This window comes from Parabacteroides sp. AM58-2XD (assembly GCF_003463685.1).
GTDB classification, from domain to species: Bacteria; Bacteroidota; Bacteroidia; order Bacteroidales; family Tannerellaceae; genus Parabacteroides; species Parabacteroides segnis.
Genome location: NZ_QSDP01000020.1, coordinates 1 through 57,671 on the forward strand (window position 1 = coordinate 1; position 57,671 = coordinate 57,671).

Annotated in this window: 48 protein-coding genes and 4 pseudogenes (1 of these 52 running past the window's edge); 29 read left to right on the plus strand and 23 right to left on the minus strand. The window is 44.7% G+C overall.

The genetic code is table 11. From position 1 onward, the window contains the following. The first annotated feature begins 256 nt into the window (after nt 1–256). Together DXA15_RS06715 and DXA15_RS06720 are read left to right on the plus strand one after the other, a co-directional pair. Nucleotides 257–1,870 carry an ABC-F family ATP-binding cassette domain-containing protein gene (locus DXA15_RS06715; RefSeq protein WP_128133517.1) on the plus strand — a complete coding sequence of 538 codons (1,614 nt, stop codon included), beginning with the start codon at nt 257–259 and terminating at the stop codon, nt 1,868–1,870. A 57-nt stretch (nt 1,871–1,927) separates the two neighbouring features. Beyond that, the gene (locus DXA15_RS06720) at nt 1,928–3,769 is read left to right on the plus strand and encodes an LTA synthase family protein (protein WP_199676246.1); all 1,842 of its coding nucleotides are present in this window, start codon (nt 1,928–1,930) and stop codon (nt 3,767–3,769) included. Nucleotides 3,770–4,116: 347 nt separating this feature from the next. Here DXA15_RS06720 and DXA15_RS06725 read toward each other — a convergent pair whose 3' ends face one another. From DXA15_RS06725 to DXA15_RS06785, 13 genes and pseudogenes are all read right to left on the minus strand, one after another. After that, a complete protein-coding gene (locus DXA15_RS06725; protein WP_128133518.1) occupies nt 4,117–4,656 on the minus strand; it encodes a DUF1097 domain-containing protein in 540 nt (179 codons plus the stop codon). A 261-nt stretch (nt 4,657–4,917) separates the two neighbouring features. Beyond that, nucleotides 4,918–6,456 carry a ribonuclease Y gene (rny, locus tag DXA15_RS06730; protein WP_128133519.1) on the minus strand — a complete coding sequence of 513 codons (1,539 nt, stop codon included), beginning with the start codon at nt 6,454–6,456 and terminating at the stop codon, nt 4,918–4,920. Nucleotides 6,457–6,561: 105 nt separating this feature from the next. Beyond that, nucleotides 6,562–6,858, minus strand: coding sequence for a cell division protein ZapA (locus DXA15_RS06735; protein WP_007659031.1), 297 nt, complete (start codon nt 6,856–6,858; stop codon nt 6,562–6,564). A 5-nt stretch (nt 6,859–6,863) separates the two neighbouring features. Then, entirely contained in the window at nt 6,864–7,157 is a 294-nt protein-coding gene (locus tag DXA15_RS06740; RefSeq protein WP_128133557.1) for a hypothetical protein, read from the minus strand. A 148-nt stretch (nt 7,158–7,305) separates the two neighbouring features. Next, complete coding sequence (locus DXA15_RS06745) at nt 7,306–7,506, minus strand: winged helix-turn-helix domain-containing protein (RefSeq protein WP_007659033.1); 201 nt, start codon at nt 7,504–7,506, stop codon at nt 7,306–7,308. A 129-nt stretch (nt 7,507–7,635) separates the two neighbouring features. Further along, complete coding sequence (locus tag DXA15_RS06750; protein ID WP_128133520.1) at nt 7,636–8,325, minus strand: B3/4 domain-containing protein; 690 nt, start codon at nt 8,323–8,325, stop codon at nt 7,636–7,638. A 6-nt stretch (nt 8,326–8,331) separates the two neighbouring features. Next, nucleotides 8,332–9,155: pseudogene (gene pgeF / locus DXA15_RS06755) on the minus strand (peptidoglycan editing factor PgeF). Further along, nucleotides 9,100–10,257 carry a GTPase ObgE gene (obgE, locus tag DXA15_RS06760; RefSeq protein WP_128133521.1) on the minus strand — a complete coding sequence of 386 codons (1,158 nt, stop codon included), beginning with the start codon at nt 10,255–10,257 and terminating at the stop codon, nt 9,100–9,102. Before obgE ends, pgeF begins: the two are co-directional and overlap by 56 nt. Before the next feature lie 80 nt (nt 10,258–10,337). Beyond that, complete coding sequence (locus tag DXA15_RS06765; protein WP_128133522.1) at nt 10,338–10,907, minus strand: adenylate kinase; 570 nt, start codon at nt 10,905–10,907, stop codon at nt 10,338–10,340. A 64-nt stretch (nt 10,908–10,971) separates the two neighbouring features. Then, a complete protein-coding gene (gene hpt, locus DXA15_RS06770) occupies nt 10,972–11,514 on the minus strand; it encodes a hypoxanthine phosphoribosyltransferase (RefSeq protein WP_128133523.1) in 543 nt (180 codons plus the stop codon). A 60-nt stretch (nt 11,515–11,574) separates the two neighbouring features. Beyond that, a complete protein-coding gene (locus DXA15_RS06775; RefSeq protein ID WP_128133524.1) occupies nt 11,575–12,249 on the minus strand; it encodes an ABC transporter ATP-binding protein in 675 nt (224 codons plus the stop codon). A gap of 27 nt (nt 12,250–12,276) precedes the next feature. Then, nucleotides 12,277–14,683, minus strand: a pseudogene (locus tag DXA15_RS06780) (ABC transporter permease). 22 nt (nt 14,684–14,705) lie between these two features. Next, nucleotides 14,706–17,093, minus strand: coding sequence for an FtsX-like permease family protein (locus DXA15_RS06785; protein WP_128133525.1), 2,388 nt, complete (start codon nt 17,091–17,093; stop codon nt 14,706–14,708). Between the two features lie 526 nt (nt 17,094–17,619). On the opposite strand from DXA15_RS06785, the gene DXA15_RS06790 reads away from it, so the two are divergent. The 14 genes from DXA15_RS06790 to bioD all read left to right on the plus strand — a co-directional run bounded on the left by DXA15_RS06790 (nt 17,620) and on the right by bioD (nt 33,567). After that, on the plus strand, nt 17,620–18,987 hold the full coding sequence (locus tag DXA15_RS06790) for a sigma-54 dependent transcriptional regulator (RefSeq protein WP_128133526.1): 1,368 nt from the start codon (nt 17,620–17,622) through the stop codon (nt 18,985–18,987). Further along, nucleotides 18,984–20,306 carry a PAS domain-containing sensor histidine kinase gene (locus tag DXA15_RS06795; protein ID WP_128133527.1) on the plus strand — a complete coding sequence of 441 codons (1,323 nt, stop codon included), beginning with the start codon at nt 18,984–18,986 and terminating at the stop codon, nt 20,304–20,306. Before DXA15_RS06790 ends, DXA15_RS06795 begins: the two co-directional genes overlap by 4 nt. A 100-nt stretch (nt 20,307–20,406) precedes the next feature. Beyond that, the gene (locus tag DXA15_RS06800; protein ID WP_007659048.1) at nt 20,407–21,918 is read left to right on the plus strand and encodes a bifunctional ADP-dependent NAD(P)H-hydrate dehydratase/NAD(P)H-hydrate epimerase; all 1,512 of its coding nucleotides are present in this window, start codon (nt 20,407–20,409) and stop codon (nt 21,916–21,918) included. 541 nt (nt 21,919–22,459) lie between these two features. Beyond that, a complete protein-coding gene (locus tag DXA15_RS06805) occupies nt 22,460–23,953 on the plus strand; it encodes a tetratricopeptide repeat protein (protein ID WP_233566937.1) in 1,494 nt (497 codons plus the stop codon). Nucleotides 23,954–24,069: 116 nt separating this feature from the next. Then, on the plus strand, nt 24,070–24,435 hold the full coding sequence (locus tag DXA15_RS06810) for a DUF3244 domain-containing protein (protein ID WP_128133529.1): 366 nt from the start codon (nt 24,070–24,072) through the stop codon (nt 24,433–24,435). A 270-nt stretch (nt 24,436–24,705) separates the two neighbouring features. Further along, nucleotides 24,706–25,773 (plus strand): DUF4831 family protein, encoded by a 1,068-nt coding sequence (locus DXA15_RS06815; RefSeq protein ID WP_128133530.1) that lies wholly within the window; start codon nt 24,706–24,708, stop codon nt 25,771–25,773. 19 nt (nt 25,774–25,792) lie between these two features. Next, nucleotides 25,793–27,454: a peptide MFS transporter gene (locus DXA15_RS06820; RefSeq protein ID WP_128133531.1), complete on the plus strand. Its 1,662-nt coding sequence runs from the start codon at nt 25,793–25,795 to the stop codon at nt 27,452–27,454. A gap of 13 nt (nt 27,455–27,467) precedes the next feature. Beyond that, nucleotides 27,468–27,872, plus strand: a complete 405-nt coding sequence (locus DXA15_RS06825) for a hypothetical protein (RefSeq protein ID WP_128133532.1) — start codon at nt 27,468–27,470, stop codon at nt 27,870–27,872. A gap of 12 nt (nt 27,873–27,884) precedes the next feature. Continuing rightward, the gene (bioB, locus tag DXA15_RS06830) at nt 27,885–28,865 is read left to right on the plus strand and encodes a biotin synthase BioB (RefSeq protein ID WP_128133533.1); all 981 of its coding nucleotides are present in this window, start codon (nt 27,885–27,887) and stop codon (nt 28,863–28,865) included. Nucleotides 28,866–28,878: 13 nt separating this feature from the next. Next, a complete protein-coding gene (bioA, locus tag DXA15_RS06835; protein WP_128133534.1) occupies nt 28,879–30,156 on the plus strand; it encodes an adenosylmethionine--8-amino-7-oxononanoate transaminase in 1,278 nt (425 codons plus the stop codon). Between the two features lie 185 nt (nt 30,157–30,341). Then, nucleotides 30,342–31,481: an 8-amino-7-oxononanoate synthase gene (locus DXA15_RS06840; RefSeq protein ID WP_128133535.1), complete on the plus strand. Its 1,140-nt coding sequence runs from the start codon at nt 30,342–30,344 to the stop codon at nt 31,479–31,481. Then, the gene (locus tag DXA15_RS06845; RefSeq protein ID WP_128133536.1) at nt 31,478–32,137 is read left to right on the plus strand and encodes a DUF452 family protein; all 660 of its coding nucleotides are present in this window, start codon (nt 31,478–31,480) and stop codon (nt 32,135–32,137) included. Before DXA15_RS06840 ends, DXA15_RS06845 begins: the two co-directional genes overlap by 4 nt. Beyond that, entirely contained in the window at nt 32,113–32,874 is a 762-nt protein-coding gene (gene bioC, locus DXA15_RS06850) for a malonyl-ACP O-methyltransferase BioC (RefSeq protein WP_128133537.1), read from the plus strand. The genes DXA15_RS06845 and bioC overlap by 25 nt, the downstream gene beginning before the upstream one ends. Before the next feature lie 3 nt (nt 32,875–32,877). After that, the gene (gene bioD, locus DXA15_RS06855; RefSeq protein WP_128133538.1) at nt 32,878–33,567 is read left to right on the plus strand and encodes a dethiobiotin synthase; all 690 of its coding nucleotides are present in this window, start codon (nt 32,878–32,880) and stop codon (nt 33,565–33,567) included. Nucleotides 33,568–33,621: 54 nt separating this feature from the next. Here bioD and DXA15_RS06860 read toward each other — a convergent pair whose 3' ends face one another. The 6 genes and pseudogenes from DXA15_RS06860 to DXA15_RS06885 all read right to left on the minus strand — a co-directional run bounded on the left by DXA15_RS06860 (nt 33,622) and on the right by DXA15_RS06885 (nt 37,789). After that, on the minus strand, nt 33,622–34,056 hold the full coding sequence (locus tag DXA15_RS06860) for a YkvA family protein (RefSeq protein ID WP_128133539.1): 435 nt from the start codon (nt 34,054–34,056) through the stop codon (nt 33,622–33,624). Between the two features lie 66 nt (nt 34,057–34,122). After that, complete coding sequence (araJ, locus tag DXA15_RS06865) at nt 34,123–35,295, minus strand: MFS transporter AraJ (protein WP_128133540.1); 1,173 nt, start codon at nt 35,293–35,295, stop codon at nt 34,123–34,125. A 67-nt stretch (nt 35,296–35,362) separates the two neighbouring features. Beyond that, entirely contained in the window at nt 35,363–36,250 is an 888-nt protein-coding gene (locus DXA15_RS06870; protein ID WP_128133541.1) for an outer membrane beta-barrel protein, read from the minus strand. A gap of 20 nt (nt 36,251–36,270) precedes the next feature. After that, nucleotides 36,271–36,743, minus strand: a pseudogene (locus DXA15_RS06875) (hypothetical protein). Between the two features lie 12 nt (nt 36,744–36,755). After that, a complete protein-coding gene (locus tag DXA15_RS06880) occupies nt 36,756–37,283 on the minus strand; it encodes a hypothetical protein (RefSeq protein ID WP_128133542.1) in 528 nt (175 codons plus the stop codon). After that, nucleotides 37,280–37,789, minus strand: coding sequence for an RNA polymerase sigma factor (locus tag DXA15_RS06885; protein WP_007659067.1), 510 nt, complete (start codon nt 37,787–37,789; stop codon nt 37,280–37,282). The genes DXA15_RS06880 and DXA15_RS06885 overlap by 4 nt, the downstream gene beginning before the upstream one ends. 97 nt (nt 37,790–37,886) lie before the next feature. Here DXA15_RS06885 and DXA15_RS06890 point away from each other — a divergent pair, with 97 nt between their 5' ends. The 5 genes from DXA15_RS06890 to DXA15_RS06910 all read left to right on the plus strand — a co-directional run bounded on the left by DXA15_RS06890 (nt 37,887) and on the right by DXA15_RS06910 (nt 41,790). Then, nucleotides 37,887–38,567, plus strand: a complete 681-nt coding sequence (locus DXA15_RS06890; protein WP_128133543.1) for a response regulator transcription factor — start codon at nt 37,887–37,889, stop codon at nt 38,565–38,567. Nucleotides 38,568–38,571: 4 nt separating this feature from the next. Then, nucleotides 38,572–39,840 carry a sensor histidine kinase KdpD gene (locus DXA15_RS06895; RefSeq protein WP_128133544.1) on the plus strand — a complete coding sequence of 423 codons (1,269 nt, stop codon included), beginning with the start codon at nt 38,572–38,574 and terminating at the stop codon, nt 39,838–39,840. Between the two features lie 66 nt (nt 39,841–39,906). Next, nucleotides 39,907–40,347: a PepSY-like domain-containing protein gene (locus DXA15_RS06900; protein ID WP_128133545.1), complete on the plus strand. Its 441-nt coding sequence runs from the start codon at nt 39,907–39,909 to the stop codon at nt 40,345–40,347. Between the two features lie 24 nt (nt 40,348–40,371). After that, nucleotides 40,372–41,217, plus strand: a complete 846-nt coding sequence (locus tag DXA15_RS06905; RefSeq protein WP_128133546.1) for a PepSY-like domain-containing protein — start codon at nt 40,372–40,374, stop codon at nt 41,215–41,217. A 123-nt stretch (nt 41,218–41,340) separates the two neighbouring features. Next, nucleotides 41,341–41,790, plus strand: coding sequence for a PepSY-like domain-containing protein (locus DXA15_RS06910; protein ID WP_128133547.1), 450 nt, complete (start codon nt 41,341–41,343; stop codon nt 41,788–41,790). A gap of 76 nt (nt 41,791–41,866) precedes the next feature. Here DXA15_RS06910 and DXA15_RS06915 read toward each other — a convergent pair whose 3' ends face one another. The 3 genes and pseudogenes from DXA15_RS06915 to truA all read right to left on the minus strand — a co-directional run bounded on the left by DXA15_RS06915 (nt 41,867) and on the right by truA (nt 44,162). Then, nucleotides 41,867–42,499, minus strand: coding sequence for a DUF3256 family protein (locus tag DXA15_RS06915; protein WP_128133548.1), 633 nt, complete (start codon nt 42,497–42,499; stop codon nt 41,867–41,869). A gap of 10 nt (nt 42,500–42,509) precedes the next feature. After that, nucleotides 42,510–43,406 (minus strand): DMT family transporter, encoded by an 897-nt coding sequence (locus DXA15_RS06920; RefSeq protein WP_046145102.1) that lies wholly within the window; start codon nt 43,404–43,406, stop codon nt 42,510–42,512. A gap of 5 nt (nt 43,407–43,411) precedes the next feature. Continuing rightward, a pseudogene (truA, locus tag DXA15_RS06925) lies at nt 43,412–44,162 on the minus strand (tRNA pseudouridine(38-40) synthase TruA). 122 nt (nt 44,163–44,284) lie between these two features. Here truA and DXA15_RS06930 point away from each other — a divergent pair. From DXA15_RS06930 to DXA15_RS06940, 3 genes are all read left to right on the plus strand, one after another. Next, complete coding sequence (locus tag DXA15_RS06930; protein WP_128133549.1) at nt 44,285–45,883, plus strand: aspartate:alanine exchanger family transporter; 1,599 nt, start codon at nt 44,285–44,287, stop codon at nt 45,881–45,883. A 116-nt stretch (nt 45,884–45,999) separates the two neighbouring features. Next, nucleotides 46,000–48,117, plus strand: coding sequence for an HRDC domain-containing protein (locus DXA15_RS06935; protein ID WP_199676248.1), 2,118 nt, complete (start codon nt 46,000–46,002; stop codon nt 48,115–48,117). Between the two features lie 675 nt (nt 48,118–48,792). Continuing rightward, nucleotides 48,793–49,464 carry a YitT family protein gene (locus tag DXA15_RS06940; protein WP_128133551.1) on the plus strand — a complete coding sequence of 224 codons (672 nt, stop codon included), beginning with the start codon at nt 48,793–48,795 and terminating at the stop codon, nt 49,462–49,464. Nucleotides 49,465–49,514: 50 nt separating this feature from the next. On the opposite strand, the gene DXA15_RS06945 is transcribed toward DXA15_RS06940, so the two are convergent. Next, on the minus strand, nt 49,515–50,135 hold the full coding sequence (locus DXA15_RS06945; RefSeq protein ID WP_048314921.1) for a DUF4923 family protein: 621 nt from the start codon (nt 50,133–50,135) through the stop codon (nt 49,515–49,517). A gap of 144 nt (nt 50,136–50,279) precedes the next feature. On the opposite strand from DXA15_RS06945, the gene DXA15_RS06950 reads away from it, so the two are divergent. The 5 genes from DXA15_RS06950 to DXA15_RS06965 all read left to right on the plus strand — a co-directional run. Next, nucleotides 50,280–52,253, plus strand: coding sequence for a hypothetical protein (locus tag DXA15_RS06950; RefSeq protein ID WP_128133558.1), 1,974 nt, complete (start codon nt 50,280–50,282; stop codon nt 52,251–52,253). An 11-nt stretch (nt 52,254–52,264) separates the two neighbouring features. After that, nucleotides 52,265–53,668: an MFS transporter gene (locus DXA15_RS06955; RefSeq protein ID WP_128133552.1), complete on the plus strand. Its 1,404-nt coding sequence runs from the start codon at nt 52,265–52,267 to the stop codon at nt 53,666–53,668. Nucleotides 53,669–53,948: 280 nt separating this feature from the next. Then, complete coding sequence (locus DXA15_RS06960; RefSeq protein ID WP_128133553.1) at nt 53,949–55,172, plus strand: FecR family protein; 1,224 nt, start codon at nt 53,949–53,951, stop codon at nt 55,170–55,172. A 110-nt stretch (nt 55,173–55,282) separates the two neighbouring features. Further along, a complete protein-coding gene (locus DXA15_RS26080; RefSeq protein ID WP_233566943.1) occupies nt 55,283–55,852 on the plus strand; it encodes a SusC/RagA family TonB-linked outer membrane protein in 570 nt (189 codons plus the stop codon). An 8-nt stretch (nt 55,853–55,860) separates the two neighbouring features. Then, a protein-coding gene (locus tag DXA15_RS06965) for a TonB-dependent receptor (protein ID WP_233566945.1) crosses the window boundary here: on the plus strand, nt 55,861–57,671 show its 5' portion. It continues 973 nt past the right edge of the window; only the first 1,811 of its 2,784 coding nucleotides appear in the window; the start codon lies at nt 55,861–55,863; its stop codon lies off the right edge, out of view.

Here is a 57,671-nt window from a genome sequence, read left to right on the forward strand (position 1 = left end):
GTTTGCAAAATCTTCACGTAAAAAATCCAGTCGTTAAGGTTCTATTTTCATAGTTAAGACTTTTCTATCTGCAAGATTACCTTTATTCCCCAATTACACAACTTTTTTTGAAATATTTTAATGATTTATGCCACAAAACATATTTTAATAGAAATTTTGGTGCGGTTGCCCTGTATACGCTGCGGGAAGTTCCAAAAAGTCAATAGATTTTAGTATCTTTGCGCACTCATTCGAAAAATTAATAGGTATTCAATATATGATAACGGTAAACAATCTGGACGTACAGTTCGGCAAACGTATCCTCTTTCAGGATGTAAACATGAAGTTTACGCCGGGTAACTGCTACGGTATTATCGGTGCCAACGGTGCCGGAAAATCAACATTTCTCCGCGTAATCAGCAAACAGCTCGACCCGACACGCGGTTCGGTAACTTTAGGCCCGGGAGAACGTCTTTCGGTATTAAGCCAGGACCACTTTGCTTTCGACGAACATACGGTTATGGACACGGTCCTGATGGGACACACCACCTTGTGGGAAGTCATGAGCGAAAAGAATGCGCTTTACGAAAAGCCTGACTTCAGCGATGCCGACGGTATCCGCGTTTCGGAACTCGAAGAGAAGTTCGCCGAGATGGAAGGATGGAACGCCGAAAGCGATGCAGCCAACTTGTTGAGCGGCCTGGGTATCGCCGAAGAGTACCATTACAGCATGATGAAAGACCTGAGCGGTAAGCAGAAGGTGCGTATATTACTTGCCCGCGCCCTTTTCGGACAGCCGGACAACCTGCTACTGGATGAGCCGACCAACGACCTCGACCTGGAAACAGTGAGCTGGCTGGAAAATTACCTGTCCAACTCCGACCACACGATCCTGGTAGTGAGCCACGACCGTCACTTCCTCGACTCTGTCTGTACACACACCGTAGATATCGACTTCGGTAAACTGCAAATGTTTGCCGGTAACTATAGCTTCTGGTACGAATCAAGCCAGTTGGCACTCCGCCAGCAGCAGAACCAGAACAAGAAAGCGGAAGAAAAGAAAAAGGAACTGGAAGAGTTTATCCGCCGTTTCAGTGCCAACGTGGCAAAGTCCAAACAGACTACCAGCCGTAAGAAGATGATCGAAAAGCTGAATATCGAAGAGATCAAACCGTCTTCACGCCGTTATCCGGGTATTATCTTTACCCCGAACCGCGAACCGGGCAACCAGATTCTCGAAGTGAAAGGACTGACGAAAAGCATCGAGGGCAAAGTGCTCTTCAAGGATTTCAACCTGAATGTGGAGAAAGACGACAAGATCGTTTTCATCAGCCGCGACCCGCGCGCCATGACGGCATTCTTCCAGATCATCAATGGAGAAGAGAAAGCGGATGCCGGTACGTATCAGTGGGGACAGACAATCACGACCAGTTACCTGCCGCTGGATAATGCGAAGTATTTCGACTCGGATTACAACCTGCTCGATTGGTTGAGCCAGTTCGCCGGAGATACCAACGAAGTATTCCTGAAAGGTTTCCTCGGCCGTATGTTGTTCTCGGGTGAAGAATTGCTGAAAAAGGTTAGCGTATTGTCCGGAGGTGAAAAGATGCGTTGTATGATTTCCCGGATGATGTTGACGGATGCAAACTGCCTGATCCTGGATACACCGACCAACCACCTGGATCTGGAATCTATCCAGGCATTCAATAATACGTTGCAGTCATTCAGAGGAAACGTCCTTTTCTCCAGTCATGACCACGAGTTCATCCAGACGGTGGCAAACCGTATTATCGAACTGACCCCTAACGGTATCATCGACAAGATAATGGATTACGATGATTACATCACCGATCCGGCAGTAGCCGAATTACGAGAAAAGTTATATAAATAGTAACTTTTCCCCTCTAAAGAGGGGGCAGGGGGTGTGTATTACATATATTATATAGAGATGAAAAAGCGGTTGTTATTCCTTCTGACAGTATTTATTGGCTGGCTTCCGGTCCTCGCCATTCAAAAGCCGGTCTTCATGTTATATCACCATGCCTTAGCGAACGGGTGTTCGCTAACCGATTACCTTAAGGTAATTACTCATGGTTTATTGCTGGATTGTACGGTTTCAGGGTATCTGACAGTTATTCCGCTTCTCTCTGTATTGATTTCCATCTGGTTGCCGGGGAGGTTCTATCAGAAGTTCCTGAAAAGTTATTTTCTGATTATGGGAATCGTGGTTGCAGCCATCTTTGCGGTAGACGTTGCCCTGTATGGTTATTGGGGATTCCGACTGGACGCCACCCTGTTCTTTTACCTGCAATCGCCCGCCGACGCCATGGCCAGCGTACCGGTCGGTACATTCCTGCTTCAGTTCGCTCTTTTCGGGATCTATGCTTACGGGATATTCTGGTTGTTTAAACGGTTTATCGTACCTTTATTTCCCGCGACCCCGGCCCAAAACAGATTGGGAGGAACAATCATAGTCCTGCTGCTCGCCGGCATCCTTTTCATTCCGATCCGAGGAGGAGTGACTACTTCAACCGCCAATGTCGGCATGGTCTATTTCAGCAAAAACCAGTTTCTGAACCACTCGGCGATCAACCCGGCATTCAGCCTGCTCGCTTCTCTCAGCAAACAACAGGATTTTGCCGCCCAGTTCAATTTCTTCCCGGAAGAAGAGAGAAAGGAGCGCTATGCCGCACTGACCCTTTCAGATGACAGCCTGACAAATGACACGGAAAAGGTCAGTCTACTGACAACCGACCGTCCAAACATACTGATCATCCTGATGGAAAGTTTTACAGCAAACGCCATCGAAGCCGTGGGAGGAGAAGCGGGTGTCACCCCGAATCTAAACAGGCTAAGCAAAGAGGGGATCACCTTCACCAATATGTATGCCAACTCCTTCCGTACCGACAGGGGGATTGTTGCCGTACTGAACGGTTACCTGGCACAACCGACGACTTCTATCATGAAGTATCCCGCCAAAAGCCAGACACTTCCCTCTATCGCCAAAAGCCTGGGAGAACAGGAATATGTAGCCGACATGCTTTACGGGGGAGATATCAACTTTACGAATATGCAAAGTTACTTCTTCAGTTCGGGATACAGCCAAATCACTGCCGACCGTGACTTTCCACTCTCCAGCCGCCTCAGCAAATGGGGAGCAAACGATGACATCACTTTCACCCATCTATACGAATCGATCAAAGACCGGGATGAAAAGACGCCGTGGCTCAGTACATTCCTGACACTGAGCAGCCATGAACCGTTCGAAGTGCCTTTCCACCTTCTGGATGACCCGTATCTTAACTCCGTTGCATTTACCGACAGTTGCATCGGTAGTTTTGTAGATAAGCTAAAGGAATTACCGACTTGGAAGAACACGCTGATCGTATTGATATCCGACCACGGATTCCGTTACCCTTCAACACTGACGGATTACGACCCCCGCCGTTTCCACATCCCGATGATCTGGTTGGGCGGAGCCGTTAAAGAGCCGATGGTGATTGACACCTATGCCAACCAGACAGATCTGGCTGCCACCCTATTGTGCCAGCTGAACCTACCGCACGACTCCTTCATATTCAGCCGCGACATACTCGATCCCGGCTCCCCCAAATATGCCTTCTACACCTTCCCCAACGGATTCGGTTTCATCGACAACACGGGCGTTTCAGTATATGACAACGAAAGCAACAAACCCTTGCTCGAAACCCCGGTAACAAACAGCGAAACCCGCCTGAATAAAGGCAAAGTACTGTTACAAACGCTGTATGACGATTTGGGTAGCAGGTGAAAAATGAGCCAATGTGGCAATATGCCAATTTAGAAAGATTTGAGCTATCTGCTAATTATAGGAAAACCAATTAGTGACAGTGTCTTCAGGCTGTAGGCCTGTAACAAATTAGCCCTGGGTTCCAACCCTGGGTTCCCTTGAATCCTTCTCTTTTTGAGGCACCCTGTAGGGGTGCGACAAGGTGGAAAGGGTTGATATTTATCTTGTACCGCCCCTACAGGGCGGAAAGGGAGGAGCGGGTTTTCATAAACCCAGGGTTAGAACCCTGGCTGGTTTGTTAAAGCCTTACAGGCTTATCGGATACTAAAACATTCACTTCTGATAATAGCTGAGCCATTCTTAGATCGTCACTCTTTTGTTTTTTCCGTATCTTCGCTTACTTTCTTTTCATAAGCGCTACGCAGGCAGATAGTAATATAACCGAATAAGAGACCGATCGTACAATAAATCATCTCCGTCAGAGCTGCCGTAGCAAAAGTGGCATTCGGCACATAATTCATAAAGGCAAAGAAAGCACCCGCACCAATAAACAACGCCGGTACTAAAGACATCCATTCGCTCCGCTCACAGAAAATAGCACAGAAAGCAATCACTCCTACCGCCACAGGCACGGCAAAGAATCCCAGAGCAGGCGTCATCGCACCGCCTAGAACCATAATAACAATGGAGGCAGCAATACCGATCGCATAAGCAATAAAGGCTTTTATCCCTCCCCTCACCGTACAACCGGCCAGGAAGTAAACCGCCCACGACTGAAAAGAGATCCAACTAAAACCGACATTCCCCTCAGGAAGCACGGAGGTGTACAACAACTGGTCCAATGCTTGTATCAGGCATGCTAAAACACCAATAATCACGGGAATCAAAACAAACTTTTTTAGTGTCATTGTGGTAAAAGATTTAAATGAGCAATTAGATATAGAATATAGTGATTTTCGTACCTCTCGCGGCAAATATATTAATTTAACTGATAAAACACAATGCTAAAAGACAGATAACAACTTGTTATTGTGCAAAATAGACTATTCACACCATCCTGATATATATTCCCGACAGTCTAATAATTAACAGTTTCAGCCAACAAAAAATGGCCGATCTCCTCAGACCGGCCACCTTAAATTTTAGTTTCAAATATATCCTAAAGGAGTTTATTTCGCATAACTTACAGCACGGGTTTCGCGGATAACCGTGATTTTTACCTGCCCCGGATAAGTCATTTCGTCCTGTATCTTCTTTGCGATTTCGTTTGACAGGTTTTCCGTATCCTTGTCGTCGATCTTATCTGCCCCAACAATAACGCGAAGTTCGCGACCTGCCTGGATAGCATAAGTCTTCACAACACCCGGATAAGAAAGAGCCAATTGTTCCAGATCGTTCAAACGTTTGATATAAGCCTCAACGATTTCACGACGGGCACCCGGACGAGCTCCGGAGATAGCGTCACAAACCTGAACGATCGGTGCCAGCAATGTCTGCATCTCAACCTCATCGTGGTGGGCACCTACTGCATTGCAAATATCCGGTTTTTCCTTATATTTCTCGCAAAGTTTCATACCCAGGATTGCGTGCGGCAATTCCGGTTCATCATCAGGCACCTTACCAATATCATGTAACAAACCTGCACGTTTTGCTTTCTTCGGGTTCAATCCTAATTCAGAAGCCATCACGGCACAAAGGTTAGCCGTTTCACGGGCATGTTGCAACAGGTTCTGACCATAAGAAGAACGATATTTCATCTTACCGATCATACGGATCAGTTCGGGATGCAGTCCATGAACACCCAGGTCGATCACTGTACGTTTACCGGTTTCAACCACTTCGTCTTCCACCTGTTTTTTAACTTTCGTCACTACCTCTTCAATACGGGCCGGATGGATACGTCCGTCCTGTACCAGCTGGTGCAATGCCAGACGGGCAATCTCACGGCGAACCGGGTCAAAGCCGGAAAGAACGATTGCTTCGGGGGTATCGTCGACAACGATCTCAATACCGGTAGCAGCTTCCAGGGCACGGATGTTACGGCCTTCACGACCGATGATACGTCCTTTGATCTCATCCGATTCGATATGGAATACGGTAATGGAGTTTTCGATCGCCGTTTCAGTCGCTACACGCTGGATAGACTGGATAACGATCTTCTTTGCTTCTTTATTAGCCGTCATCTTCGCTTCTTCCATGATCTCATTGATATAAGAAGTTGCTTCCGATTTGGCTTCATCTTTCAACGATTCGATCAGGCGTTCTTTGGCTTCATCGGCAGAAAGTCCGGACAAAGCTTCCAGGTGTTCGATTTCCCGCTGATGAAGTTTTTCCAGGTCTTGCTTTTTTCTGTCCACCAATTCCAATTGAGTAGCCAGATTTTCTTTCACCGCATCAATCTCGCAGTTTTTACGCTGCAAATCTTCCTGACGCTGATTGAGTGTCAGTTCACGTTGTTTCAACTTACCTTCGGCCGACTGGATCTTTGCGTTCCTTGCCGATACTTGTTTTTCCAGATCCGCTTTCAGATGAAGGAATTTTTCCTTTACTTCCAGCAATTTATTCTTCTTGATCACTTCCGCTTCCTTCTCGGCTTCCCTCAGTACGGAATCGTACCTCGACTTCAGAAGAAAACGCATGCTCAACCACGTCAACAACCCTCCTATCAGGAGAGCTACAATTGATGATATGATTATATACACTGTCATTTTACTTATAATTTAAATTCATATATATATAAAACAAAAAAAACACTACAATACACGGCAACCGTGCAGAGCAGTGCGGAAACTCTTCTTACAATTATATTATAATTACTTATCCTTCAAATACTGTTCCAACTCACCCGTGAGTTCCTGTATCTTATCTGTAATGGGACTTGTATCGTTTTTATCTTCCAATTGCAAATTAGTCATAGACAATTGAAAAGCAACCATGGCTAACAAATCTTTTACATCCACATCGGACTGAGCAAAATTTTGCCGATACTGATTGATCTTATTACGTATCTGCTTAGCGGCATCCCGCGCCAACTGCTCGTCTTTCCGATCAATCCAAAGACCGTAACTCTTTTCGGCTATATCTAAATGTATAAGAAATTTATCGTCCATCGCTTCTATTCGTTTAATAGTGCAATGCACTTGTCTACTTCCCGCACTAATTTCGATAAACGCATCCTTGCACTTTTCATTTCCCCTTCATTTACAGAAACGACTCTTGCCATCAGCAGTTTATCGCATTTGGTATTCAACTCTTCGATCGTTTTTATTGCCTGCTTCAGTTCTGCTTCCTTATGGTTCAAAGCAGTTGCGAGCTCGTCGATCTTATGGTTTTGCTTATTACATAATTCCATTAAATCACGAACTCTAACCTCAAATACAGCCAACAATCTCTTTTGATCTTCGGTCATTTCACACCAAATTCTAGACAAAAGTAAAATTTAGAATTGAATTAAACAACAAGGCGGTCTGTTTTTTTAAACAGAAAACATCCAAACACACAAAAGGCCGTCCAAATAATATCCGAACAGCCCTCCTAATCAAGTATCGGTTACGCGATTAGATCAACGCAACAAATAATTCACCTTCAATCTCTTCGAAAGACAACTTTCCTTCTTTTGCTAACCAACCAAATGCAGCATACATGTCTTTTTCTGCTTTGATCTTAGTCGCTTTCTTTACTGCCTTAACACTCATTTTTCCGCCTTCGTTTAAAACTGTCCAAACAAGGCCGGCGTTTGTACCAATCAATTCGATCATTTTCTTTTTCGTTTTGTTAATTCGTTAACGGGGGGCAAATTTATAGATTAATCGATAAAACAAAAGGAAATAGATGTTTTTTAGCATAAAAATGAGTGTTTTTGAGGTTTCTAAACATAATTAACGCGTTTATAACATAATTTTTACTCTACCCTCAGGCGTAATCAACTCCATTTCTAAATTAGTTGTTGATACATATCGGGTTAATAGGGACACCCCATAGGTCAACGCCTCTTGCAGACCCTCTTTTCCAGAGTATCCGTTTATAATCATTAACAGCTTTCCCGTATTCATGTCAATCTTGGTTCGTTCTTCATCGCTGGTCGGAGTACCAACGCCTCCCTGATTATCGCGATAGACCGGAAGGCCGGCGATATTCAATTCGCCACGGCCTATTCCATGATAAATCTCGCCTTCCCGACCGACACCCAGCACCAGGTTCCCATCAATCTTACCGGCATCGAACCCGCCGATAGAATAGCCGCTCTGAATAGACAGGAGATTGATTATATCGACCAATGTATCTATTTTATATAAAGGTAATTCGCGGAGGATACGCCGGCGAAGCGCTTCCGCCGAAGGACGGTAACGGTTCGGATCTTTACCCAGACGCTTATAAGCCTGCCTGGTTGCCTGAATAGGAGGAAATTTGTTTATATCTTCCAGCTTGCAGGTTGTGCGGATATGGGTTTCCACTTCTGTTATTTCTTTCCACAATTGTTCGTCCGAAACAGTGTTTACTACGTCGCATTCCACAACGGCGACATGCAGGTCCGGACAAGCCTTCGCTATTTCTTCCGAGATAGATACATGTATCATATAGTATTACTCTTTAATCATTATACCGGACAGGATACGTCCGCTTTTTATTCCCAGCTGGCGGGCAGAGAAAAAATCTTCATGATGCTGATAAGTGCAAATTCCGGAAACTTCAATATGCTCCGGCAATAATCCGGATTGCAGCAACTGGATACGGTTTGCCTCCCAGAGGTCGATATGGCTTTACCGGTCTGAGCGTTTCGTTCCATGATACGATTCATGTCTACACCAGTCTCCCTGAAAGCATCGACCACCTCCTCGCCTACCTCGAAAGCCTCCTTACTGATCGACGGGGCGATACCCGCCATCATCAGGGCAGGATCACAGGAATAACGGTCCGCCATACAACAGATGGTTTTAGCAACGATCTGTTTTACCGTTCCCCGCCATCCGGCATGGATAGCCGCCACCACTTTCTTATCCGGCGCATAGACCAGAACCGGGACACAGTCTGCCGTAGAGACAGCGATGCAGAATCCCGGTATATCCGTCACCAGTGCATCTTTTCCGAGCATATCCTGCTGTTGGGCGTCAATACAACTTATTTCCGCTTCATGCACCTGACAGGGCGCAAAAATCCTTTCGGGAGAAATTCCCATTGCATCCGAAAGAAGCTGACGGTTCATCCGGACGGAAGCCGGATCGTCACCGCTGAACTCTCCCGGATTCATCGTCGCATAATTCCCCTGGCTCACTCCTCCGTGGCGGGTCGTTATAAAATGAGAAATGTTGCATTCTCCGCTTAATCCGGAGAATTGCAACATTTCTACTGTATTACTTTTCAGTTTCTTCATCTTCGTCATCCCACTCGTATTCTTCATACTCTTCATCCGGATCGTCGTCGTCGACAGGAAAGACGAAATCATCGCCATCATCATCCAGGGGTATCGAACTGACATCGATGTTCTGGTGGACAATGTTCTCGACTTCGTGGAAGGTTTCCTTATTCAGTTCCTTCCACAACAAGTCTTTCAACTCCGTAATACCCTGCTGGGTAATGGAAGAGATAAACACATGCGGAATACCTTCGGGTAAATCCTCCGACAGGGCTTCGATCAGTTCGTCATCCAGCATATCACTCTTGGTGATTGCCAGCACACGGCTTTTACCCAACAATTCGGGATTGTATTTTACCAGTTCGTTATGAAGGATCTCGTATTCCTTTTTAATATCGTCGGTATCCGCCGGGATCATAAACAGAAGCAGCGAGTTTCGTTCGATATGGCGAAGGAAACGGAGTCCGAGACCTTTCCCCTCACTGGCTCCTTCAATAATACCGGGAATATCGGCCATCACGAATGAACGATGGTCACGATAACTTACGATACCCAGGTTCGGTTCCAGTGTCGTGAACGGGTAATTCGCAATCTTCGGCTTAGCCGCCGATACGACAGAAAGCAAAGTCGACTTTCCGGCATTCGGAAAACCTACCAGCCCCACATCTGCCAGCAACTTCAATTGCAGGATAACTTTGCGTTCCTGAGCCGGTTCTCCCGGTTGAGCATAACGGGGAGCCTGGTTGGTAGATGTCTTGAAATGCCAGTTGCCTTGTCCGCCACGACCACCTTTCAGCAGCATGACTTCCTGGCCGTCTTCGGTAACGTCGCAGATATATTCGCCGGTTTCGGCATCATATACTACAGTTCCGCACGGCACTTCAATCACCCGGTCTTCACCGTCTTTTCCGAAACTGCGCTTGGCACTGCCGCCTTCGCCGTTCGTTGCCATGATATGACGTTCGAACTTCAAGTGCAGGAGGGTCCAGTAATTCCGGTTGCCACGAAGATACACATGGCCTCCTCGCCCTCCGTCGCCTCCGTCGGGGCCTCCTTTCGGAATATATTTCTCACGACGAAAGTGAGAAGACCCTCTTCCGCCCTTTCCCGAGCGGCAATAGATCTTTACGTAATCTACAAAGTTTGATTCAGCCATAAAAAATAATTATTTAATGTGATAATATGCCAATGTGCCAATGAAGAAACCCTTATTGGCATATCGGCCCATTGTTTAATTTACAAATTATTGATCGCTTCTTTGATACGATCGAAGATTTCTTCGACTGTACCCATTCCGTGGATACCGACGTGTTTGCCTTCTCCCACATAGTAATCTGCCAAAGGTGCTGTCTGTTTGTGATAAACATCCAGTCTCGATTTGATTGTTTCCAGGTTATCGTCCGAACGTCCTGATACTTTGCCGCGTTCCAGTAGACGAGAAATCAGTTCTTCTTCTTCAACCTGTAGGTTCAGCATCACAGAAACATCCGTACCGCGTTTGTTCAGCATTTCTTTCAATGCTTTTGCCTGCGGGATAGTACGGGGGAAACCATCGAAGATAACACCTTTTGAACCGGCTTTGCTGTCCAATACTTTGGCAAGCATATCAACGATCAGTTCATCCGGTACAAGCTGACCTTTTTCAATATAATCTTTAGCGATCTTACCAAGTTCGGTTTCACCTTTCATTTCAGCACGCAATACATCACCAGTTGAAATGTGATCCAAACCATACTCTTTAATGATCAACTCACTCTGTGTTCCTTTTCCTGAACCCGGAGCTCCAAAAATAACAACGTTCAACATAATATTGTTCCTTATTTATAAATGTATTTTTCAGTTATCAAACTCACCTGTAGGCTGTCATCTGTCAACTATTAACTGTCACCTTGTAAATATCCCGGTAGGCACGCCCCATTTCATCATAATCCAGCCCGTAACCGACAATAAAGTCGCTTGGTATCTGTAAACCGACATAGTCAGGCTTCAGATCGCATTTCAGGGAATCGGGTTTGAAGAGCATAGTTGCCAGCTTGACATCCGCCGCACCGTCATTTCTCAGCTTATCCATAACAAACTGCATGGTGTAACCGGTATCGATAATGTCTTCCAGCAGGATCAAGGTACGTCCTTTCACATCGGCCTGCACCGGCATGATCTCACGAACAACTCCGGTGGTATTGAGGCCACGATAAGAAGAATAGCGGGCAAACGTAATTTCGTAGTAGGTGTCCATCTGCCGCATCAGTTCTGCGGTAAACATGAACGCCCCGTTCAATATGCCTACGAACAGAGGGTTAGTATCTCCTACATCTGCCTTAATCTGTTTAGCCATCTTCGCAATGGCATCCTTGATCTCCTTTTCCGGGATAAACAGTTCAAATTCTTTATCTTTTAATCGGATCTTGTCCATATACCGTTTATTTTTCGAGGGAGCAAAGGTACAATATTTTCAGTGAAGCACAAAAAGATTTTACTTCCTGCTTTCAGTCAAGATATTTCCGTCCATCATGCGGATTAAACGTCCTGCCATCCGGGCATTTTCTTCCGAGTGTGTCACCATGACGACGGTTGAACCTTCCTTGTTGAGTTCGAGAAGCAGATTCATGACTTCGTTACCATTCACCGAATCCAGGTTTCCGGTCGGTTCGTCCGCCAGGATGATCTTGGGATTCGTTACAATGGCACGGGCAATAGCCACACGCTGTTGCTGTCCGCCGGAAAGCTGCTGCGGATAATGTTCCGTACGATGGGCTATCTGCATCCGGTCGAGTGCGGCATTTACCCTCGCAACCCGTTCCTTTACCGGGACTCCGGCATATAAAAGAGGCAACTCCACATTCTCAAAGACCGTCAGTTCGTCTATCAGGTTGAAACTCTGAAAGACAAATCCCAGATTACCGTTCCGCAAGTCTGTCCGGTTATTCTCCGTATAACGGGAAACTTCCTCTTCCAGAAACCACAACTCGCCGGAAGTCGGATTATCCAACAACCCCAACAGGTTCAGCAATGTCGATTTACCGCAACCCGAAGGTCCCATTATAGCAACGAACTCTCCCTGGTTTATTTCCAGATTAATACCGTTCAAGGCTGTAGTCTCAACACTCTCCGTACGAAATACTTTCGTTAAATTTACTGCTTTTATCATGATACTTATTTTATTATTCTTATTCATTTATTCATATCTCAACGACTCCACCGGATTCCTGGAAGCTGCCCGCCAGGTCTGCGCTACAACTGTCAGGAAGGTTATCAGCAGGATAATTAGTCCCGCCAGCGGAAACAGCCACCAACTAATATGAGTCTGATAGGCAAAATTACTCAGCCAGCGAACCATCAGAAGATAACCGACCGGACAGGCTACCACAAAGGCGATTCCCACCCAAATCATATATTCCCGGCAAAACATACGGACAATGCGGTCGGAATACGCACCGTTCACTTTCCGGATACCTATTTCCTTCGTCCGCTGTGCGGTTGCCAGGGCAACCAGTCCCAATACGCCCATCATGGCGACAACGATTGCTAGGACGGTAAAGATCAGAAACATCCGGCTCAACTGTTGTTCATGGGCATAGTTCAGGTTCAACGCATCGGAAAAGAAACGGTAGGAAAATATATTATCCGGGCGCATCTCTTCATATTTCTCTTTCAGGAACTTCAATGTCCCCGCCTTATTCTCCGGTGATATCTTTATATACATTGTATTCAATAATTGGCGGGAATAATAGATGTAAGCCGGCTTGACCTCCTCACGCAACGACTGGAAATGAAAGTCCTTCACCACGCCAACAATCCGCGAGGTCTCCCCGAACCATCCTTTATTCTGAACGACCATGCCTACCGGGTCTTTCACCTGCATCATCTTCCAGGCGGTTTCATTAATGACCACCGGCGATTCCTTCTGGTAAGTGCCATCCATATAGGCATTCTTGTCGGCACCGAAAGATTCGCCTTTCAGCAAGGTTACTCCCAATGTCTTCATAAAATTGCCGTCACCCACAACACCGACCATCTTCAGCGAATCGACCTGTCCGTTTTCACCCATCCAACTGAAAACGGCTTCTTCCGTCTTATGTCCCCGAGGTAATTCGACAGGTCCACGCCTCCCGCCACATTCCCGACATTCGGATTTTTCATTACTTCCTGCCTGTAATCGTCTATCCCCTGGTTGCCGAAGTAGGCCATCAGTTCGAACACATCACAATCCACGACAACCATATCTTCCTTATCTAGTCCGAGGTCTGCATTTTGCAAGTAATGAAGCTGACGGAAGACCACCGAAGTGGAAAAAAGCATCGTAATAGCAATGACAAACTGCACACACACCAAGCCTTTGATAAGCGTCCCTTTCCGACCGGTTGCCTTTCCGCCTTTAAAGGCCAGCAAAGGGTTGAACGACGACATATAGAAAGCTGGGAACGCCCCCGCCAGACTCCCGACTCCTATTATACCGAACAGGATAAATAACATAGTCTGCCAGTTAAACAACAAAACAATATCTTTCCCGACAAACCGGTTGAAGAAAGGCAACAACAATTCCGTCAGTGCCAACGCCAGGACCAGCGAAAGGAAAGCCTGGACCAGACTCTCGGACAGGAATTGCGTAATCAGCATCTTCCGTTTCGCCCCTGTCACCTTCCGGACACCGATCTCCTTATAACGCAGCGATGCACGGGCAGTCGACAAAGTGGTAAAGTTGAATGCCCCCATAAAAATAATCAACAGGCCAACGCCATAAACAACCAGATTTGCGACATATTCCCGTAATTATCGACCGACGGGTCTTTAAATGAGGTATGTAAATGAATATCTTTCAATGGTTGGAACTCCAACGGCATCCCGTCTTCCCGCTGATTTATCCAGGTACGGCCCATAGCCTTCCGGTCGGCTTCCGACAATACGGTGCCTTTCCTCAACTGGATATATACATTCGTTCCTTCCGCAAAATCCCAGCTCAGTGGCTCAAAATAGGCCTGTTCACCCAGCAACACTTCAAACCGGATATGGCTTTTACGGGGCACTTTCAGGACTGCCGCCACTTTATAACGGTGAACTTGCCCCAGAAACTGACAGGTGACATCTTTGCCGACAGCCGGAGAATCTCCGAACAGCTTCTTTGCCGTAGACTCCGCCAGCACGATCTGTTGCGGGTCTTTCTTCATCAGGGCCGGATCGCCCGCTATCACCGGGAAGCTGAACATATCAAAGAAGGCCGTATCCACAAATGTATACTTCGCTTCGATCAGATTTGCTCCCGAATGAAGGTTCAGCATACCGAAGTTGAGTACAAAGGTTGCATTCTCCACCTGTGGGAACTCCTCCCGTAATGCTTTGCTCAACGGGGCCACCGTGTAAGCTGATTCTTTCATTTCCCCACCGTCTTTCCGGTCTACGGCAATCACCCTGTAGACAGAGTCGCGGTTCCCGTGGAAATCTTCAAATGTCAACTCATCCACGATCCACAGATAGATAAGGAAAGCGGCTGTCATTCCCAGCACGAAACCCAACATATTGATAGACGAAAACAGAAAGCTCCGTTTTATCAGCCGTAAAGCTACTTTTATATAATGCTTAATCATATCGTTCTTATTTATTGTTATTTTATTCATATCGTAATGATTGTACCGGGTTCCGAGATGCGGCACGCCAGGTCTGCGCTAGAACGGTCGACAACGTTATCAGCAAGATAATACCGCCCGAAAGCGGGAAAAGCCACCAACTGATCGTTGTCTGATAAGCAAAGCCACTCAGCCATCTCAGCATGAACAGGTAGCCGAGCGGACAGGCGACCACAAAGGCAATGCCTACCCAAATCGCATATTCCCGGCAAAACATACGGACAATACGGTCGGAATGCGCACCGTTCACTTTCCGGACACCGATCTCCTTCGTTCGCTGTACCGTTGAAAGAGTCACCAGACCGAACACGCCCATCATCGCCACGATAATAGCCAACACGGTAAAGATCAGAAACATCTGGCTTTGTTGCCGTTCGCGGGCATAATTCTCATTCAGGACATCCGTCAGGAAACGGTAATTAAAGAGCATATCCGGCCGTGCCTCCTCATATTTCTCTTTCAGGAACTTCAGAGTCTCCGCCTGTTTCTCTGCCGAGATCCGGACATACATATAATTAAACAACTGAACCGTATAATAGAAGAATGCAGGTTTTATCTTCTCCCGCAACGGCTGGAAGTTAAAGTCTTTCACAACACCAACGACCCTGGAATTACGAATGCCGATGCCACCGCCAGTCAGCAGCATGCCGACCGGATTCTCTACTTTCAGCATCTTCCATGCCGTTTCATTGATAACGATCGGCGATTCCTGTGCATAAGAGCCATCCCAGTAATGGTCGGGATTCGCACCAAACGTTTCTCCTTTCAGCAATGTCAGCCCCAATGCAGGAATAAAGTCGCTGTCTCCGACCATTCCTACCATCTTCACCGAGTCTGTTTTCCCGTTTTCATCTTCCCACCTGAACATATTTTCTTCAAAGCTATATCCTTGCAGGTAGTTGGTTATCTTCACACCCAACGCCACACTCTTCACATACGGATTTTTAAGTATCTCCTGCTTGAAACCGTCTGCTCCCCGGCGCCAGTCCAAAACATCGACCTCAATCAGATGTTCCTTATTCAATCCCAGATCGGCATTCTGCAAATAATGGAGTTGCTTGAATATGATAGTCGTACAAATAATCATGGTTATCGCGATTACGAACTGTAGGCAGACCAGCCCTTTGACCAATCTCCCCTTCTTACCAGTCGCCTGCCCTCCCTTGAAAGCCAGCAGCGGACTGAACGACGACATATAGAATGCTGAAAAAGAACCTGCCAGGCAACCGACTCCGACAATACCGAACAGCACAAACAACAAGGTCTGCCAATTGAATTGCAAAGTAATATCCTTCTCAACAAACATATTAAAAAACGGCAACAGCAATTCCGTCAGCGCCAGCGCCAACAGCAACGAGATAAAAGCCTGCACCAGACTTTCCGACAGGAACTGTATGATCAGCTTCTTCCTTTTCGCCCCGTTCACCTTCCGGACGCCTATCTCCTTTGAACGCAAAGAAGCACGGGCAGTCGATAAAGTCATAAAATTAAATGCCCCCATAAAGATGATCAGGGCAGCCAACGCCGCAAAAAGGTAAATCTGCTGCATATTCCCGTGATTATACACATCGTTGGGTTCCTTAAATGCTGTGCGCAGATGGATATCTTTCAACGGTTGGAAGGCCAGGGGCTTTCCCCATTGCGAATGCTTCACCCAGATGTCGCGCATGGCCAGCCGGTCGGCATCCGTCAAAGAGGTTCCTTTCTTTAGTTGGATAAAAACGTGCATCCTCTCCGAGAATCCCCAAAGTTCATCTTTTATTTCGTCCCACAAATAAGAATCCCAACTTGCCAGTACCTCAAACTGTATATGACTCTTGCGGGGCACTTTCAATACCGCCGCTACCTTATAATATTTTTTATTGAATTTACAGGTGACCTCTTTTCCTATAGCCGATGTTTTACCGAACAGCTTCTTCGCAATCGCCTCTGAGAGCACGACCATCTGAGGGTCTTTCTTCAGCAGGGACGGATCGCCTGCCACAACCGGAAAACTGAATACATCAAAGAATGTCGTATCGACATATCCATAGTTAGCCTCAACACCTACATCCCCGGCGTAAATATCATATTTACCACCATACTTTATAAAAGTCGCATTCTCCACCTTCGAAAAATCCTTCCGGAACACTCCGCTAAGCGGGGTTACCGTAGAGGGAACCTGCCCCTTTGCAGACTGCTCTTCACGAATCACCCGGTAAATATAATCCCCGTTCTTATTAAAATCTTCAAATGTCAGCTCATCCACTATCCAGAGATAGATCAGGAAAGCGGCTGTCATCCCCAACACAAATCCCAGCATATTGATGGACGAAAACAAAAAGCTCCGCTTTATCTGCCGGATGGCTACTTTCACATAATGTTTAAACATGGTCATTTCTTTTATCAATTCATACTATTATTCATTTCAACTTCGCAAATACACATTTCCCCAGCCCCCTACCTGTTCATTCCCCCCTTATATTCCCAAAAGAGTTTCTTAGCGAAGAAACAACTGTTTCACCCAATAGAAACAAGTGTTTCATTATGATGAAACAATAGCTTACACCTTTGAAAAAAGATGAAACTTCCCTGTCTGAACTTGCAAAACCTACTGTTCTGTTATTGCCATAAAGCAGGCTTCCAGACATAAGGTTATTTCATTCTTTTATAAACATGCAACATTCATGCCATTCTATTAAGCAACTATTAATCAACAAATCTGATAGACGAAAACAATAACAACCGTACGATATCGTACAATTTCCTATACGATTCCGTACGGTGTTTCACCGATAGTCAACTCCGATATATAAGAAAAGCCAACTCTTTTCATTACCAATAATTGGTACATTCTTGACCGGCTATCCGGAAATTTTACCTAAGTTTGGAACTTCTAATCAATACATAAAGAACGAATGGCAGTACGACAAGGAAAAATATTAGTTATCGACGACAATGAAGACATTCTCTTTACGCTGAAAATGCTGCTCCGCCCTTTGGCTGAAAGTGTTACGACCTGCACGAACCCTAAAGAGATCAACCGGCTCGTATCGACTACCAAATACAATGTCGTCCTGCTCGATATGAATTTCACGGCAGATGCCGTCAGCGGAAAAGAAGGCTTTTACTGGCTGGAACGCATCCGCGAAATATCTCCCGAGACTGTCGTCATCCTGATCACTGCCTATTCGGATACGGAAAAGGCCGTCCGCGCCATCAAAGCGGGAGCCACCGATTTCATCCCTAAGCCCTGGCAGAACGAGAAGATGCTGGCAACCATCTCGTCGGCACTCGAACTCAGCCTGCGGCGCGGAGAAGTGCAGACGCTGAAAGAACAAAAGTCCGTCCTCACCACGACAGAGCCGGAGCTGAAAGTGATCGGCGAATCTCCCGCCATGGAAAAGATATTCAAGACGGTAGAAAAGTTGAAGAACGCGGATGCCAACATTCTTTTGCAGGGCGAGAACGGGACGGGAAAAGACCTGATCGCTTATACGCTCCATAAACAATCGTCACGCAACCAGGAGGCTTTCGTGCCTATCGACCTGGGAAGCATCCCGCACAACCTGTTTGAAAGCGAACTGTTCGGTTACGAAAAAGGGGCTTTTACGGATGCAAATAAAAGCAAGTCGGGACGTTTCGAGATCGCATCCGGCGGCACGCTCTTTCTGAACGAGATCGGAAACCTGCCGCTTATGCTCCAATCCAAACTGCTTACGGTGATCGAACAGCAGAAGATAAACCGCCTGGGATCGACCAAAGAGACTTCCATCAATGTCCGGTTGATCTGCGCAACCAATACCGACCTCCATGCCGCTGTGCAGGACGGCAGTTTCCGGCAGGACCTGCTTTACCGCATCAATACGATCGAGATTTTCATTCCTCCCTTGCGGGAAAGGGGAAACGACATCTCTCTCCTGGCGGATCATTTCCTGAAACGGTACAGCCACAAATATAAGAAAGAGATAGAAGGCTTCTCACGGGAGGCGCGCCAGCTTCTGAAACAATACAACTGGCCGGGCAACGTCCGCGAACTGCAACATGTCATTGAACGGGCCGTCATCCTTTCCGACCAGAAAAAGTTGCAGTACGACGACTTCATGCTCCGTACCCCCGTTTCGAGCTACCGCGAAAAGGAAGAAAAGTTCAATTTGGAAGAGCTGGAAAAGAAAACCATACAGGAGGCTTTGCATCATTGCTCCGGAAACCTGACACAGGCTGCCGATCTCTTAGGTATTACGCGTACATCTTTATATAGGCGACTGGAAAAATACGGCTTATGAAAAAATACTCGAAAAAAGCTATCGGGCTGATCCTTTTAATAGTAATCACCAGCCTGGTTCTTGCCTTTTTGGTGGCGGGGAAGTTTTATATCTCTGCTTTCGTCGCCGGCATGATTCTCCTGATAGAAGCCTGGTACCTGCTCCGGCAGATGGAACGGAGCGACCGGTTATTCCGGCATTTTGTCTGGTCGGTACGCTATTCCGACTTCCTTTCCTCGGGCACAACACACCAGGAACCGTCGGATGCCCTCCCGCAAGAACTGACCGAAGCGGTGGAAGAGGCTTTGCAATTCTATAAGAAACATCTTCAGCAGAAGGAAAGCCAACTGCAATATTTCCAGGCGCTGGCCAATCATATCGACCTCTCCGTCTTCGTTTATTCTCCCGAAACCGGACAGGTCGAATGGATGAACCAGGCAGCCAAAATACAAACCGGACTGAACTTTGCCGAAACGATAGACGACCTGGCAGCTTACCATCCGGAACTTCCTGCCCGGCTGCGCATCCTGCATCCCGGTGAACTGTCTATCCTGCAAGTCCGCCGCCAGGAAGATTACTCGCAACTGATCCTGTCATCCATGTCGTTCGTGGTATTGAACAAGCCGCTTACCGTCGTCAGCATGAAAAATATCCGCTCGGTACTGGAAAATAAAGAGACGGAAGCCTGGCAGAAACTCATCCGGGTTCTCACGCACGAAATCATGAATTCCATGACACCGATCGTATCCCTCTCCGAGTTATTGAAAAGCAAACAGACTTCGGCTCCTATCACGGACGAGGAACGCGAAGAGATACACCAGGCTGTCGACACCATCTTCCGGAGAAGCAGCGGCCTGGTCCGCTTCGTTGAGAACTATAGAAAAGTGACCGGCATTCCTACCCCCGTCCCCGAAATCATACCTGTCGACAGCCTACTCGACAATGTCTCCCTGTTATTCAAGGAGGAAACGGATAGCATAAAAGTCCTGCCTTCGGCATCGCATTTACAGGTCATCGCCGACAAAGCTCTGATCGAACAGATACTGATCAATCTGATAAAAAATGCGCTGGATGCGACACAAGAATGTGAGAATCCCCGGATAGAACTATCGGCAGGGATCAATGCGGAAGGAAAAAACTATATCCAGGTCAGCGATAACGGGACAGGCATTCCGGCAGACGTTCAGGAGCGCATCTTCATACCGTTCTTTACGACCAAGCCTGTCGGTTCCGGCATCGGACTCAGTATTTCCCGGCAGATCATGTATATGCACAAAGGCAGCCTGACCGTTATCTCGGAAGCCGGGAAAGGAAGCCGTTTCCTGCTTACTTTCGCCTGATTGGCGAAAATGCTTCCTTCCCTTTTTAAAAAAGGGGGAACAACATAGCAAAGTTTGTTATACATTTGTATGCTGAATAAACTTCTGATATCCTACAGTTATGATAAAGATATTTCCAACAGACAAAGTAAAAGAACTCGATCAATACACAATCCAGAACGAACCGATCAGTTCTATCGACTTAGTAGAACGCGCCTCAACGGTCTTCGTGCACGAATTTTGCCGCCGTTACTCCAAGCAAACCCGTATCATCGTATTTGCCGGACAGGGAAACAATGGTGCCGATGCACTCGCTATCGCACGGCTATTGAAAGACGAATGTTACAGGGTTGAAACTTATCTGTTCAACCCGACCGAGCATCTTTCTTTTGATTGTGAGATGAACAAACAACGGATACTCGGATTGGAGAAGGTTGAATTTACCGAAGTGGTAGCCGATTTCGTTCCTCCGGTACTGACCGACCGCGATGTCGTGATCGACGGTTTGTTCGGTTCCGGCCTGAACCGTCCGCTGACCGGTGGCTTTGCTGCAATGGTAAAATATATCAACCAGTCGGATGCAACGATCGTATCTATTGATATACCCTCCGGACTGTTCGGGGAAAATAACCAGACGAATGATCCGGATTCTATCGTAAGGGCAAGCCTGACGCTGACATTCGGATTCCCGAAACTGGCTTTCTTCTTTCCCGAAAATGCTCAGTATGTCGGTGAGTGGAAAGTGTTGGACATCGGTATTCACCCGGATATCGTCGATAACACGTCTACTCCCTATATGATGGTGACGGAAGACGATATCTCCGAAGTATTCCAGCCCCGCGATAAATTCTCCCATAAAGGGACTTTCGGTCACGCATTGCTCATTGCCGGAAGCAAAGGAAAGATGGGAGCCGCCCTGCTTGCCGCCCGCTCATGCCTGAGAAGCGGCACGGGATTACTGACCGTGCATATCCCGCAACGTGGCGAAGTCATTATGCAGGCAGCTTTTCCGGAAGCCATGATCAGCTTCGATCCGCATGCCGACTATTTCACGACCGTGCCTGAAATATCCATCTATTCCGCTATCGGTGTAGGACCTGGATTAGGACAACATCTCGAATCAGCCGCCGCCCTGGAACGTCTGTTGCAGACAACCGACAAGCCGGTCGTGCTGGATGCCGATGCATTAAACCTGATCGCTTCCAATAAAGATTTACTGAACCGTATTCCTCCGCGCAGCATCCTTACACCGCATCCGAAGGAATTCGACCGCATCGCCGGAGAAAGCAACAGCATGTTCGAGCGCCTGAAGAAAGCACAGTCTTTTGCTATCGAACATAAACTGTGTGTTGTACTTAAAGGCACTTATACGGCAACCTGCACGGCAAGCGGCAACGTATATTTCAACAGTTGTGGCAATCCGGGTATGGCGACAGCCGGCAGCGGCGATGTCCTGACCGGCATTATTCTCGGACTACTGGCTCAAGGGGCAGAACCCGAAACGGCTGCTGTTTCAGGAGTTTTCCTTCATGGCACGGCTGGCGACCTGGCAGCAGTTTACCGTTCAGAAGAAAGTATGATTGCCGGAGACATCACCGATATGCTCGGAAAAGCATTCAAGCAAATCAAATAAACAGATAAAGTTATTTTCCATTTATATAGGTGGAGGTGCGTCAAAATACACTAAATGGCACACAGATGACGCAGATTAAACAGATGAACACAGATTATTTATTGATTTTCAATTTATTTATCTGTGCTCATCTGCCCGATCTGCGTCATCTGCGTGCTATAGTATGACATTTGAACTCTCACTTTTTTATACAACCAGACTCTGCTTAATATTCAATACGCTTATCCACCTTCCCGAATAACTTCCAAAATATAACATTCATTATCAACTTCTGTTTCAAAAAAAAGCGATATATTCGGCCACCAAATATACGCAAATGACAAGTAAACCCCGAAATATTATTTTATACTTTCTGCTAATCTGTATCCTGTGCTTTTCTTCCTGTTCCAAGAGGAGTTCTGCCTCATCAGAACTATTGCAGGCAGAAAAATTGATGGAAACACTTCCCGACAGTGCGCTGGCCATTCTCAACAAGATACCATCACCCGAAACATTATCAAACAGGGAATATGCCTCTTATTGCCTGTTGTTTACGCAGGCTTTGGATAAAAACTATATTACAATTACTTCCGACTCATTGATAAAAAAGGCCGTCACTTATTATGAAAACCATAATGATATTGCCTCACTGGCGTTATCATATTATTATATGGGAAGAACCTATTTCGATATGCAGGATGCCTTACAAGCACAACAAGCCTATTTGAAAGCATTGGAATTAGGTGAAAGCCTGAACTCCACGGACCTGCTTATAAAAATAAACAATAGCCTCGGAACGCTTTATTCTTATCAGGATATTTACGAAACAGCGTTACCACTTTACAAAAAAACACTATCTCTTTTGGAAGGGAGTAACGACTCAACCAGAATATCTTTTGCATTACGCAATACCGCCCGTGTTTTTACTCAAACACAACAATTGGACAGTGCTATATATTATTATCGGCAAGCTATAGAAATAGCCACTCCCAAAAGTATATCATCTTTATATAATGATCTCGGAAACTTATATCTAAAAACCGGTCAATATGAAGAAGCACATGATTGTATACAAAAATCTATACAGACCTGCTTAGTTCCCAATCCACGGTATCATCTATACCTAACATATGGAGAATATCTGTTGAAAACAGCACAATACGATTCTGCTCAGTATTACCTGAAGCAAAGTTTACAGAGTCCCAACATTTATACTCAAGCTGGCAGTTTAAATTTTCTAGCCCAAATAGAAAGACAGAAGTCCGACTTGATACACTATTTTAAATACTGGGATCATTACGAACAACTGAGAGATTCAATTAGGATCAACTCTCATTATGAAAATATACGCATGGTACAAAGCATGTTCAACTACCAACACATAGCAGATGAGAAACTAAAGTATGAACAAGAGGCAGCCAGACAAATGATCATAATATATCAAATACTGATCATCACCGCCTTTCTATTTCTCACGGGTTTCTTCTTTTTCAAAAAAGAACAGAAGAAGAAGAAAAAGCTACTCGACCTAAAAGAGCAACAATACAAACAAAGCCAACAACACATAGAAGATAACAAACAACAGATTAAATATCTGGAAAACGCACTCTCCAACGGACAGGAAACGCTGAGTGATGTAAAAAAACAACTGTTCGAAACCCAAAAGCTAATGCTGGAAATGGAGAACAGACAAATCTCTTTAAAACAAAATACATTAGAGATATTAGAACATGATCTCAAAAAGTCTGCTTTATATATCAAAATACATAAGACCGAAACCGGACTTACGGAAAGCGAATGGTCAGAACTGGGTTTACTGATCGATGCGACTTACTCCGATTTCTCAAAACGTATTTTTGACTTATCTCCATATGTCTCCACAGAAGAATTACGTGTCTGTTATCTGGTCAAAATTGGCATTCCCGTTAAAAAGATCGCATCATTGATGAGATTAACAAGCTCCGGAGTCACACAATGCCGGAAAAGACTGTATAAAAAATTGACACATGAGCCTGAAAGCACCGAAAAATTCGACCAGTTTATAGCTGATTTATAATAACTTATCAATTGTCAACATTTTGTCAACAAAAATATAATCTATATTCCAATATGGGTTATACATTTGTAAGGCATTTTCAATTTTATCAACCGACAATTAAATTAATTAAGATTATGAGACAGTTCATCACAGCTTTATTTTTAGTAATATGTGGAGCATTCTGTGCTCAAAACATGTATGCAGATAATATTCCGACTAAAGGCAAATGGGGCCCCGAAGACATTAAATCTATCTTTCCGGCACGTCCTACAGCTTCAATAGAAGGACAAGATCTGACTATCGAATTTACCAGTCCGCTTAGCAACCTGACTATTCAGGTAAAAGATAATACAGGTATGGTAGTCTATGAAGAATGCGTATCAGCCTCTGGTCCACAAGTATATACTATTCCATTAAATCTTGAGAATGGTGAATATACGCTGGAATTAGTGCATAGATACGGATATCTTACCGGCTCTTTCATTATAGAAACAGAATAAGCATTAAACGCGCTAAATTTATGTTTATATACAACTCATGAGGACGATTTAACCGACCCCTCTATATCTCGATCTCCTTTTCCACTCATGAGTTGTTCTCCCTTAACCAAAACATTAACTATGATTTTTTTATCCCTCCCCAACTAAAGTACCATAATCATACTGCTCATCTACATTACAAAAGTCTAAAAGAAGGTTCTAAGGTTGGTTTCTAACAAAATATTTCATAGTTTTGTACAATCATAATTGAGATAAATAATTTGTTTAGATATGAAAAATCTGATCACAATAGCATGTCTTTTGTTTAGCATACCGCTCATGGCACAAACCAAAGTGGTAAAGAAAAACGCTGTTAAAGCGAATAATTTCGGTATTACCTACTCATTGCCAAAAACACAACTGATCGTTGATGCAGAAGTTACAAAGGTTACCTGCAAAGCCGGACCTTACTACAAGTATGCAGAAAAATACTTAGGAGTGAAAGATGCGATAACGGAAGATAAGGTATACTATGAGTTAGGAAAACTATCGTTGGTAAACAAAGGAATACCCGACCCGGACAACACTTATATCGTTGAATTTAAAAGTGGTACAGTTGCCCCTTACGCTTATCTGACGGAAGACGGCCTCCTGTGTTCCATCAATGCAGAATATACACCGGAAGAATCAGAACTTGAGACAATAAAGAAAAATGGCCAGGGACCGGCAAAAGTGACGGATGCCTCCGTCTTCTCGGAAGAGTTGCTGATGGCAGGCTCTACAGCCAGACAGGCAGAAGTTGCTGCCAAACAAATCTACCGTATCCGTGAAAGCCGTTTGAATATCCTGACCGGAGATGCAGATAATCTTCCACCCGACGGTGAAGCGATGAAGCTGGTTATCCAACAGTTAGAAGAACAGGAAAAGGCGCTGACCAACCTGTTCACCGGTATCCTTACCAAAGAAACTTCTCATTACGAAGTGAGCATTACCCCTTACGATAATCTGGAAAAAGAAGTTTTATTCCGCTTCTCCAATCTGATGGGTATCGTCGATGCAGACGACCTCGGAGGTGTCCCGGTCTATATGAATTTAAAAGCGACCGAACGTGCTCCGGTGCTTGACCCGAAAGAAGCTGAAAAGAAGGAAAAATCATTGAAAGGCATTATTTATAATGTACCCGGCAAAGCTAGTATTGAAATCAGCATGAACAAGAAAACACTATATAAAGGAGACGCACAAATTACACAATTCGGTTCACGCGAAGGGCTTGCTCCTGTTATGTTCGAAGATAAAAAAGCTCCGGTGAAAGTCTATTTCTATCCGGAGACCGGCGCCATAAAACAAATAATTCAATAATAATCTAATTTTAATTTCTATGTTTGAAGGACAACCTAAAGGTTTATACGCGTTAGCCTTAGCGAATACCGGCGAGCGTTTCGGGTATTACACGATGCTCGCAATTTTTACTTTATTCTTACAAGCTAAGTTCGGCTTCACAGCCGCCGAGACATCGACCATCTTCGGTTCTTTCTTAGCAGCAGTGTATTTTATGCCACTCATCGGAGGTATCCTTGCCGATAAATTCGGTTACGGTAAAATGGTAACAACAGGTATTGTTGTCATGTTTATCGGATATGTACTGTTATCTATTCCTACCCCTTCCTCAACCGGAAAAATATTGATGTTCGGTGCTTTAGCCCTGATCGCCTGTGGTACAGGTTTGTTCAAGGGGAATTTGCAGGTAATGGTAGGTAATCTGTATGATGCTCCTGAGTATAAAGCTAAACGCGATACTGCTTTCAGTATCTTCTATATGGCTATCAACATCGGTGCCATGTATGCACCTACGGCTGCTACACTGATCACAAATAAGATGTTGAGTAAAGCCGGATTCACTTATGTACCGCAACTACCTTCACTGGCCCATCAATTCCTGAACGGAACGATTACCGAAGAAGGGGCAACAACCCTGAGCGGCTTACAGGCAGCCCAGAACTTTGTTGGTGATACAGCAACTTTCTGTACAACTTATATTGACAAACTATCAGAGGCTTACAACTATGGTTTTGCTATTGCCTGTATCTCTCTGATCGTATCCATGTTGATCTATGTAGTGTTCCGTCCGACATTCAAGCATGCCGATTACAACTCTAAACAGGCTAAACCGGCTAATGTACAGGAAGAAGAACTGACACCGGAACAGACAAAAGCACGTATCCAGGCATTGTTGCTGGTATTTGCCGTGGTTATTTTCTTCTGGATGGCCTTCCACCAGAATGGTTTGACACTGACATTCTTTGCGCGTGACTATACTGCACAAGCCGTGACGGGATTGGATCGTTTAGGATTCAATATCGTGAACCTTACTTTCCTGCTGGTTATTGTTTATGCAGGATTCTCTTTGTTCCAGTCAAAAACAGGCAAAGCAAAAGGAATCTCAGGGCTTGTCCTTGTCATCATGCTTGGCTTACTGGGATGGAGTTACAGTTCTATGGATCCGACAGTTGGTATCCTGCCGCAGATATTCCAGCAGTTCAACCCGTTCTTTGTAATCGTGTTGACTCCGGTATCGCTGGCTGTATTCGGATATCTGGCAAAGAAAAAGAAAGAGCCGTCTGCACCGCGTAAGATCGGTATCGGTATGGTGATTGCAGCCTGCGGTTTCCTTATCATGGCGTTGGGTTCTTTAGGATTGCCTACTCCGGCAGCTGTTGAAGCAAACGGTATCTCTGCCGATGTTCTGGTTTCGCCGAACTGGCTGATATCGACTTATCTGGTATTGACTTTCGCTGAGTTATTGCTTTCACCGATGGGTATCTCCTTCGTATCGAAAGTAGCACCTCCTAAATATAAAGGTATGATGATGGGAGGATGGTTCGTAGCTACGGCTATCGGTAACTATCTGGTGGCTATCATCGGTTATCTGTGGGGCGGAATGCAGTTGTGGATGGTATGGAGCGTATTGATTGTATGCTGTCTGCTGTCGGCACTGTTCATCTTCTCTATCATGAAGCGTCTGGAAAAAGTAGCTAAATAATAAAAGCTAACAGATGAAGTTGCAGCAGACATATCTCAAACAAAAGACTTTCCGGTTCAAAAGATGGAGCCGGAAGGGGTATGCTGCATTCTTCAGTCTGGGCAGGGCTGTTACAATCGGGCAACTTTCTTCCAATGTGGCAGAAAGATTCCAGGTTAAAAACGGTTCCAATCATTCGTCTGTATTATTGACCGGACAAATCGGCCCGGAAGAAGCAAAGAAAGAGACTGAACTTTTGCAGGAGCAACCGTGTGCGGAAGCTATATCGTGGCTTTCACAGATGTTACTTCTTCTATTCTCTTTACAGACGGTAAAACAGACATCGGCAGCGGGTTCGTTCGCCTACATTATTATATGTATATATCCTAAAGCGGGAAGTTTCAGTTATGCTGAGACTTTCCGCTTTTCTATTTCATAAAAGACAACCAATATGATTGAAACACTTAAACAGATTGTTATTGAAGGGGGAATCATCAATGAGGAACAGGCCGTCGCCTTATCCCAATCTCCCGATAAAGAGGCTTTATATAAGGCCGCCCATCAGATCACACGTCACTTCATGGGAGATAAATTCGATACCTGCTCCATCATCAATGCCAAAAGTGGGAATTGCAGCGAGAACTGTAAATGGTGTGCACAGTCCGGACATTATAACACAGTCGTCGCCCTGTATCCCTTACTACCGGCCGAAGAATGTGTTCATCAGGCACTACACAATCGCCAACAGGGAATCGAACGTTTCGGATTGGTTACCAGCGGCAAACGTCTATCGGACGGAGAGATCAGGAAGTTGACAGAAACCGTCCGCTATATCAAACAAGCAAGCGACATCAAATGCTGTGCTTCCCTTGGTCTTTTGAATAAAGAACAGTTAAAAGAGCTGCGTGAAAGCGGTGTCGAAAACTATCATTGCAATATCGAAACTGCTCCCTCCCACTTCCGTACCCTATGTACTACTCATACAATCGAGCAGAAACTCGAAACAATCCGTATGGCACGCGAAGAAGGTTTCCGCATCTGTTCCGGCGGTATCATCGGCATGGGGGAAACAATGGAACAACGTATAGAGATGGCCCTGTTACTCCAAAAAGAGCAAGTACATTCCATCCCTTTAAACCTGTTACAACCGATACCGGGAACTCCGCTTGCCGGTACTCCCCAATTATCGGAAGAAGAGTTTCTTACGACTATTGCTCTATTCCGTTTTATCAATCCGGAGGCTTACCTCCGTTTCTCGGGAGGACGTTCACTGTTGAGTAAAGAGACACAACGGAAAGCCTTATATATAGGTATAAACGCAGCTATTATCGGCGACCTGCTGACAACCATCGGCAGTCGGGTAGAGGAAGACAAAATACTCTTTACCGAGGCCGGCTATTCATTAACAGAAGAAACCGACTGGGTCGGATAACACATACAGATTTATGACAACAGAAGAATTACTGCAATACGACAGGGAGCATGTATGGCATCCCTATACCTCGACAATCGACCCGCTTCCTGTCTATCCGGTAGCCGGTGCAGAAGGAGTGAATATCATTCTGGCAGACGGCAGACGCCTGGTAGACGGAATGTCGTCCTGGTGGGCAGCCGTTCACGGATATAATCATCCGGTCCTGAACGCTGCCGCTAAAAAGCAATTGGATAAGATGAGTCATATCATGTTCGGTGGTATTACACATGAACCGGCCGTCGAGCTGGCCCAAAAACTACTGGCAATCCTTCCTCCGGAGATGGAAAAGATATTCTTTGCCGACAGCGGTTCGGTAGCCGTCGAGGTAGCGATGAAGATGGCTATCCAATACTGGCAATCCGAAGGGAAAACCGGGAAGCATGCATTTGCCACAATCCGCAGCGGATACCATGGAGACACCTGGCATGCGATGTCTGTCTGCGACCCTGTCACAGGCATGCACGGGATATTTGCCGGCAGCCTTCCCGTTCAATACTTTATTCCTCAACCTTCCGTAAAGTTCAATGAAGAATGGAACGAAGATGCCATGGCTCCATTAAAAGATTTGCTGGAACAACATGCCGATGATATCGCCGCCCTGATACTGGAACCTATCGTACAGGGAGCCGGAGGAATGTATTTCTACTCACCGACTTTTCTGATTCGTGCCAAAGAGTTATGCGAACAATACAATGTATTGCTGATCTTTGATGAAATAGCGACCGGATTCGGCCGTACCGGAAAACTCTTTGCCTGGGAACATGCAGGTGTCGTACCGGATATCATGTGTATCGGCAAAGCCCTGACCGGAGGATATCTGACACTCTCGGCCACGCTGACTACGACACGGGTGGCTACTACCATCTGCTCCGGTAAGGCCGGTTGCTTTATGCATGGCCCGACCTTTATGGGAAACCCGCTGGCCTGTGCTATCGCCTCCGCTTCCGTCTCCCTGCTTCTGGAAAGCGGATGGAAAGAGAAGGTCAGCGCCATCGAAGCACAACTTCGTAAAGAACTGGCGCCGGCAGAATCTTTTGAGAATGTAAAGGAAGTACGGGTACTCGGAGCCATCGGAGTGATTGAAATGAAAGAACCGGTCAATATGGCAATCCTGCAACGTCGCTTTGTGGAGGCTGGCATTTGGGTCCGCCCATTCGGCAGGTTGGTTTATTTGATGCCGCCGTTTATTATCCGACCGGAAGAGCTTACGGTTCTAACTTCGGGGGTATTGAAGTGTATTAAAGAATAAGTAATGAAGTAATTTTAGAAAAAGGTGAGCTATCCCGTTCCCGTGCTTGACACGGGATCGCAAAGGCACAGACCGTTTCCTATAATATCTTTTGATACCTCCAGTTCTCTTGCGGCCCCGTGTCAAACACGGGGACAGGATAGTTCACTTTTGATAAAAACTGAAACATTCATTTTCAATAAACAATGAAAGATTACACTCTGATATTAAAACAATTAAATGAAGCGGGGAACCTGCGTAGCTTGCCGGATATCGTTCATACCGGCAACCGGATAGAAAGAGACGGGCAGGTCATGCTTAACCTCTCTTCCAACGATTACCTGGGATTGGCGTCCCGCACTGATTTAAGGGAGGCTTTCTTTGAAGAATGGAAGGAAAAAGATTATCCTCTCTCCTCCTCCTCCTCCCGCCTGCTGACCGGGAATTTTACGGTATATACGGAATTGGAACAGTTGATGGCCGAACGTTTCAACCGGGAAGCTGCTTTGCTTTTCAACAGCGGTTATCATGCCAATACCGGAATACTGCCGGCTTTGGCCAATAAGCAAACCCTCATCCTTGCCGACAAACTGGTACATGCCAGCATCATCGACGGGATACTGCTCAGTGGCGCCCCTTTCCAACGATACCGCCATAATGATTACAATCAGTTGGAAACATTATTAAAAAAGAATGCCAATCAGTACGAACAGTTATTTATCGTAACAGAAAGTATCTTTAGCATGGATGGCGACGTTGCGGACCTCCGCCGCCTGGTAGAACTGAAGAAAAGTTATCCGAATGTCTGCCTCTATGTCGACGAAGCTCATGCAATCGGTGTCCGCGGCAAAAACGGTCTCGGAATAGCCGAAGAACAGGATTGCATCCGCGATATAGACCTGCTGGTCGGTACTTTTGGTAAAGCACTTGCTTCTATGGGTGCTTATGTAGTTTGTAGCCGGACCATCCGGGAATATTTGGTCAACTGCATGCGTCCACTGATATTCAGTACCGCCCTGCCTCCTGCACAGATAGCCTGGACACGTTTCATCTTCGAACGACTTCTGGAATTTTCCTCCCTGCGTGAAGAACTCACCCTGACAAGCCATCTGCTTTCCGATGCCCTCGAAGGCAAAGGAGGAGAAATCAGCGAAAGCCATATCATCCCTTATATAATCGGAGAAAATAACAATTGTATCAGCAAAGCCGAAGAGTTACAATGCAAAGGCTTCTATTGTCTCCCCGTCCGTCCGCCCACGGTTCCGAAAGGAACGGCACGGATACGCTTCTCATTGACAGCGGATATAACCACTGCGCAACTCACCCAACTGATAAAAGAAATATGAAAATAGAAAAACAAATCAATAGCTCCTATTCCCGCCTGCTCCTCTTCTTTGCTGGCTGGTCCGCTTCGCCCGAATCATTTACCGGACTGAAAGCAGAGAATGGAACGGATATCATGCTCTGTTATGATTACAGGGACATGACATTCCATGAAGACCTAAGCAGCTATAAGGAAATCCATCTGATTGCCTGGTCTATGGGAGTGCGTATGGCAGAACTGGCTTTAGCCGGGAAACACGCACTAACAACAGCAACCGCCATCAACGGCACGCCCCGGCCGATAGACGACAACTTCGGTATCCCGGAAAACATCTTCCGGGGAACACTCGACCACCTGACAGCCGAAGGTATGAAACGTTTCAACCGCCGAATGTGCGGCAGCCGGGATATACTCGCACAATACGAGAAATTTCCTGCCCGCCCGCTGGAAGAGGTTAAAGACGAGCTACAACATATTTACAATCTTTGTAACGGCCAATCAATGACAAATGCAGACGACACGACATCTATACAATGGACACGTGCCATTATAAGCTCGGACGATCATATCTTTCCGGCTGCCAATCAACGCAACTACTGGAACGGACGTTGTCCGATAACAGAAATCACAGCACCTCATTATCCTTTTTATTTATGGAAACAGTGGAACGAATTATAACCCGCTTCAGCCGCGCGCTGGATAGTTACGACCTGCATGCCGATGCACAGCAACAAATCTGCCGGAAACTCACCGGTATATTATCGCGTTACACCGGCATCCATTTTCAGCGTGCCCTTGAAATTGGTTGCGGAACGGGCGGTTTCACCCGTCTTTTGAAAGAAAGTTGCGTAATCGACGAATGGTATCTGAACGATATCTGTGACGGTTGTCGGGAGAAAGTAGCCTCTCTGTTCCCCGGACAGTCACCACTCTTTATCGCCGGAAATGCGGAAGAGATCAACTTTCCCGGCCGCTTCGACCTGATCGCATCCGCTTCCGCCTTTCAATGGATGAAGGAACCTGTACAATTCCTTCATAAACTGGCCGGAATGCTTTCGCCCAACGGAACTTTACTGTTCAATACCTTTGCTCCCGGCAATTTAGCGGAGATCAGGCAATTGACCAGCAAAGGTTTAACATATCCTTCAGGCGAACTGCTGACGGAATGGTTGGAGGAAGATTTTCATCTGATTCACTTAAGAGAAGAAGAAATAATCCTCACTTTCGATACACCGCTCGATGTGCTCCGCCATTTAAAGCATACAGGGGTAACCGCTACCGGCGACGGCACCTGGACACGCGGCAAACAAACAGATTTCTGCCGGGATTATCAGGAACTGTTCCATACAAATAACAATCAGGTAACACTCACTTACCGCCCGCTCTATGTGCTGGCAGTAAAAAAACAAGCATAAAAAATGAAAGGAAAAGTCTTATTTATTTCAGGCATCGACACCAATATCGGCAAAACCTACGCCACCGGTATCCTCGCCCGCGCCCTGGCCGAAAAGGGCAAAACGGTTATCACCCAGAAGATGATACAAACAGGTTGTACGGAAGTATCGGAAGATATTGAAATGCACCGGCAGTTACAGAATATCCCCTTCACCGAAGAGGATAAGGCCGGCCTCACCTGTCCTTACATCTTCACGTATCCCTGTTCCCCGCACATGGCTGCCGAACGCGACGGACGCACCATCGACCTCGCGACCATCACCGAAGCGACACGTAAGTTACAGGAGAAATATGAATATGTCCTTCTCGAAGGTGCCGGCGGACTGATGGTTCCGAACGATTTCAACTCGCTCACCATCGATTACGTAAAAGAACAAAATTATCCGGTCCTGCTTGTCACCTCCGGAAAACTGGGAAGTATCAACCATACCCTGCTCAGTCTTTTTGCCTGCAAACAATATGGAGTAGAAGTAAAAGCGCTGGTCTATAATCTGTATCCGGAAATAGACAAATTGATTGCCGATAATACGATGGAGTATCTCACCCAGTATCTTGAAAAGGAGTTTCCAGGGACGGAACTGATTACATTAACTGAACAAAAACAAGGAATAGCTTCAAATATCAACATTGAGTTCTTTATCTCACGAAGCTGAGTTCTTTATCTCACGAAGCTGAGTTCTTTATCTCACGAAGCTGAGTTCTTTATCTCACGAAGCTGAGATGAAAGACTCAGCTTTATGAAAGAAGCTACAGGTTATCCGTTCCCGTATCTCCGATACCCGGGCATTGGCACGTGCCTTGATTTCAGGAGTGATACTATCTTTCACCAACTTCAGAACCAATGTCATTACGGCAATATCATCCGTAAAACCGATAACAGGCAGGATACCGTCCGGAATCAAATCAATCGGCAGGATAAAATAACCGAGGGCACCGACAATATAGGCTTTATGCTGGAGAGAAACTTTATCGTCCTGCAACATATAATAAAGTGTAAACACCGGTAATAACACAGTAGCTCCCACCTTTTTGGCTACCCGTTCAACCTTTTTCCAAAAACGGTTATCCGAATAATAGGTTCCGTATTTCTGCACTTCGTGTACCTCTTCAAAAGGGACATCTTCAATTCTATTTGTACTCATACTCGTTGTTTTTACCAATCGGAGCAGTTCACAGACTGCCCCTTCCTACCAACAAAGATACTAATTTTATCCAGCCATGCAAACCTTCATCTTCCGCTGTTCATACTTCCGGCTAAACCAGCTAAGCAACAGGAACCCGGCAAAAGCTGAAGCGGCACCCGGAAGGGCAGCATACTGATAACTATATCCCGCCTCGATAGGCAATCCTCCGCAATAAGCCCCCAGCGCATTCCCCATATTGAACGCAATCTGAACGCTGGCAGCTCCAAGCATCTCACCGCCCTTTGCATTTTGAATAAGCAGGAGTTGTTGCGGTGCCGATACGGCAAACAGGCAAGCAGTACCTATACACATCAGGATAACGGACAGCCAGGGATTAACAGCACAAACGAAAATAAACACCAGCGTCAGGCACATTACCCCTTGTGTAACAGCCGCCACACGTCCCGGCGTATACATATCGGAAAGACGACCACCCAACAGATTACCGATACACATCCCTAATCCGGCCAATACCATAATAATAGTCATATCGGCTGCCGGAAAACCAGAAACCTGTGTAAGCATCGGTGTTATATAGCTGTATAAACAAAAGAAACCGCCATTACCGAACATCGTAGCAAAAATCAACAACCACGGCGCCCGGTTCCGGAGAAAACGGAACTGTCCCTTAAAACCGTTATCCGGCAAAGCGGCAACATACGGCACCCACCGCCAGATAAACCAAAAGACAACGACTCCCCAACAAGCCGCACTGAAGAAGGTGGCTCTCCAGGAAATAGCATGGCTGATATAAGTCCCGAGCGGAACAGCCAGCAGATTAGCCACCGTCATTCCCGAAATCATAATTGCCACAGCTTCCGACTTCTTCCCCTCCGCAGCCAGCCGTTCTGCCACAATCGACCCGACACCAAAGAAAGCGCCGTGAGGCAGGCCGGAAATAAAACGCATAGCCATCATCGTCCAGTAGTTAGGCGACAACGACACAAACAGGTTTCCAACGATAAAAATCGTAACCAGAACAAGAAGGATTTGCTTCAATGGCCGCGTACGGGCCAACAGTACCAACAAAGGAGCACCGGCACAAACACCCAGCGCATAAGCCGAAATAAGATGCCCGGCCTCCGGAATCGAAATGGCCAGATCACGAGCCACATCGGGCAATATCCCCATCATTACAAACTCGGACAAACCGAGCCCCAGCGTTCCAAACGCCAGGGCGATAAGACTTTTCTTCATAACCGATAACCTAAACTTTTCGGCCGCAAAGTTAATATATCAAACAGAGATATTGGTTAAAATTATGTTATAAGTGTAACTGCAACCCGAAAGAAACCGGATGAAGGGCCGGTCCTTTTTTACTCTCAAACATTTCAATAGGCGAATACTTGAAGTAGGCCCCTATGCAGCCGACACCCGCTTGAAAAAGAAGGTCCATCGTAACAGGACGAAGGTTCATGCCACCATCCATTTTCTGTTTCCGGGTCTTTCCGCGCTCGTCATCGTAAACGACTTTGGAAGAAGAGGTTGTCTTGATAACCCCAACTACACCGCCGGAAACGAAGAAACGGGGTTTATGTCTTTTCTTCGGTGTCTGCCATTCGAGCAATACAGGGATGGTAAGGCTGGTCATATTCAGTTTACTCTTTTTATAAACAACACCTTCGGGAGCAGGAACCAGCTGGGTAACGCCATCCACCTCCTGAAAATGAGCGTTTTCATCTATACGGTAACGATTCCAGCGCAGGCCGGCACCGGTCACCAGCGCCCAGTTATACCGGGAGAATGGAAAGCTGAACTCCATAAAATTCAGATTATATTCCAGCGATTTCCCTTTGCGCAGCGAAACATCGTCTCCATCGAAACTGTTGAAGCCCATACCGAAGCCGGCCCAGTGGGCGGAAAAGTCCCTGTCCCAGGTGGGAACAGGTATATTCAACGTCTTGATATGTTTGCGGCGTTCGTAACTTTGCCCGTCACGGTAGTGCCCCTCAAAAACCATTTCATCATCAACCGCTTCACCATTTTCATCCAGTTCATATACCCGCACCTTCATCCGGTCACCATTATCTTTGACTTCTATACGTTTCTTTTCCAATGTGATAACCGTATCGGCCGGCATCGGTTCTACTTCTGCTGCCAGCAAACCCATCACGGGGAGACAGGCTGCCATAATCAGTATTAATCTTTTCATCTTCATATAGTTTTATTCGTTTATAAATCTTTTTTAGTGAACAGGATAGTAATCAAATCGTCACTATCCAGATCTCCTTCGATATAGACCAGGGTTATCACGCCTTTTGCATTGACTTTGAAAAGGACAAAACGGTTTATATCAGCCTCCTTACCCGGCAACTGGTAATAAGCGGAAATCACGCCGCCATCGTCGGTCACTTCCTTAATCTTACGGGCGCCTTTCTGGTCTGCCTCCAGACACTGACGGGTGAAACGCAAGGCTTCCGGATCATTCTTGATCGTAATGCTCTTATAGCGGGTCATGCCGTATGTCTCGAGCATTTCGTTGGAAAGTTCCACCATCGTTACATTCTTTTTACGGCCGTAACGCTGGAAAACATCCTGTATCTTCAGGTCTTTCTGCAAAACCTCAGCATCTGTTGCCCCTACTCCGGCAGGAAACAGCATAAGGCTGCCAACCATACTAATAATGTGTATTTGATCTGTTTCATCGCAACAAGTTTTTATTCGTCATCACTAAAAATGGAACCAAGTTCCTTTAATTGGTTATCTATGATCCGGCGGTCAGCCTCATCTTTATCTTCTTCGGGGAAATATTCGTCCGCAGGAGTGGCCACCTCATGCAACGCTTCAAAAGCCGAAGAGCGAACCTTATGGATATCGGTATAACACCGCCCATTTATCACTACATAATTATCTGAACAAAAACAGGGATCGGCCGGATAAAGCAACTGACTGATTCCCAAAAACACCAGCACACAAGCAGCAACTGCCGACAGAACATAAACCACCGATTTGCGATTCAACCGGAAACGCTTTTCCGGAAGTGCTTCGGGAGCGATCTCCGACCATATCTCTTCTGCCATATCCCTTTCAGTCGCAATCTCCTCATCGAAATAAGCAAACAAAGGTTTGTAGGCAGACAGGTTTTCCGGAACATTGTCTGAAGCGAAGAAACGACGGAGCTTCTGCTCTTCTTCCGCCGAAGTTTCTCCTTCAAAATACCGATTCAATAATTCATCTATATTCATAATTGCTCCTGTTTGTTTAATAATAAAAACTGTTCCCGTATCTTCTTCCTGGCTCTCGAGAGGTTGGAACGGATAGCTTCGACCTGAGAACCGGTTATCTCGGCTATCTCGGCTATCTCATAACCTTCCACATCTTTCATCCGAATGATGGTTTGCTGTACAGCAGGCAATTGGCTGATCAGTTGCCGGATACGGGCGGCGGCATCCTGTTGCTCCAACTGTTCGGCCGGCGAACGGTATCCCGAATCCAGCGACAGCGTCTCTATATCGGGACCTTCCGGCCGGCGGGCACGCAGTTTATCCAGAGCTAGATTCTTGGTAACCTGCATCGCCAGTGCTTCCACGCTATTGTAGCCGTCCAATTTCTCACGGATATACCACAGCTTCAAAAAAGCCTCCTGCACGATATCCTCGGCATCGGCCTTTTCCTGCATCAGTCTCAGGGAAAAGTTGATCAGCTTATCCCGGAGTGGTAAGACGGTTATTTTAAACGTTTCAAGTTCCATTCTGTTATTATGACGACAAAGGAAGGAAAACATAACACGAAAATTCCAGTTTTTTGCCAGAATTATTGCATAACTTTGTAAATAAATAAGATAGCCCATGAAAATTCTGATTGTAGAAGATGAAGATTCTTTGCGTGAAGTAATGATCCGTTCGCTTGAAAAGGAGCGCTATGTCGTGGAAAGTGCGGCCAACTATCAGGATGCTTTGCTGAAGATCAACGATTATGATTACGATTGTATCGTGCTGGATATCATGTTGCCGGGCGGTAGCGGCCTCCACTTGCTGGAAGAATTGAAGAAGATGCGGAAAAAAGATAGTGTTATCATCGTCTCTGCCAAAGACTCGATCGAAGATAAAGTGACCGGTCTCGATCTCGGTGCCGACGACTATCTGACCAAGCCTTTCCACCTGGCCGAGCTGAATGCCCGTATCAAATGCATCATCCGCCGGAAACAACAGGATGGCGAAATGCATATCAACCTGGCAAACATTACTGTCTACCCGGATCGCCATGCCGTATATATTAATGAAGAAGAACTGGTGTTGAACCGCAAAGAATTCGACCTGCTTTACTATTTCGTCACCAACCCCGACCGCCTGATTAGCAAAGGGGCACTCGCTGAATCTATCTGGGGAGATTATATCGACCAGGCAGACAGCTTCGACTTTATTTACAGCCAGGTAAAAAACCTGCGCAAGAAACTGAAGTCCGCTGGGGCGACAGCCGAAATTAAAGCGGTCTACGGTTTCGGCTACAAAATGGTAAACGAAGAATAATACAATGAAACTGATCCACTATATATTCCGCAATCTGTCGATTCCGTTACTGATCATCCTGACGGCCTGGGCCTGCTGTTTCTATTTCGTCATCATGCACGAGATAGACGACGAGACCAACGACAGCCTGGAAAATTATAAGGAAATCATTATCAAGAGTGTCCTTGCCGACAGCACATTACTGCGTGACCATGTCGACATCATGACCAAATATTATATCCGTGAAGTCCCGGAGTCGGAAGCTGAACTGGATAAAGACGAGTTCTTCGACTCCACCACCTATATCGAAATCGAAATGGAGTACGAACCGGTCCGCGTATTACGTACCTGGTTCATGACTTCCGACCGGAAATATTACGAGTTGACTATCGAAACTTCAACCCTCGAGAAAGAAGATATGGCCGAAGCAATCTTCTGGAGTATCATTATATTATATGTCAGCCTGCTCTGTTGTATCCTGCTGGTATCGCACTTTGTATTCAAATCCAGCTTCCGCCCTCTTTATACGCTCGTTAAATGGCTGAAAGAATACCGCCCCGGAAAACAACCGGCCCCATTGGTAAACGAAACCAAAGTGGAAGAATTCAAAATCCTGAATACGGCCATACAAACAGCCATGGAACGAAATACGGAAATGTATAACCAACAGAAGCAGTTCGTCGAAAATGCTTCCCACGAACTGCAAACACCGCTGGCTATCTGCATGAACAAACTGGAACTTCTCAGCGAAAACCCGGATTGTACGGAAGAACAGCTTTCCGAAATAGCTGGAATCAATCATACGCTCCGTGGAATTATAAAGATGAACAAATCCTTGCTACTCCTTTCACGTATCGACAACAAACAGTTTCCCGACACTTCTGAGATAGAGTTCAATAAGCTGATCGACAGACTCCTGCCGGATTTTAAAGAGATGTATGAATACAAAAATATACAGGTATCCTATACGGAAACCTGTTTATTAACATATACGATGAACGAATCGCTGGCTACTACCCTGGTCAGCAATTTATTAAAGAACGCGTTTATACATAATATAGAAAACGGAACAATCGCCATTACAATAACCAGCCGTACATTAACTGTTGCCAACAGTTGTGACAGCCCGAAACTGAATGAAGCGACTTTGTTCAACCGTTTTGAAAAACAAACGCATAAGAAAGATTCAACCGGACTGGGATTAGCGATCATTAAATCGATTGCTTCCATTTACGGGATAAATATAAAATATGAATATAATGGGCTGCATCAGTTCATTTTAACATTCAAATAATCATTTTTCCCAAATCTTTCCCAAATGTCACCTTTTCTTTGCAGTATAAATTAAAAGAAGAAAGTCATGAAAAAGTTCGGATTAATTCTGGTCAGCCTGTTATTATCAACAATGGCCATTTTCGCAGACAACGAGAAGATTACAAGAGACAAATCGGTATTGCCTTCTGTATGCCGCAACTTCCTGTCAGACTATTTCGGACAGACAGATATCTCGCATATAAAAATAGAAAGCAACCTGCTGGGAACAAAAGGATATGACGTGATCCTCACCAACGGGATTAATGTGGAATTTGACAAGTCCGGCGAATGGAAAGAGATCGAAGCGCGCCATGCCTCTATCCCTTTAGAAATCCTGCCTGCCAGAATAGCAGATTATATAAGGAAGAATTTTGCCGATAGCAAGGTTATCTCTGTCGACAAAGACACACGCGAATATGAAGTCAAGTTAAACAATGACCTTGAACTCAAATTCGACCGTAACGGTAACTTTAAGAAATTCGATTAACAAAACAACAAAAAGAAAATAAGTATGAAAGTAAAACTATCTATTTTAGCATTAGCATTGTGCGGTCTGTTTGCATTTACAAGTTGTGATGATGATGACAACTATCAGCCCGACCAAACCGTCACTAAAGCATTCGATGAAAAATACCCGGGTGTCGGTAAAGTAGAATGGGAAACCAAAAGTGGTTATGAGGTAGCCGATTTCCATCTGAGCGGAAATGATGCCGAAGCCTGGTTTGACAATAAAGGTAACTGGGTAATGACAAAGACAGAAATCAATTTCGGTCTGCTTCCTGAAGCTATCCGTTTGAGTTTGAGAGCTAATGAATATAAAGATTGGAAATATACAGAGTACGATAAACTCGAACGTTCAAATGCCGCCACAGTGTATGTCATTGAAGCGGAACAGGGCGAAAAAGAAGTCGACCTGTATTATACGGAAGACGGTGTGCTCATCAAAGTAGTCAATGACTCCGATGACGATCACAACAACTTCCAGCCTGTTATTATTCCCCAGGCGATTACAGACTCAATCAACAAAATGTATGCAGGTGCAACCATTCTGGAGTTCGACCAGGAAAAGAATGGTTTTGAAGTGGATATCCTCCATAATAATATCTACAAGGATGTTTATTTCAATACTGAAAACCAATGGATTTCTACAGAATGGGACATTACAAAAGATCAGGTTCCGGCAATCGTCATGAATGCTTTACAGGCTTCCGAATACAAGAATTATACAATTGATGATATTGATCTTATCGAAAAACCGGAAGGTACTTTCTATGTATTCGACCTGGAACAAGGAAATAATGATGTTGAAGTAACATTCGATTCCGAAGGCAATATTAAGAGTACCCAAAAAGATTAACTCTGTAAAAACGAACTTTGCATAGAGCGAATTTGTTTCTTACGAGAATAAACTACACGGATACGATGGCTGGACCTCCATTGTATTCGTGTTTTCTTTTATAAACAATTAAAATTAAACGTCATGAAAGAAAAACTATCTGTTTTAGCCATTCTCGTATGCTGCATTTCGCTGCTTGCCGGTTGTAATAACCATCAAAAGAAAGTAAACCAGACTGTCGAAGTCCCTCAGGTTTTCCGGAACTTTATCTCGACCAAATATCCGCAGGCAACCATCCTGAAACTCGATAAAGAAAAGAGCGGCACGGAAATCGATATAAAAGACAAAGGCATCCATAAAGAAGTATCATTCAATGAAAAAAACGAATGGGTTAGCACCCAATGGGATACCCGTCTTGAAGACGTCCCGGTCGTTGTGACGGACGAACTTGCCAGTTCCGCCTATAACCAATACAAAGTACTGGAAGTAGATGCAATCGAAAAACCAGCCGGTATGTTTTATATATTTGAACTGAAACAGGATAATAATACGGTAAAACTTACATTCGATTCGGAAGGACAGCTCATTGAATAAATCATCACACAGTGAAACAAAAAAATCAGCCGAGGTTTAGCTTTATCCAACCTTGGCTGATCTCTTTTTATTTGTCCTATTTAAAATGAAACTTCTCCCAGGTATACACTTTCGGAGCTTCTTTTATAAAGAGAGTTACTATCTTACGGTCTTCCTGGCTCAGATACTGAGGAGTTGTGTATGTTGCCGTTAATGTCAGATTTTCGGGACTCAAACTATATTGTATCAAATCCATATCCAAACGGGAAACAGCATCCAGAAAAGCCGTACTGTTTTTATCTGCATCTTCTTTGATAAACCAATCCGCCTCGACGGGAGTGAACAGGTCGGAAGCAGCCAAAGGTTCCCATTCCGTTGTAAAAAACTCAATCCGGCTGTCAGGTACCGGACCATTTACCGTTTTCACCATACAGATCACATTTGTATTATTCACCAACGGGAGCAATTTCATTTCTACAGTACTTCTGTCGGTAACCTGTAACAACAAATAATCGGAAGTAAGATTCTTCAACGCAGAAAAGCCATTCATCGTATTCTTCAAACGGGCCTCTTTACCCGATTTGTACAGATCGACCAGGTCCTTACGCCAGGCATCTTCCAGTTGCGGAATATTCTTATCCGGCATTGAAACAAATAATGCATCTATTTCCTGGGCTTCCACACCCCATGCAAAAACACAAATCAATATAGAAAAAATAAGTCGTTTCATATTCTATTGTCTATTTTGTCCCCAAATATAGGAATATCATTCCTAACAACACAAGGAATAAGTCCACAGCCTTGCTCTTTAAGTTTTTTTCATGGAAGAAGATCGCTCCGGCTACAAAAGTAACCAGTACATTGCTACGGCGTACCATGGATACGATCGAGATCATTGAATCTGGGAAACTCAAGGCATAAAAGTAAATCCAGTCGGCAATGATCAGGAATACGGAGATAAATACGATATTCCAGTGCCACACAAAAGGCGTACTCTTCTTACGCTGCGGATACCATAGTAACAACAGGATCGGCAACATGATCAGACACTGATAGACATTGAACCAGACCTGCACCGTCATCACATCCATACTTCCCATCAGATGCTTATCGTACAAGCCGCTCATCGCACCGGTTATTATGGAAATAATCGTGAAGAATATCCATTTGTTATGGGTAAAGTTTATCCCTTCTTTCTTTCCCGAAGAGGAAAGCATATAAAATGAAGCGATGGAAAGCAAAACCCCGATCCACTGATACAAATTCAGACGTTCCCCAAAAATGACCATCGCTCCGACCAAAGTAAGAACAGGCTGTGTGGCCTTGATCGGTCCCGTGATGGTAAGCGGCAGATGCTTCAATGCAAAATAACCGGATATCCAGGAAGACAACACGATCACCGCTTTGATAAATACAGCCACATGCGCCTCAAAAGAGACACGGGGAACATAAAACATAGTATCGTCCAGCACATTCGTACAGAACGATAAAAATATAAACGGAACGAAGATAAGGCTGCTTATCAACGTATTCAGAAACAATACCGGAATTACGGCATTCCCGTTCAGGGAAATCTTTTTATTTACTTCATAACATCCCAACAGGAATGCTGAGGCAAATGCTAGCGCTAACCACATGATGATTAAATATTAAAAATATTTTCAGGATATGTTACATCCACAAGAAAAAGTGCATGCCCCGGAACAGAAGTTCCGGCCTTGCATCTGTCTTTGGCCTCTATTACTTTACGAAAACCCTCTATCGTCAACTTTCCGCGTCCCACCTCCAATAAGGTTCCGACGATCGCCCTCACCATGTTACGCAGGAAACGGTCCGCCTGGACAGTGAATACCCAAACATCGCCTTCCTGTTCCCATCCCGCCTTATAAATACGGCAGTTATTCGTCTTTACATCCGTATGCAATTTGCTGAAACTGGTGAAGTCGATATAATCAAACAAGACCTTACATGCCTCATTCATCGCTTCAAAGTCCAGCTGACCGCTCATTCTATAAACCAGATCATAATTGAACGGATCTTTCCGGGTAGTTATATAATATTTATAGGTACGGGAAGTGGCGTCAAAACGGGCATGCGCTTCCGCCTGACCGGTACGATCCGGTAAACGGCAATATCTTTCGGAAGTAAACGGTTCAACTTCTCCGCCAGGAAAGGCAGGTCGCAACCGGTTCGCCCCAATCAAAATGGGCAACCATCAGCCGGGCATGAACACCTGCATCCGTACGTCCTGCACCGACAACCGGAACCGGCTGGCGCAGCAGTGTAGCCAGGGCCTCTTCCAGACATTGTTGTACAGTCACACCATTGGGTTGTACCTGCCAACCACTGAAATTCTTACCGTTATAACCTAAATAAATAAAGTATCGATTCACGTGCGGGATAATCTTCTTAATAATTCGCTGCAAAGGTAACAGAAATCTCGCCAGGAGATTGCCCATACATCCAAAAAAGTGTACTTTTGCGCTCTCAAATCTTCACAATAAAACTATTTGACATGTTTGCAACACTGCTTCAGTCTTCCTATTTTGCTCTTTTCCTGATCGTTGCATTAGGATTCATTTTGGGCAGAATACAGATTAAAGGTCTTTCTCTTGACGTTTCAGCCGTCATTTTCATTGCACTTTTGTTCGGTCATTTCGGAGTGATCATACCTAAGGAACTGGGTAACTTCGGTTTAGTGTTATTCATCTTTACCATCGGTATACAGGCCGGTCCGGGATTTTTCGATTCTTTCCGGTCGAAAGGGAAAACACTGATTATCCTCACCTTGTTAATCGTTGGTTCCGCCTGCCTGACAGGTTTGATATTCAAATATGCTTTAGGAATCGATACACCAAGCATAGTCGGACTGATAGCCGGGGCACTGACCAGTACACCGGGTTTGGCGGTTGCAATCGACACGACCCAGTCTTCCTCCGCTTCCATCGCCTATGGTATTGCTTATCCGTTCGGTGTGATCGGCGTGATCCTGTTTGTCAAGTTATTACCCAAAATACTTCGTATAGACCTGAATGCAGAAGCACAGGCTCTGGAAGCAAAAAGAAAAGGTAAATATCCCCCATTGCATACAGCTGCTTTCCGTATTATTAACAGTAATATTTGCGGCAAAACACTAGCACAACTGCAATTGCGCAGCATGACAGGAGCCGTCGTCTCCCGTATCAAGCATAACGAAAAAACATCTATTCCCACAGCACAAAGTGTTCTGAAAGAAGGAGATTTGATCAAAGCCGTCGGTAATGACAAATCACTGGAACAACTGGAAATATTGGTAGGCGAACGCATCAAAGGGGATCTCCCTTTCAACAGTACACAAGAACTTCAGTCTATGCTTATTACTAATAAAAACGTAATAAATAAGACATTAGGATATTTAAACCTGCAAGGAACTTTCAACTGCACGGTAACCCGCGTCCGCCGAAGCGGTATCGACCTTCCTCCCGAACCGGATCTGGCACTAAAATTCGGTGACAAACTGATGATTGCCGGAGAAAAAGAGGACTTAAAAGAACTTGGACAGCTACTCGGAAATGATGAGAAAAAACTTTCGGATACCGATTTCTTCCCGATTGCCGCCGGTATCGTACTGGGCGTATTGTTCGGAAAACTGAATCTGTCGTTCTCCGATTCATTCTCGTTCTCTCCGGGACTAACGGGAGGTATCCTGATGGTGGCACTTGTTTTAAGCGCAATCGGAAAAACGGGCCCGATCGTATGGTCCATGTCAGGTTCAGCCAACCAGTTACTGCGTCAGTTAGGGTTGTTATTATTCCTGGCGGAAGTCGGGACATCAGCCGGCGTTAACCTGGTATCCACTTTTCAGGAAAGCGGATGGACGCTGTTCGGTGTCGGCATGGCAATCACGATGGTCCCGATGCTTATCGCTTTAGGATTCGGTTACTGGGTCTTTAAAATCAATATCCTTGACCTGATCGGCACCATCGCCGGAGGTATGACCAGTACGCCCGGACTTGCCGCAGCCGACTCTATGACAGACAGTTCCGCACCGAGCATTGCATATGCTACTGTTTATCCGATTGCCATGGTTTTCCTGATCCTGTTTATCCAGCTGATCGCAAACCTGATTGTCTGATAAAAAAGGAACAATAAAAAAAATGCGCTTGTTAGCTTGATTTTTAGCTTATAAGCGCATTTTTCACGTTTTTTTATTATATATTTGCAGATACCATAAACAATAGATCTATGATGATGCAAATGAACCAACAATTTGACCTTGCCTTCAACTTCTTACAGAATACAGGTACTCACCTTTTTCTGACAGGTAAAGCCGGAACAGGAAAAACAACGTTTCTGAAAAGACTTAAAGAAGTTTTCCCAAAACGTATGATCGTTGTTGCTCCCACAGGTGTAGCCGCCATCAACGCAGGAGGTGTTACAATCCATTCATTCTTCCAGTTACCGTTTGGTCCTTATCTCCCCTCGGCAAGCAGGGAGGCAGACCAGGCAAAAAATTTCACGAATAAATTCAGCCGGGATAAGATTAATATCATCCGAAGCATGGATTTACTGGTGATAGATGAAGTCAGTATGGTACGAGCCGACCTGCTGGATGCGATCAGCGACGTACTTTGCCGCTATAAAGACCGGACAAAACCTTTCGGTGGTGTACAACTATTACTGATCGGCGATCTGCAACAGCTGGCACCTGTTGCTAAAGACGACGAATGGAACTTATTGAAAGAACATTATCCGTCCACCTTTTTCTTCGACAGCAAAGCGCTTTCGGAAAGCAATTACTACTGCATCGAACTTACCAAGGTGTATCGCCAAAATGACAGTACATTCATCTCCCTGCTGAATAACATCAGGGAAAACAGATTCGATGAAGAAACATTAAACAGTCTTAACCAGCGATATATACCCGATTTCGCCCCGGACGACCAACAAGGATATATCACACTTACAACACATAATTATCAGGCACAGCAACTCAACAACCGGAAGTTAGCCGAATTGCCCGGTAAGTCATACACCTTCAATGCCGAAATAAACAACGACTTCCCTGAATACTCTTATCCAACCGATAATCAACTGGAACTGAAAAACGGAGCCCAGGTTATGTTCGTCAAAAATGACTCTTCCGGCGAACACCGGTACTACAACGGTAAAATCGGTAAAATCGTTTTTATCAACCCGAACAAAATAACGGTTGTCGGAGAAGACGGCAATGAAATACAGGTAGAAAGAGAAACCTGGACGAATGTCAAATATACGATCAATCCGGACACCAAAGAAATAACAGAGACGGTTGCCGGTACTTTTAGCCAGTATCCGCTGAAAACAGCTTGGGCGATCACGATCCATAAAAGCCAGGGCTTGACTTTCGAACATGCCATCATCGATGCCTCGGCAGCCTTTTCACACGGCCAGGTCTATGTGGCACTCAGTCGCTGCAAAACCCTGGAGGGATTGGTTTTAAGCAGTCCGATCACCCGCAACGCGATGATCAAGGATATGAGGATACAGGAATTTACCAGTTCCGTCACCGACAAACAACCGGGGAAAGAACAGTTGGAACAGGCGCAACAGCAATATTACCTGGAACTGGTTATCGAACTTTTCAATTTCGCCTCCATCCAGCAACGCCTGCAATATGCCGCTTATACGGTATATGCCCATTTACAGAAATTATATCCGGAACTCAACACGCAATATGCCAACACCCGTGATGCCTTCCGTTCCGTAATAACAGAAGTAGGCGGACGCTTCCAACAGCAACTGACGCGCATGATCTCCGGAAACCCCGATTACCAACAGGACGAAGCCATCCAGGAACGTGTTCGGAAAGGAGTAGCCTATTTCATCGAACGTATCGACAGCCTGTGTACATCTCTCGAGGAAAACTCCGCTGTCGAAATAGATAACAAGGAAAGCCGAAAAGCGGTGAACAATGCGATCAGCAAATTTACGGAAGAACTCCATTTAAAGCAGGAGACGCTGAAAGCATGCGTAGACGGTTTTTCTGTCGTCCGCTATCTATCCGCCAAAGCAAAAGCGTCCATCGAACCGCCCGCATCCGCTAAAAAACGTTCCGAACGTTCTTCGCAGCCAGCCAAAGTGACTGTTTCGAGCGACGTTCTTCATCCCGAACTCTATAACAGCATTAAGCGGTGGCGCTATGAGCTGGCAACAGAAAAAGGGTTGCCTCCTTATACAATCCTTCAACAGAAAGCATTGCTTGGTATTGTCAATACTCTACCTTCCAATTCACGCGAATTGCTTGCAATCCCCGGAATAGGGAAAAAGGTAATCGAAAACTATGGTAGTGTACTGCTGGAACTTGTTGAAGAATATAAGAAGCAATAGAACAGAATCACTATTTTGCACCGACTATCATAATGGCTATTTTTTGAGCTTATTTTATCACTTTAGATACAAATAAGCTCAAAATAAAAACAGACACATCTCACAGGAAAGAGCTTCCAGATAGATTGATATTACATTTTTTAACACGAAGTAAAGGTTTATCATTTTGATAACTTCATCTAAAACAAATTTCAATCTCGTTTAAAACGAGTTTTTTCTCGTTTTAAACAGATCCCTGGTTTATTTAAGATGAGTTTTTTTGTTAATAAAGCACAAAAACACGCTAAAAAACAGTTCAGAAACAATACTTTTATATGCTAAACAGCATATTTTACACTCTAAAAGACAACATCACACGAACAAAATAAAATTATCAAAAACATCAGCACAACAGAAAATAAAAAGATAAATATTTATAACCACAAGATTCCAACATCTATTTAACACAAAACCTCGGCTTATAACAGCTATTTTTCCAACCCAACCTATCTAGGAATCGTCTACACAAAGGCCAGGCTGACCCAGGATTCAAATAGCGCTTCCATTTCCCTGTTAAATTATCATTTTGATAATAATTTATTCACCATAACATCCGATTTTGAAAAATAAATCGGATATTTGCATATCTTTTTCTAACTATCAAAAAGAAAGAGATCAGACAAATAGAGATTTGATATGGATATAAAAGAACTATTAAAAAAGTATTCGGTATTTATTTTAGGATTATATTTTTTAGCTGTAGGCATTGTATTGATCGTTCGCTCTGCATTAGGTACCACTCCTATCTCCAGTGTAAATTACGTGTTAAGCCTTAATACTCCTTTATCATTAGGAACATGGACATTCATTGTAAACGTACTGCTGATCCTGGGACAGTTCTGGTTGATCCGGAAAGACAGAAGTCGTCAGGACACGATAGAAATACTTCTTCAGATACCTTTTTCCTGCATATTCTCCGCTTTCATTGATTTCAACATGGCTTTAACAAGCAATCTGCACCCGTCCGGTTACGGCATGTCGATGGCTTTACTGCTCACAGGATGCCTCATACAATCCATCGGCGTAGTGCTCGAAATCAAACCGAAGGTAGCCATGATGAGTGCAGAAGCATTTGTAAAATATGCATCCCGATGTTATAATAAAGAATTCGGAAAGTTCAAAGTATATTTCGATGTTACCCTGGTCACTTTAGCTATACTCATCTCCCTCATATTCACCCAAGGCATTGAAGGGATACGCGAAGGTTCACTCATTGCCGCCTGCATAACAGGCTATATTGTTAGTTTTCTGAACCAGAAGATCATGACCAGAAAAACACTCTACAAAATATTGCCGGGACTGAAATAAAAATGGGTAGTCCGAAAAGACCACCCACTTTCAAAATATACTATTTTTTTCTATTTCTTCAATTCAAACCCCAGCATCATCCCGTCATACTCGCTGGCCAGTTTATTGACCAGTTTCAAAGTGGAATTATCAGATATCGATGATAATTTGGTCAGAAAATCCAGTAACTTATCCGCATTGAACAGCAAAGACAACTCATCTCCGGAAATCACGACGTGGGCTGTTAAAGTTGTCACTTTCAGTTTTCCGCCCAACGCATATTTCAGTTCAACCGTTTTTTCATCCGGATTAACAGAGAAAGTACCTTTCAATGTCTTTTTCTTTAATGCATTGGTAAACGTACTGTCACTATTGAACACATAGTTGAACATGCCTTCCACAATACCGACCTTGGCACAATACGTTTTCAGCTTTTTCTCCAATTCACCAGCAGCTACACTCCCGGCTACATTCTTCAACGCATTATCGCCTTCCAGCTGAACGGCAGGATTGGTATACGTCCACGTTCCCAGCAAGTTCTCTACTGTCAGTTTCTTTCCGCCAGTTACAGAAGTAACCGCATCCTTCACTGTAGATGAATTCAATAAGTCTTTCAACGATTGTCCGTAAGCCTGGCCGGATACGGACAGCAGGATGCATATAGCAGCCATTAATCCCCACACTTTTTTCATATCTCTTGTTTTACTCTTTTTAAAAAACATACAAAGATACAATTATTATCCCTACATTTGCTTCACGCTTTTATTTACACAGCAAAAGATCTTGAACTTAACAACATAAGTCTTATGAGAAATCTAACTAAACGCATTTGTATTATGCTTATTTGCTCATTAGCGTATCTGAACGGACAAGCATCCATCGATCCGTCCGTCATACAATCGACCATCAACACGTTAACCTCCAGGGACAACAGTAACAAACAGAGTATAGAAAAAGGAGTCAGCCAGGTTGCACGTCTTTGGCTGGAAACAGACGGCGACGAAAAAGCCTTCCGCTCTTTTTGTGAAGACAATTATATTGCCGATCCGGACGAAAAGTATCAGGTATTCCTCAAGATCAGCGACTATCTCGAAGGTATCAGCGGTCATTTCAATGAGATGTCGCTGCGCTTACAGAAAAATTTGCAGCTGGATAACGGTCCGTTGCACCCCATCGATGAGAAGTTCGGTTCATACAGTCCTTCGAGCCATTTGAGCGATGACTTATACAATAATAAAATAGCTTTTATCATCGCGCTAAACTTCCCCCACCTTACCTTGGAAGAAAAAGAAGCATTGGGCACCGACCGCAAAGCCTGGGCCTATGCACGTCTGGGCGACATGTTCACGGAACGGATCCCTGCTGCATTGTTGCAGGCTGCTTCCAATGCAGAAAGCGATGCCGACATTTATATCTCCCAATATAACATTTACATGGGTCATGTAATGAACAAAAAAGGCCAGCACCTGTTCCCTAAAGACATGATCCTGCTGTCACACTGGAACCTGCGTGATGAAATCAAGGCAAACTACAACAAGGGGAAAGAAGGGCTCGACAAACAACGCACCGTTTACGAAGTGATGAAACGGATCATTTCACAGGATATTCCTGTCGAAGTAATCAACTCAGGGACGTATGAATGGAACCCATATACAAACATGGTACAGCAGGACAACAAGGAAGTAAAAACGACTCCCGAATCGACTGTCCGTTATCAGAAGATGCTGAATAACTTTAAGGCTATGCAAGGCATTGACAAATACACAGGTAATACCTATATCGACCGTAAATTCAACGACGATATGGAAGTAGCCTTGCAGGATGTTGAAAAACTGTTCGATGAATTTCTGTCCGCTCCCGAATTGAAAGAAGTCGGCAAAATGATCTCCAAACGTCTGGAACGCAAACTGGAAGCCTACGATATTTGGTACGACGGTTTCAAAGCCCGCAGTAATCTCGACGAGACCAAACTAGATGCACAAACGCAAGCCCTTTACCCGGATGCGGCAGCTTTGGACAAGAAGTTACCGGACATTCTTATAAAGCTGGGATTCAGTGCCGAACGGGCTAACTATCTGGCCGACAAGATCACAGTCGATGCCGCCCGTGGTTCAGGGCATGCCTGGGGAGCATCCATGAAAGGACAGCAGTCACGTCTCCGCACACGTATTCCGGCAGCAGGAATGAATTACAAAGGATACAATATTGCCATCCATGAATTCGGCCACAATGTAGAGCAGACTTTATCGCTTTATGATGTAGACTATTATATGTTGAGCGGCGTACCCAACACTGCATTTACCGAAGCGCTGGCTTTCGTTTTCCAGAAACGTGATCTCGAAATATTGGGTATCACCGATCCGAATCCGGAAAAACAGGCGATGGAAATATTGGATAAAGTATGGAGCATGTATGAAATATGCGGTGTTTCCATGCTGGATATTTCCGTATGGAAATGGATGTATGCCCATCCGGATGCAACGGCCGAACAGCTGAAAGAAGCGACAATCGCATTATCGAAAGAGATATGGAACAAATATTATGCGCCTGTTTTCGGAGTAAAGGACGAGACGGTACTGGCTGTTTATTCGCACATGATCAGCTATCCATTGTATTTGTCGGCTTATGCTTTCGGACAGATCATAGAATTCCAGCTTGACCAGTATCTGGAAGGCAAGAACTTCGCGAACGAAGTAGAACGGATTTTCCGCCAGGGACGTTTAACCCCTAACCAATGGATGATACTGGCTACAGGAAGTCCGTTGACCGTCGAACCTATGCTGGAAGCCGTTAGACAAGTTATTAAGTAAACAGGATATAAATGATATTACAAAATCGCGCCATAACTGTAAATGAGAACGACGGACTACCGTTACCTAAACGTTACTGGGCTATACTGGCCACAGCTTTAGGTGTCGGAATGTCCGTCATAGACGGAACAATTGCAAATGTCGCTTTGCCGACAATAGCCCGCGACCTGGGCACTTCACCGTCTGTCACGATCTGGGTAGTCAACGCTTACCAGCTGGCAATCACCATTTCGCTTCTTTCCTTCTCTTCATTGGGAGACATTTACGGTTACCGGAGGATTTACTTATCAGGAATTTTACTGTTCAGCATCACGTCAGCCATCTGCGCCCTTGCCGATTCGTTCTGGATGCTGACAACCGCACGTATCTTACAAGGAATCGGAGCTGCCGCCATCACAAGTGTTAACACGGCATTGCTCCGAATCATTTATCCCAAACGTTTCCTGAGCCGCGGCATGGGGATCAATGCCCTGGTCGTCGCCGTCTCGATTGCCGCCGGACCGACCATTGCATCCATCATCCTGTCTTTAGGTTCGTGGCACTGGCTTTTTGCCATCAATATCCCGATCGGCATTGCAGCCTTGGTGATCGGTCTGATGCATTTGCCAGCCAATCCGGTTAAAGTCACCGGCCGCCGTTTCGACAAGCTCAGTTGCCTGATGAACGCTCTTACATTCGGATTACTGATTTTCTCGCTGGAAGGTATTGCCCATAAAGAGAACACAACTTTGATCATAGCAGGTATAGCCATATTGTTTATGATCGGTTATTTCTTTGTACGCCGCCAACTGCGCCAACAGTTTCCGTTACTTCCGGTCGACCTGATGCGCATCCCGATCTTCTCCATGTCGATCGGCACGTCAATATGTTCTTTCACCGGACAAATGCTGGCAATGATTTCCCTCCCCTTTTTCCTTCAGGGAGCATTGGGACGAAGCGACGTAACGACCGGCCTGCTTCTTACTCCCTGGCCGTTGGCAACGATGATCATGGCCCCTCTTGCCGGACGATTAGTCGAACGGATTCATGCCGGTATACTGGGAGGTATCGGTATGACAATATTTGCTGCCGGTCTTTTCCTTTTGGCCGTTTTACCCGACAACCCGACAAATACGGATATTATATGGCGCCTGTTTATCTGTGGAGCCGGATTCGGTTTATTCCAGACACCCAATAACAGCACGATCATCTCCTCTGCCCCTTCCAACCGAAGCGGAGGCGCAAGCGGTATGCTGGGAACAGCCCGTTTATTAGGACAGACACTGGGAGCAACACTAGTCGCTATGATATTCAATCTGGTTCCGAACAACAGTACGCAAGCATGTTTGTATCTGGCAACAGGATTTGCCGTGGTAGCCGCAATAATCAGTAGTTTAAGGATTTCACAGCCGAGGCCGTTGAAAGGATTTAAATAAAAATTCAGTTATATAACACAAATCTTTTCATCTCACAGAACGAATTATTAACTAATATTTTTATTGGGAAACAGCATGAATACAATAAAATAGGGAAAAATAGCCCGCCAAACAGGGACTTTATTTTTCAAGACATAAGGCTCTTTATCATCAATTTGAAAAATTAACTTAGTTCTAGACGAACTAAGTCAATAGATATATATTGGTATTAAATGAATTTAACATATAAAATGGGGCCAAATTGGGGAAATTAATGTCTTGTTTAAAATGAAAAAGCAAAATGAATAAAAAACAGCATATAAAAACTGTTGACCAGTTAATACATGACGATTCCTTTATTCTCTGGTGTCTGTTTCCTACGGAAGAGTCGGAATCGGTGTGGATTGATGATTATCTGACACTGTATCCGGAAGAGAAAGAAAATATAGAGAAGGCCAGGCAAATGGTTCGTTCGTTGAAATTGAATAATAGAAAACTGTCGCCAATTGAAAAAGAATCTCTTAAAGAAAATATTATAAATGATTTAAGAAAATTCAGAAAACCAAAGCGAATGCGTCTGACATGGCAATATGCAGCAGCTTGTATTCTTATTATATGTACATTGGGCTCATTATTTTTGATTACTAAAGAAAATTTATTTCAGGAAAGAGATATTCTGTCTTTGGTGGATGATATCCAGTTAGATGTTAATCAGACAGAAGTAGAACTTCATTTGGCACAGGAAAAAATGAAGGTTTCTGATAATGCGACAATTTTAGTCGATCAACAAGGGAAAATCAAGGTGACGGATAAAGACATTAATAATCTAGAGGCTACAGAGAGGAAGTGTACTGGTGAAGCAAAGGAAAAAGGTAATCATATGAATGTGTTAAGCGTACCGAAAGGACGTCATTCTTCATTGATTTTGCCTGATGGTACGAAAGTATGGGTAAATTCAGGCACAGTGCTTCAATTCCCTGAAATATTTGAAAAAGAAAAAAGAATGATTTATGTGGAAGGGGAAGTTTATCTTGAAGTTACCAAAGATGCATTGCGTCCATTTTATGTAAAAACGAACCAGATGGAAATCAGAGTTTTAGGAACATCTTTTGGCATAGTTGCATATAAGGATGAAAATTTCCAATCTGTTGTACTGAAAGAAGGAAGTGTTGCGGTTGAAGGATATAAAAGCGGAAAACAAATTATCAAACCAAATGATCTCTTAGTCTTGGAAAATGGGCAGATGTCTGTTAGCCAGGTGAATGTATACGATTATATCTCATGGATAGATGGTGTTCTCCAGTTCCGGGAGAAAAATTTAGGTGAGGTACTACGTAGTATCTCACGTTATTACCGTGTTCAATTTAGCTATCCACCGGATATAGAACAAGTGAAATGCTCTGGTAAGCTGGTGTTGTTTGATAATATGGACCAAGTTCTTCAAACACTCCAGAAAACGTTATCAGTTTCATTTCATCGTAAGGGGAATTTGATTGAAGTAAATAGTATCAATAATAAAAAATGAATGCCTATGAATAGATAAAACATGCCGTAACCTAGTATTGTATAAAACAATAGACCATTGTGTTGTTAACAAGTAAAATATTAATATCAAGGAAAACTTATTATATTATTATGGAATATCTAAAAATTAAAAGAAAAATACACGCAGTTTGTGTAGTGTTGTGTTTGCTTTTTACAGTAAATTCATCTCTTTTGGCTGAATTGTCCTATGCACAATCTACACGTTTGTCACTCGATTTATCAAATGTGGCTATCAGTGATGTTTTTGCGTCTGTAGAAAAAAATAGTGAGTATGTATTTTTTTATTCTGACTTAGTTCGTCTAGAACTACGTAAAAATGTAAGTATTAACATCCAATCTCAAACGATAGATCAAATTTTATCTGAAATTCTGAAAAACACCGGTCTTACCTACGTTCTCAATGACAGACAGGTAATGATCATGCGAAAAGGAGAAACAGAACAACAGCAAAAAAGTATCTCTATCAACGGAACAATCAGAGATGCACAGCAAGTTCCATTACCAGGTGTCAATGTTATTATTAAAGGTACAACAAAGGGTACAACTACCGATATTAACGGTAATTACTTCATTGAAGTTCCTCATAAAAACACGGTACTTGTTTTCAGCTATATCGGTTTCGAATCACAAGAAATTAAAGTCGGAGACAGATCAATATAAACGTAAATATGTCTGAAGAATCAAACAACCTGGATGAAGTTGTAGTAGTTGGTTACGGTTCCCAGAAAAAAGTATCCGTAGTAGGCTCTATCACGACCATCGAACCTGCTCAATTGCAACAAGGAACAACCCGCGCCGTTTCCAATAATCTGGCAGGCCAACTGGCCGGAGTGATCGCCGTTCAACGTAGTGGCGAACCTGGTTCTGACGGTTCCGACTTCTGGATTCGCGGTATATCTTCATTCAAAGGGACAGGTATCAAACCATTGGTTTTGGTAGATGGAATAGAACGTACGCTCGATGATCTTTCCGCTGCAGAAATCGAATCATTCTCTGTATTGAAAGATGCTGCTGCCAGTGCTGTCTATGGTGTACGAGGAGCAAATGGGGTTATCATTGTAAAGACCAAAAGAGGGCAACTGGGCAAACCCAAAGTAAATTTTCACTTCGAACAAGGTTTCACACAACCTACCCAGCTCCCGGAATATATCGGATCGGCTGATTATCTTTCATTAATGGATGAACTATATATGGACGCAGGGAATCCTAATCCTCTTTACGGAGAAGAAAAAATCAACAACTACCGTAATAATGTCGATCCGGAGCTTTATCCTAATGTAAACTGGTTGGATGCCGTTTCAAAAGACATGGCATCCAATACACGAGGTGATCTAACTATTACAGGTGGTAGCGATATTCTTCGCTATGCATTAGTTGCGTCCTACTATGGGGAACGTGGTATTTTTGTCACCGATAAAAGCAAAGACTGGGATTCGTCGACCCGCCTGAACAAATACAATATCCGTTCAAATGTTGATATTAACGTCACAAAAACAACCGTTGTCGGCATAAGTATAGGGGGATATTTACAGGAACAAAACGGAATGGCAGTCAGTGGACAGGACATTTGGAATTATGCATTTGATACACCTCCTTTCTACCATCCGATCCAGTATTCCGGTGGACGCGATGTCCGTGTAACAGAGCGCCATAACCCCTGGGCGGAAGCCACACAGCATGGTTACCAGACAACAACCAACTCAAAAGTCGAATCCTTATTTTCTATCGAACAGGACCTGAAATTTATTACTCCCGGTTTGAAAATAAAAGGACTCTTTTCTTTCGACCGTTACTCCAGTTCATGGGTGAAACGCTCCAAAACTCCGACTTACTATAATCCGGCAACAGGCAGAGATCCGGAAACAGGAGAACTGATCCTGACTGTCAGTACGGACGGACAAGAATTTTTGGATACAAAAAGCGAGTCTGCATGGGGAAATAAAGCCACTTATCTAGAAGGGAATATAGCTTACGACCGCACATTCAATAAGAAACACGCAGTCAGTGCCATGTTCCTCTATAATCAACGGGATTATCAGGATGGCAATATTGTTCCGTTCCGCCGCATGGGTATAGCAGGACGTGCCTCCTATACATTTGACAACCGTTACATCGCCGAATTCAATTTCGGTTATAATGGTTCGGAGAATTTCACAAAAGGACATCGTTACGGATTCTTCCCTTCTGTCGCCGTCGGCTATATGCTTTCGGAAGAAAAATTCATGGAACAATTCAAAGAGACTTTCTCTAAAATCAAATTCCGCGCATCATGGGGATTGACCGGTAACGACCAATTGGACGGACGCCGCTTCGCTTTCCTACCAACAATAGACACGGACGGATCATATAAATGGGGTGTAAACAACGATTACAACCGTTCCTCCCGCTTTGAGGGAGAATTTGGTGTGACAGATTTGAAATGGGAAACCGTAGAAAAACTAAATATCGGTATAGAATTAGGTCTTTGGAATGCTCTGGA

What these genes read in the sequence shown, in the direction of transcription:
- DXA15_RS06715 (WP_128133517.1), top strand. Translation starts at nt 257, where the DNA reads ATGATAACGGTAAACAATCTGGACGTACAGTTCGGCAAACGTATCCTC.
- DXA15_RS06720 (WP_199676246.1), top strand. Translation starts at nt 1,928, where the DNA reads ATGAAAAAGCGGTTGTTATTCCTTCTGACAGTATTTATTGGCTGGCTT.
- DXA15_RS06725 (WP_128133518.1), bottom strand. Translation starts at nt 4,656, where the DNA reads ATGACACTAAAAAAGTTTGTTTTGATTCCCGTGATTATTGGTGTTTTA.
- rny (WP_128133519.1), bottom strand. Translation starts at nt 6,456, where the DNA reads ATGACAGTGTATATAATCATATCATCAATTGTAGCTCTCCTGATAGGA.
- DXA15_RS06735 (WP_007659031.1), bottom strand. Translation starts at nt 6,858, where the DNA reads ATGGACGATAAATTTCTTATACATTTAGATATAGCCGAAAAGAGTTAC.
- DXA15_RS06740 (WP_128133557.1), bottom strand. Translation starts at nt 7,157, where the DNA reads ATGACCGAAGATCAAAAGAGATTGTTGGCTGTATTTGAGGTTAGAGTT.
- DXA15_RS06745 (WP_007659033.1), bottom strand. Translation starts at nt 7,506, where the DNA reads ATGATCGAATTGATTGGTACAAACGCCGGCCTTGTTTGGACAGTTTTA.
- DXA15_RS06750 (WP_128133520.1), bottom strand. Translation starts at nt 8,325, where the DNA reads ATGATACATGTATCTATCTCGGAAGAAATAGCGAAGGCTTGTCCGGAC.
- obgE (WP_128133521.1), bottom strand. Translation starts at nt 10,257, where the DNA reads ATGGCTGAATCAAACTTTGTAGATTACGTAAAGATCTATTGCCGCTCG.
- DXA15_RS06765 (WP_128133522.1), bottom strand. Translation starts at nt 10,907, where the DNA reads ATGTTGAACGTTGTTATTTTTGGAGCTCCGGGTTCAGGAAAAGGAACA.
- hpt (WP_128133523.1), bottom strand. Translation starts at nt 11,514, where the DNA reads ATGGACAAGATCCGATTAAAAGATAAAGAATTTGAACTGTTTATCCCG.
- DXA15_RS06775 (WP_128133524.1), bottom strand. Translation starts at nt 12,249, where the DNA reads ATGATAAAAGCAGTAAATTTAACGAAAGTATTTCGTACGGAGAGTGTT.
- DXA15_RS06785 (WP_128133525.1), bottom strand. Translation starts at nt 17,093, where the DNA reads ATGTTTAAACATTATGTGAAAGTAGCCATCCGGCAGATAAAGCGGAGC.
- DXA15_RS06790 (WP_128133526.1), top strand. Translation starts at nt 17,620, where the DNA reads ATGGCAGTACGACAAGGAAAAATATTAGTTATCGACGACAATGAAGAC.
- DXA15_RS06795 (WP_128133527.1), top strand. Translation starts at nt 18,984, where the DNA reads ATGAAAAAATACTCGAAAAAAGCTATCGGGCTGATCCTTTTAATAGTA.
- DXA15_RS06800 (WP_007659048.1), top strand. Translation starts at nt 20,407, where the DNA reads ATGATAAAGATATTTCCAACAGACAAAGTAAAAGAACTCGATCAATAC.
- DXA15_RS06810 (WP_128133529.1), top strand. Translation starts at nt 24,070, where the DNA reads ATGAGACAGTTCATCACAGCTTTATTTTTAGTAATATGTGGAGCATTC.
- DXA15_RS06815 (WP_128133530.1), top strand. Translation starts at nt 24,706, where the DNA reads ATGAAAAATCTGATCACAATAGCATGTCTTTTGTTTAGCATACCGCTC.
- DXA15_RS06820 (WP_128133531.1), top strand. Translation starts at nt 25,793, where the DNA reads ATGTTTGAAGGACAACCTAAAGGTTTATACGCGTTAGCCTTAGCGAAT.
- DXA15_RS06825 (WP_128133532.1), top strand. Translation starts at nt 27,468, where the DNA reads ATGAAGTTGCAGCAGACATATCTCAAACAAAAGACTTTCCGGTTCAAA.
- bioB (WP_128133533.1), top strand. Translation starts at nt 27,885, where the DNA reads ATGATTGAAACACTTAAACAGATTGTTATTGAAGGGGGAATCATCAAT.
- bioA (WP_128133534.1), top strand. Translation starts at nt 28,879, where the DNA reads ATGACAACAGAAGAATTACTGCAATACGACAGGGAGCATGTATGGCAT.
- DXA15_RS06840 (WP_128133535.1), top strand. Translation starts at nt 30,342, where the DNA reads ATGAAAGATTACACTCTGATATTAAAACAATTAAATGAAGCGGGGAAC.
- DXA15_RS06845 (WP_128133536.1), top strand. Translation starts at nt 31,478, where the DNA reads ATGAAAATAGAAAAACAAATCAATAGCTCCTATTCCCGCCTGCTCCTC.
- bioC (WP_128133537.1), top strand. Translation starts at nt 32,113, where the DNA reads ATGGAAACAGTGGAACGAATTATAACCCGCTTCAGCCGCGCGCTGGAT.
- bioD (WP_128133538.1), top strand. Translation starts at nt 32,878, where the DNA reads ATGAAAGGAAAAGTCTTATTTATTTCAGGCATCGACACCAATATCGGC.
- DXA15_RS06860 (WP_128133539.1), bottom strand. Translation starts at nt 34,056, where the DNA reads ATGAGTACAAATAGAATTGAAGATGTCCCTTTTGAAGAGGTACACGAA.
- araJ (WP_128133540.1), bottom strand. Translation starts at nt 35,295, where the DNA reads ATGAAGAAAAGTCTTATCGCCCTGGCGTTTGGAACGCTGGGGCTCGGT.
- DXA15_RS06870 (WP_128133541.1), bottom strand. Translation starts at nt 36,250, where the DNA reads ATGAAAAGATTAATACTGATTATGGCAGCCTGTCTCCCCGTGATGGGT.
- DXA15_RS06880 (WP_128133542.1), bottom strand. Translation starts at nt 37,283, where the DNA reads ATGAATATAGATGAATTATTGAATCGGTATTTTGAAGGAGAAACTTCG.
- DXA15_RS06885 (WP_007659067.1), bottom strand. Translation starts at nt 37,789, where the DNA reads ATGGAACTTGAAACGTTTAAAATAACCGTCTTACCACTCCGGGATAAG.
- DXA15_RS06890 (WP_128133543.1), top strand. Translation starts at nt 37,887, where the DNA reads ATGAAAATTCTGATTGTAGAAGATGAAGATTCTTTGCGTGAAGTAATG.
- DXA15_RS06895 (WP_128133544.1), top strand. Translation starts at nt 38,572, where the DNA reads ATGAAACTGATCCACTATATATTCCGCAATCTGTCGATTCCGTTACTG.
- DXA15_RS06900 (WP_128133545.1), top strand. Translation starts at nt 39,907, where the DNA reads ATGAAAAAGTTCGGATTAATTCTGGTCAGCCTGTTATTATCAACAATG.
- DXA15_RS06905 (WP_128133546.1), top strand. Translation starts at nt 40,372, where the DNA reads ATGAAAGTAAAACTATCTATTTTAGCATTAGCATTGTGCGGTCTGTTT.
- DXA15_RS06910 (WP_128133547.1), top strand. Translation starts at nt 41,341, where the DNA reads ATGAAAGAAAAACTATCTGTTTTAGCCATTCTCGTATGCTGCATTTCG.
- DXA15_RS06915 (WP_128133548.1), bottom strand. Translation starts at nt 42,499, where the DNA reads ATGAAACGACTTATTTTTTCTATATTGATTTGTGTTTTTGCATGGGGT.
- DXA15_RS06920 (WP_046145102.1), bottom strand. Translation starts at nt 43,406, where the DNA reads ATGTGGTTAGCGCTAGCATTTGCCTCAGCATTCCTGTTGGGATGTTAT.
- DXA15_RS06930 (WP_128133549.1), top strand. Translation starts at nt 44,285, where the DNA reads ATGTTTGCAACACTGCTTCAGTCTTCCTATTTTGCTCTTTTCCTGATC.
- DXA15_RS06935 (WP_199676248.1), top strand. Translation starts at nt 46,000, where the DNA reads ATGCAAATGAACCAACAATTTGACCTTGCCTTCAACTTCTTACAGAAT.
- DXA15_RS06940 (WP_128133551.1), top strand. Translation starts at nt 48,793, where the DNA reads ATGGATATAAAAGAACTATTAAAAAAGTATTCGGTATTTATTTTAGGA.
- DXA15_RS06945 (WP_048314921.1), bottom strand. Translation starts at nt 50,135, where the DNA reads ATGAAAAAAGTGTGGGGATTAATGGCTGCTATATGCATCCTGCTGTCC.
- DXA15_RS06950 (WP_128133558.1), top strand. Translation starts at nt 50,280, where the DNA reads ATGCTTATTTGCTCATTAGCGTATCTGAACGGACAAGCATCCATCGAT.
- DXA15_RS06955 (WP_128133552.1), top strand. Translation starts at nt 52,265, where the DNA reads ATGATATTACAAAATCGCGCCATAACTGTAAATGAGAACGACGGACTA.
- DXA15_RS06960 (WP_128133553.1), top strand. Translation starts at nt 53,949, where the DNA reads ATGAATAAAAAACAGCATATAAAAACTGTTGACCAGTTAATACATGAC.
- DXA15_RS26080 (WP_233566943.1), top strand. Translation starts at nt 55,283, where the DNA reads ATGGAATATCTAAAAATTAAAAGAAAAATACACGCAGTTTGTGTAGTG.